The 56,055-nt window shown below is 64.9% G+C and carries 54 protein-coding genes (1 of these 54 only partly in view); 14 read left to right on the forward strand and 40 right to left on the reverse strand.

The window, feature by feature from the left end:
- Positions 1-110 precede the first annotated feature (110 nt).
- Positions 111-1,304: an IS91 family transposase gene (locus tag ODR01_RS16865; RefSeq protein WP_316978860.1), complete on the forward strand. Its 1,194-nt coding sequence runs from the start codon at positions 111-113 to the stop codon at positions 1,302-1,304.
- 494 nt (positions 1,305-1,798) lie between these two features.
- On the opposite strand, the gene ODR01_RS16870 is transcribed toward ODR01_RS16865, so the two are convergent.
- Entirely contained in the window at positions 1,799-2,257 is a 459-nt protein-coding gene (locus tag ODR01_RS16870) for a MarR family winged helix-turn-helix transcriptional regulator (RefSeq protein ID WP_316978861.1), read from the reverse strand.
- A 150-nt stretch (positions 2,258-2,407) separates the two neighbouring features.
- Here ODR01_RS16870 and ODR01_RS16875 point away from each other — a divergent pair, with 150 nt between their 5' ends.
- Complete coding sequence (locus ODR01_RS16875) at positions 2,408-3,367, forward strand: alpha/beta hydrolase (RefSeq protein WP_316978862.1); 960 nt, start codon at positions 2,408-2,410, stop codon at positions 3,365-3,367.
- 731 nt (positions 3,368-4,098) lie between these two features.
- Here ODR01_RS16875 and pdxY read toward each other — a convergent pair.
- Positions 4,099-4,959: a pyridoxal kinase PdxY gene (gene pdxY, locus ODR01_RS16880; protein WP_316978863.1), complete on the reverse strand. Its 861-nt coding sequence runs from the start codon at positions 4,957-4,959 to the stop codon at positions 4,099-4,101.
- 99 nt (positions 4,960-5,058) lie between these two features.
- On the reverse strand, positions 5,059-5,694 hold the full coding sequence (locus ODR01_RS16885; protein ID WP_316978864.1) for a TetR/AcrR family transcriptional regulator: 636 nt from the start codon (positions 5,692-5,694) through the stop codon (positions 5,059-5,061).
- A gap of 287 nt (positions 5,695-5,981) precedes the next feature.
- Here ODR01_RS16885 and ODR01_RS16890 point away from each other — a divergent pair, with 287 nt between their 5' ends.
- Complete coding sequence (locus tag ODR01_RS16890; protein WP_316978865.1) at positions 5,982-6,995, forward strand: C-terminal binding protein; 1,014 nt, start codon at positions 5,982-5,984, stop codon at positions 6,993-6,995.
- Positions 6,996-7,142: 147 nt separating this feature from the next.
- Here ODR01_RS16890 and ODR01_RS16895 read toward each other — a convergent pair whose 3' ends face one another.
- The 7 genes from ODR01_RS16895 to ODR01_RS16925 all read right to left on the reverse strand — a co-directional run bounded on the left by ODR01_RS16895 (position 7,143) and on the right by ODR01_RS16925 (position 11,652).
- On the reverse strand, positions 7,143-7,655 hold the full coding sequence (locus tag ODR01_RS16895) for a gluconokinase (protein WP_316978866.1): 513 nt from the start codon (positions 7,653-7,655) through the stop codon (positions 7,143-7,145).
- 29 nt (positions 7,656-7,684) lie between these two features.
- Positions 7,685-9,103, reverse strand: coding sequence for an NADP-dependent phosphogluconate dehydrogenase (gndA, locus tag ODR01_RS16900; protein ID WP_316978867.1), 1,419 nt, complete (start codon positions 9,101-9,103; stop codon positions 7,685-7,687).
- 132 nt (positions 9,104-9,235) lie between these two features.
- Positions 9,236-9,646: a type II toxin-antitoxin system VapC family toxin gene (locus ODR01_RS16905; protein ID WP_316978868.1), complete on the reverse strand. Its 411-nt coding sequence runs from the start codon at positions 9,644-9,646 to the stop codon at positions 9,236-9,238.
- Positions 9,643-9,885 (reverse strand): type II toxin-antitoxin system Phd/YefM family antitoxin, encoded by a 243-nt coding sequence (locus tag ODR01_RS16910; protein WP_316978869.1) that lies wholly within the window; start codon positions 9,883-9,885, stop codon positions 9,643-9,645. The genes ODR01_RS16905 and ODR01_RS16910 overlap by 4 nt, the downstream gene beginning before the upstream one ends.
- Positions 9,886-10,382: 497 nt before the next feature.
- On the reverse strand, positions 10,383-10,835 hold the full coding sequence (locus tag ODR01_RS16915; protein ID WP_316978870.1) for a hypothetical protein: 453 nt from the start codon (positions 10,833-10,835) through the stop codon (positions 10,383-10,385).
- Between the two features lie 179 nt (positions 10,836-11,014).
- Complete coding sequence (locus ODR01_RS16920) at positions 11,015-11,419, reverse strand: type II toxin-antitoxin system VapC family toxin (protein ID WP_316978871.1); 405 nt, start codon at positions 11,417-11,419, stop codon at positions 11,015-11,017.
- Positions 11,419-11,652 (reverse strand): antitoxin, encoded by a 234-nt coding sequence (locus ODR01_RS16925; RefSeq protein ID WP_316978872.1) that lies wholly within the window; start codon positions 11,650-11,652, stop codon positions 11,419-11,421. Before ODR01_RS16925 ends, ODR01_RS16920 begins: the two co-directional genes overlap by 1 nt.
- Positions 11,653-11,837: 185 nt before the next feature.
- Here ODR01_RS16925 and ODR01_RS16930 point away from each other — a divergent pair, with 185 nt between their 5' ends.
- The gene (locus ODR01_RS16930) at positions 11,838-13,703 is read left to right on the forward strand and encodes an aldehyde ferredoxin oxidoreductase family protein (RefSeq protein ID WP_316978873.1); all 1,866 of its coding nucleotides are present in this window, start codon (positions 11,838-11,840) and stop codon (positions 13,701-13,703) included.
- Between the two features lie 91 nt (positions 13,704-13,794).
- On the opposite strand, the gene ODR01_RS16935 is transcribed toward ODR01_RS16930, so the two are convergent.
- The 3 genes from ODR01_RS16935 to ODR01_RS16945 all read right to left on the reverse strand — a co-directional run bounded on the left by ODR01_RS16935 (position 13,795) and on the right by ODR01_RS16945 (position 15,281).
- The gene (locus ODR01_RS16935; RefSeq protein ID WP_316978874.1) at positions 13,795-14,217 is read right to left on the reverse strand and encodes a type II toxin-antitoxin system VapC family toxin; all 423 of its coding nucleotides are present in this window, start codon (positions 14,215-14,217) and stop codon (positions 13,795-13,797) included.
- Entirely contained in the window at positions 14,217-14,471 is a 255-nt protein-coding gene (locus tag ODR01_RS16940; RefSeq protein WP_316978875.1) for a type II toxin-antitoxin system Phd/YefM family antitoxin, read from the reverse strand. The genes ODR01_RS16935 and ODR01_RS16940 overlap by 1 nt, the downstream gene beginning before the upstream one ends.
- Positions 14,472-14,633: 162 nt before the next feature.
- Positions 14,634-15,281, reverse strand: a complete 648-nt coding sequence (locus ODR01_RS16945) for a TetR/AcrR family transcriptional regulator (RefSeq protein ID WP_316978876.1) — start codon at positions 15,279-15,281, stop codon at positions 14,634-14,636.
- 74 nt (positions 15,282-15,355) lie between these two features.
- Between ODR01_RS16945 and ODR01_RS16950 the strand changes: the two genes are divergently transcribed.
- Positions 15,356-15,991 carry a glutathione S-transferase N-terminal domain-containing protein gene (locus ODR01_RS16950; RefSeq protein ID WP_316978877.1) on the forward strand — a complete coding sequence of 212 codons (636 nt, stop codon included), beginning with the start codon at positions 15,356-15,358 and terminating at the stop codon, positions 15,989-15,991.
- Positions 15,992-16,048: 57 nt separating this feature from the next.
- On the opposite strand, the gene ODR01_RS16955 is transcribed toward ODR01_RS16950, so the two are convergent.
- The 3 genes from ODR01_RS16955 to ODR01_RS16965 form a co-directional block, all read right to left on the reverse strand.
- On the reverse strand, positions 16,049-16,810 hold the full coding sequence (locus tag ODR01_RS16955) for an SDR family NAD(P)-dependent oxidoreductase (RefSeq protein ID WP_316978878.1): 762 nt from the start codon (positions 16,808-16,810) through the stop codon (positions 16,049-16,051).
- Positions 16,811-16,830: 20 nt separating this feature from the next.
- Positions 16,831-17,613, reverse strand: coding sequence for an enoyl-CoA hydratase/isomerase family protein (locus ODR01_RS16960; protein WP_316978879.1), 783 nt, complete (start codon positions 17,611-17,613; stop codon positions 16,831-16,833).
- Between the two features lie 177 nt (positions 17,614-17,790).
- Positions 17,791-19,404, reverse strand: a complete 1,614-nt coding sequence (locus ODR01_RS16965) for an acyl CoA:acetate/3-ketoacid CoA transferase (RefSeq protein ID WP_316978880.1) — start codon at positions 19,402-19,404, stop codon at positions 17,791-17,793.
- A 400-nt stretch (positions 19,405-19,804) separates the two neighbouring features.
- On the opposite strand from ODR01_RS16965, the gene ODR01_RS16970 reads away from it, so the two are divergent.
- From ODR01_RS16970 to ODR01_RS16980, 3 genes are all read left to right on the forward strand, one after another.
- A complete protein-coding gene (locus tag ODR01_RS16970; RefSeq protein WP_316978881.1) occupies positions 19,805-20,842 on the forward strand; it encodes a Gfo/Idh/MocA family protein in 1,038 nt (345 codons plus the stop codon).
- 16 nt (positions 20,843-20,858) lie between these two features.
- Positions 20,859-21,815, forward strand: coding sequence for an aldo/keto reductase (locus tag ODR01_RS16975; RefSeq protein WP_316978882.1), 957 nt, complete (start codon positions 20,859-20,861; stop codon positions 21,813-21,815).
- A 71-nt stretch (positions 21,816-21,886) separates the two neighbouring features.
- A complete protein-coding gene (locus ODR01_RS16980; RefSeq protein WP_316978883.1) occupies positions 21,887-22,834 on the forward strand; it encodes a 2-hydroxyacid dehydrogenase in 948 nt (315 codons plus the stop codon).
- An 82-nt stretch (positions 22,835-22,916) separates the two neighbouring features.
- Here the strand turns inward: ODR01_RS16980 and ODR01_RS16985 are convergent, their stop codons facing one another.
- The 6 genes from ODR01_RS16985 to ODR01_RS17010 form a co-directional block, all read right to left on the reverse strand.
- A complete protein-coding gene (locus tag ODR01_RS16985; RefSeq protein ID WP_316978884.1) occupies positions 22,917-23,252 on the reverse strand; it encodes a HepT-like ribonuclease domain-containing protein in 336 nt (111 codons plus the stop codon).
- A gap of 25 nt (positions 23,253-23,277) precedes the next feature.
- Entirely contained in the window at positions 23,278-23,739 is a 462-nt protein-coding gene (locus ODR01_RS16990) for a nucleotidyltransferase family protein (protein ID WP_316978885.1), read from the reverse strand.
- A gap of 353 nt (positions 23,740-24,092) precedes the next feature.
- Positions 24,093-25,370 carry a TRAP transporter large permease gene (locus ODR01_RS16995; RefSeq protein ID WP_316978886.1) on the reverse strand — a complete coding sequence of 426 codons (1,278 nt, stop codon included), beginning with the start codon at positions 25,368-25,370 and terminating at the stop codon, positions 24,093-24,095.
- 10 nt (positions 25,371-25,380) lie between these two features.
- Positions 25,381-25,878: a TRAP transporter small permease gene (locus ODR01_RS17000; protein ID WP_316978887.1), complete on the reverse strand. Its 498-nt coding sequence runs from the start codon at positions 25,876-25,878 to the stop codon at positions 25,381-25,383.
- 76 nt (positions 25,879-25,954) lie between these two features.
- Positions 25,955-26,935, reverse strand: a complete 981-nt coding sequence (locus tag ODR01_RS17005; protein ID WP_316978888.1) for a TRAP transporter substrate-binding protein — start codon at positions 26,933-26,935, stop codon at positions 25,955-25,957.
- 35 nt (positions 26,936-26,970) lie between these two features.
- Positions 26,971-27,837, reverse strand: coding sequence for an isocitrate lyase/PEP mutase family protein (locus ODR01_RS17010; RefSeq protein WP_316978889.1), 867 nt, complete (start codon positions 27,835-27,837; stop codon positions 26,971-26,973).
- Between the two features lie 317 nt (positions 27,838-28,154).
- Here ODR01_RS17010 and ODR01_RS17015 point away from each other — a divergent pair, with 317 nt between their 5' ends.
- The gene (locus ODR01_RS17015) at positions 28,155-30,092 is read left to right on the forward strand and encodes a sigma 54-interacting transcriptional regulator (RefSeq protein ID WP_316978890.1); all 1,938 of its coding nucleotides are present in this window, start codon (positions 28,155-28,157) and stop codon (positions 30,090-30,092) included.
- A gap of 48 nt (positions 30,093-30,140) precedes the next feature.
- On the opposite strand, the gene ODR01_RS17020 is transcribed toward ODR01_RS17015, so the two are convergent.
- The 15 genes from ODR01_RS17020 to ODR01_RS17090 all read right to left on the reverse strand — a co-directional run bounded on the left by ODR01_RS17020 (position 30,141) and on the right by ODR01_RS17090 (position 45,607).
- Positions 30,141-30,884, reverse strand: coding sequence for an SDR family oxidoreductase (locus ODR01_RS17020; protein WP_316978891.1), 744 nt, complete (start codon positions 30,882-30,884; stop codon positions 30,141-30,143).
- A gap of 46 nt (positions 30,885-30,930) precedes the next feature.
- Positions 30,931-31,866 carry an AEC family transporter gene (locus tag ODR01_RS17025; RefSeq protein WP_316978892.1) on the reverse strand — a complete coding sequence of 312 codons (936 nt, stop codon included), beginning with the start codon at positions 31,864-31,866 and terminating at the stop codon, positions 30,931-30,933.
- Positions 31,867-31,933: 67 nt separating this feature from the next.
- Positions 31,934-32,704, reverse strand: coding sequence for an SDR family NAD(P)-dependent oxidoreductase (locus tag ODR01_RS17030; RefSeq protein WP_316978893.1), 771 nt, complete (start codon positions 32,702-32,704; stop codon positions 31,934-31,936).
- Positions 32,705-32,856: 152 nt separating this feature from the next.
- On the reverse strand, positions 32,857-33,246 hold the full coding sequence (locus ODR01_RS17035) for an AraC family ligand binding domain-containing protein (RefSeq protein WP_316978894.1): 390 nt from the start codon (positions 33,244-33,246) through the stop codon (positions 32,857-32,859).
- Between the two features lie 48 nt (positions 33,247-33,294).
- On the reverse strand, positions 33,295-34,065 hold the full coding sequence (locus ODR01_RS17040; RefSeq protein ID WP_316978895.1) for a glucose 1-dehydrogenase: 771 nt from the start codon (positions 34,063-34,065) through the stop codon (positions 33,295-33,297).
- Positions 34,062-34,829: an IclR family transcriptional regulator gene (locus ODR01_RS17045; RefSeq protein WP_316978896.1), complete on the reverse strand. Its 768-nt coding sequence runs from the start codon at positions 34,827-34,829 to the stop codon at positions 34,062-34,064. Before ODR01_RS17045 ends, ODR01_RS17040 begins: the two co-directional genes overlap by 4 nt.
- Before the next feature lie 26 nt (positions 34,830-34,855).
- On the reverse strand, positions 34,856-35,377 hold the full coding sequence (locus ODR01_RS17050; RefSeq protein ID WP_316978897.1) for a TRAP transporter small permease: 522 nt from the start codon (positions 35,375-35,377) through the stop codon (positions 34,856-34,858).
- Positions 35,378-35,382: 5 nt separating this feature from the next.
- Complete coding sequence (locus tag ODR01_RS17055; protein ID WP_316978898.1) at positions 35,383-36,669, reverse strand: TRAP transporter large permease; 1,287 nt, start codon at positions 36,667-36,669, stop codon at positions 35,383-35,385.
- Positions 36,670-36,715: 46 nt separating this feature from the next.
- Positions 36,716-37,711: a TRAP transporter substrate-binding protein gene (locus ODR01_RS17060; protein ID WP_316978899.1), complete on the reverse strand. Its 996-nt coding sequence runs from the start codon at positions 37,709-37,711 to the stop codon at positions 36,716-36,718.
- Between the two features lie 339 nt (positions 37,712-38,050).
- Positions 38,051-39,724 carry an ABC transporter permease gene (locus tag ODR01_RS17065; protein ID WP_316978900.1) on the reverse strand — a complete coding sequence of 558 codons (1,674 nt, stop codon included), beginning with the start codon at positions 39,722-39,724 and terminating at the stop codon, positions 38,051-38,053.
- Positions 39,721-40,800, reverse strand: coding sequence for an ABC transporter ATP-binding protein (locus ODR01_RS17070; RefSeq protein ID WP_316978901.1), 1,080 nt, complete (start codon positions 40,798-40,800; stop codon positions 39,721-39,723). Before ODR01_RS17070 ends, ODR01_RS17065 begins: the two co-directional genes overlap by 4 nt.
- A gap of 28 nt (positions 40,801-40,828) precedes the next feature.
- On the reverse strand, positions 40,829-41,950 hold the full coding sequence (locus tag ODR01_RS17075; RefSeq protein ID WP_316978902.1) for an extracellular solute-binding protein: 1,122 nt from the start codon (positions 41,948-41,950) through the stop codon (positions 40,829-40,831).
- Positions 41,951-42,336: 386 nt separating this feature from the next.
- A complete protein-coding gene (locus ODR01_RS17080; protein WP_316978903.1) occupies positions 42,337-42,855 on the reverse strand; it encodes a hypothetical protein in 519 nt (172 codons plus the stop codon).
- A gap of 89 nt (positions 42,856-42,944) precedes the next feature.
- A complete protein-coding gene (locus tag ODR01_RS17085) occupies positions 42,945-45,401 on the reverse strand; it encodes an ATP-binding protein (RefSeq protein WP_316978904.1) in 2,457 nt (818 codons plus the stop codon).
- Complete coding sequence (locus tag ODR01_RS17090; RefSeq protein ID WP_316978905.1) at positions 45,398-45,607, reverse strand: hypothetical protein; 210 nt, start codon at positions 45,605-45,607, stop codon at positions 45,398-45,400. Before ODR01_RS17090 ends, ODR01_RS17085 begins: the two co-directional genes overlap by 4 nt.
- A gap of 656 nt (positions 45,608-46,263) precedes the next feature.
- Between ODR01_RS17090 and araD the strand changes: the two genes are divergently transcribed.
- Positions 46,264-48,027: an L-arabinonate dehydratase gene (gene araD / locus ODR01_RS17095; protein WP_316978906.1), complete on the forward strand. Its 1,764-nt coding sequence runs from the start codon at positions 46,264-46,266 to the stop codon at positions 48,025-48,027.
- 219 nt (positions 48,028-48,246) lie between these two features.
- Here the strand turns inward: araD and ODR01_RS17100 are convergent, their stop codons facing one another.
- From ODR01_RS17100 to ODR01_RS17110, 3 genes are all read right to left on the reverse strand, one after another.
- Positions 48,247-49,551, reverse strand: coding sequence for a TRAP transporter large permease (locus ODR01_RS17100; RefSeq protein WP_316978907.1), 1,305 nt, complete (start codon positions 49,549-49,551; stop codon positions 48,247-48,249).
- Positions 49,551-50,030: a TRAP transporter small permease gene (locus ODR01_RS17105; RefSeq protein WP_316978908.1), complete on the reverse strand. Its 480-nt coding sequence runs from the start codon at positions 50,028-50,030 to the stop codon at positions 49,551-49,553. The genes ODR01_RS17100 and ODR01_RS17105 overlap by 1 nt, the downstream gene beginning before the upstream one ends.
- 119 nt (positions 50,031-50,149) lie before the next feature.
- The gene (locus tag ODR01_RS17110) at positions 50,150-51,097 is read right to left on the reverse strand and encodes a TRAP transporter substrate-binding protein (RefSeq protein ID WP_316978909.1); all 948 of its coding nucleotides are present in this window, start codon (positions 51,095-51,097) and stop codon (positions 50,150-50,152) included.
- 412 nt (positions 51,098-51,509) lie between these two features.
- On the opposite strand from ODR01_RS17110, the gene ODR01_RS17115 reads away from it, so the two are divergent.
- The 4 genes from ODR01_RS17115 to ODR01_RS17130 form a co-directional block, all read left to right on the forward strand.
- Entirely contained in the window at positions 51,510-52,274 is a 765-nt protein-coding gene (locus tag ODR01_RS17115; protein ID WP_316978910.1) for an SDR family NAD(P)-dependent oxidoreductase, read from the forward strand.
- Between the two features lie 29 nt (positions 52,275-52,303).
- The gene (locus ODR01_RS17120) at positions 52,304-53,290 is read left to right on the forward strand and encodes a Gfo/Idh/MocA family protein (RefSeq protein WP_316978911.1); all 987 of its coding nucleotides are present in this window, start codon (positions 52,304-52,306) and stop codon (positions 53,288-53,290) included.
- 104 nt (positions 53,291-53,394) lie between these two features.
- Complete coding sequence (locus tag ODR01_RS17125) at positions 53,395-54,657, forward strand: MFS transporter (RefSeq protein ID WP_316978912.1); 1,263 nt, start codon at positions 53,395-53,397, stop codon at positions 54,655-54,657.
- Positions 54,658-54,910: 253 nt separating this feature from the next.
- On the forward strand, positions 54,911-56,055 hold the 5' end (the start) of the coding sequence (locus tag ODR01_RS17130) for a UPF0182 family membrane protein (RefSeq protein ID WP_316978913.1). It continues 1,576 nt past the right edge of the window; 1,145 of the gene's 2,721 nt are visible here — the first part of the coding sequence; its start codon is at positions 54,911-54,913; the stop codon falls past the right edge of the window.

A 56,055-nucleotide genomic window follows, 5' to 3' on the forward strand; every position in this document is an offset into this window, starting at 1 on the left:
ACACCGCCCTTTACACCAAGGTCGCGACACGAACGGCGCGCGCCGTGACCAGCCCGCTCGACAAGCTCGGCCTCTTCACGCCTGAGGAGGTCACGCCCGATGGCTGAGGCGTGCCCGCCTCGCTCGAAGTCGCCGATATCTTCCGCGCCGCCGGACCGGCCTATCGGTCCGCCCATGCCGGGCATCTGAGCCTGCATCAGCTCAAGGTGATGTCGGCGATCGAACATTGCCGCACCGCCGCGCTGGGCGGCCATGTCGAGGCCTGCGAGGACTGCGGGCACTGGCGCATCGCCTACAACAGCTGCCGCAACCGGCACTGCCCCAAGTGTCAGGGCGCCGCCGCGCGCACTTGGCTGGCCGAGCGCCAGGCCGATCTCCTGCCGGTCGGCTACTTCCACGTCGTCTTCACGCTGCCCGCCGAGGTCGCCGACATCGCCTTCCACAACAAGGCGCTGGTCTATGACCTGCTGTTCCGGGCAGCGTCGGAGACGGTGCTGACGATCGCCGCCGACCCCAAGCACCTCGGCGCCCGCATCGGCATCACCGCCGTGCTCCACACCTGGGGCTCGGCGCTCGCCCACCATCCCCATGTGCACATGATCGTGCCGGGTGGCGGCATTGCCCTCGACGGCAGCCGGTGGGTACCGTCGCGCCCGGCGTTCCTCCTGCCGGTGCGCATGCTGGGCAAGCTGTTCCGCCGCCTCTTCCTTACCCGCCTGATCGCACTGCACGATGCAGGACGGCTCGCCTTCTTCGGCACCCTGGCGCCCCTCGCCGGGCGGCGGGCCTTCCTGCACCACCTGTCCCCGGTCCGCAAGAAGCGCTGGGTCGTCTATGCCAAGGCGCCCTTCGCCGGCCCCGAGGCGGTGCTCGCCTATCTGTCCCGCTACACCCACCGGGTCGCCATCTCGAACCGGCGGCTCATCGGCTTCGACGAGACCGGCGTCACCTTCCGCTACAAGGATTACCGCCGCGACGGCGCCGACCGCCAGCAGGTCATGACGCTCGCCGCCGACGAGTTCATCCGCCGCTTCCTGCTTCATGTCCTGCCGCGCGGCTTCCATCGCATCCGCCACTATGGCCTGCTCGCCGGCGCTTCCCGCCAGGCCGGTCTGGATCGCGCTCGTGAGCTGCTGGCGGTTGCGCCACCGGCCGATGACGACGGACCGGAGGAACCGCTCGACACGCGACCGCCATGCCCTTGCTGCGGGGGGCGCATGGTCATCATCGAGACCTTCGCCCGATGGCACCAACCGCGCGCGCCGCCGTCGAACACTACACCAGCCGGGAGAAAGGCGCCGTGACCCGGCACGGCCTGGCCTCGCAAGACCTCGCGGCTCCTCTGCCTCGGGCAACGGGCCGGTTTGCGCCGGCCATCACCACTCCCGCCGCAACAGGCTCCAGCGCCAGCCGTTCACGGCGAAGGCGCGGCCCGATCCGCCCCCATGACAGCCCGTCGACGCCAACCGCGATGGGCCCCAACCCCTGTCGAGTCAGTCTCAAGACCGACCCAAAACCGAAATCCCCATAGACCACAGCCCGCGGCCCGCGGGTTCGTTCCTCGGGGACTTTCGTACGCCTCACGGCGCCCGAAACTCTTCACGTGTGCTTGCTGGCAGCTTCTAGCGTCCAAATAGCGATAGCAGATCTTCAACCGAGCGGGACCGAAGCCACTGATGACCCAATGCTGACCTTTCTGGGCCGATTTTCTGTCCTGAAACAGGACATTGGGCGCAATCGGCGCCCTGACCCAAGGTGGACGTCCCCCGGTTGGCCATCGAAGCGGCGCTCACTGCGACTATGTGCCGGGACTCCATCTCTTGTCGGCGCTGCGCTGGAGCCGTTGTTGAACGAGCAGCATCTTGTCGTGCAGCTCTTTCAACTCGTCAGCGGGCAAGCCTAACGCATCGGCGATACAAACGGGAATGCGCTCCGCCTGCCGCTTTAGCGACTTTCCCTGCTGGGTCAGGCGAATCCGCACCTGCCGCTCGTCCTTCGGGTCGCGCGTCCGCGAGATCAGTTGCAATGCCTCGAGCCGCTTTAGGAGCGGTGTCAGCGTGTTGGATTCAAGCGACAGCGCCTGGCCGATTTTCTTTACGGTCTGGTCGTCACGGGACCAGAGACTCACCATCACCAGATACTGCGGATAGGTAAGGCCGATCTCGTCGAGCAACGGCCGATAGAACTGATTGAAGGCGTGCCCGGCCGAGTAGATCGAGAAGCATAGGAAATTTTCCAGCTTCAGGGGGTCCGACATCGGGTTGGTCCTTTCATTGGGCGTTCGTCTCATCGCTCTAAAACTAAATCGTGCACGCTTTAATCGCAAGCGCTTGACAGCGGGTTCGGCCTCACCTAAATAGATCGTACACGATTTAATCGCTAACGATTTAAAAAGGAAGTGAAGCCCATGGGCCAGGACACCTTTGAAATCACCCGCCGGGACACACTCGTTCTCGGCGCTGGCCTCGCGGCCTTCATGGCCGCTCCAACTCAGCTTTTCGCTGCGACCGCAACGCTCAACTCAAAAGGAGATTTGATCATGAACACCATCACCACCAGGGACGGAACGAAGATCTTCTACAAGGACTGGGGGCCGCGCGACGGTCGGCCCATTGTGTTCGCGCATGGCTGGCCGCTGTCTTCGGACGCCTGGGACGCCCAGATGCTTTACTTCGGCGGCAAGGGCTTTCGTGTCGTCGCCCATGACCGGCGCGGCCACGGCCGTTCGGATCAGCCCTGGGACGGCAACAACATGGACCAGTATGCCGACGACCTGGCCGAGCTCATCGAAGCGCTCGATCTGAGGAACGCCGTATTGATCGGCCACTCCACTGGCGGCGGTGAAGTCGCACATTATATCGGCCGCCACGGAACCGGCCGCGTCGCCAAGGTCGTGCTCGTCGGCGCCGTTCCCCCGCTGATGCTGAAGACCCGGGAAAACCCCGAGGGCACCCCGATCGAGGTGTTCGATTCCATCCGGGCCGGCGTCGCGACCAACCGGTCGCAGTTCTACTACGACCTGACGCTGCCCTTTTATGGCTTCAATCGTGAAGGTGCCAAGGTGAACGAGGGCTTCCGCGAGAGTTTCCGCCTGCAGGGCCTCGCCGGCGGCATCAAGGGCCAGTACGATTGCATTCATGAATTCTCGGAAGTCGACTACACCGAAGATCTGAAGAAGATCGACAGGCCGACGCTGATCATCCACGGCGGTGACGACCAAATCGTCCCGATCGCGGCTTCGGCCGATAAGGCGGCGAAGCTCGTCGAGGGCTCCGTCTACAAGATCTATCAGGGCAGCTCGCACGGGCTCGCTCAACTCGAGGCGGAGCGCTTCAACGCCGACGTGCTCGAATTCATCAAGGCCTGATCCCCACCACCCCTGAAAACAGGCCCCCCAGCCGCTTGCCTTCTGGCGGCTGGGGGAGGCCACCATCATTCAGACGGGAGAGAGGGCCGGCGTGCCCAAGAGCATCGTCCGCGAAGCCATCGATGAAACGGCGGGAGCCGCCGCCCAGGCCGTCGACCGGATCGAAGCCGTCCTTCCTGCTGATTTCCCGGAACGGATTCACTGTTCGGTCGGCGCCGGGTTGCAAAGCCGGCTCCGCAGACTGGCTCTTCCCCAGTCCGCATCGCAGAGGGCAAGGGTGTGTCCCGGAGCCCGGCCGGCTATCCCTCCCGGTCCGGATTGGCGGCGGTGTAGCGGGCGACGTCAAGCACGCGGCTGTCGTCGAACAGCGAGGTGTAGAAGCGCGGCCTCCTCGGCCTCCAGATACGTCGCCACAAACCGAACCGTCTCGTCCAATACACAAGTCTCCCTGAATGGCATCTCTGTCAACGATGTAGCCGGTTCAGACCAAGCCTTACCCTCTCCGCCGGCGGGGCGGAGAGGGTGGCGCGGCGAAGCCGGGCCCGGCGAGGTGGGGTCATGCCGTCGCGCGGAGGTCCCCCACCTCACCTCGATCCTCTCCGCCCCCCGGGGCGGAGAGGAGGGTTTGATGCGATCCCCCTACGGTCTCCACACCGAGCGAGCCCCATGGAAAGGCCGTCGCGTGGAAACGGACCCTCGCCGCGGCCCTCACGAGGCCGGTCGTTGCCTGTCTATCGCACCTTTTCGGCGGCAAACACCTGGCTTGGCGCCACCAGTTCGTCCTGGGCGGCGATCAACTGCAACTCGCGCGTTCCCAGGCGATGGGTCGCCTCGAAGACGGCATAGATGGCGGCGGCGGCCTGTTCGAGGGCGGCGCGGGCATCCCGCTCCTTCAGGTAATGGGCCAGGAACAACGCCGCCACCGCGTCGCCCGCTCCGTTGGGCGCGGGTTCGATCGGCAGCCGGGGCGTCGACACCAGCCACGATCCGTCCTCGGCGTCGGCCAGCATCTCGATGCGGCCGGCCGGCGCGTCGTCGCGCGTCAGGCTGGTCACCAGGACAACGCGGGGCCCCATCGCGCGCAGGGCCGCCGTAGCCTGAAGCGCATCGGCCAGGGTGCGCACGGAACGGCCCGTCAGATACTCCAGCTCGAACTGGTTGGGCGTGATGACGTCGGCCGCCGGCACGGCGTGCGCCTGCATGAATTCGGGGATCCCCGGGCGCACGAAAATCCCGCGGCCGACGTCGCCCATGACCGGATCGCAGCAATAAAGCGCGCCGGGGTTGGCCGCCCGCACCCGCGCCGCCGCCTCGACGACGATGTGCCCGACCCCGGCATCGCCCATGTAGCCCGACAGCACGGCGGCGCAGCCCGCGAGGGCGCCACGGGCGTCGACGCCGTTCAGCACGTCGGCGACGTGCTCGGCGGCATAGACCTGGCCGGTCCACGCGCCATAGCCCGTGTGGTTGGAGAACTGCACCGTGTTGACGACGATGACGTCGTAACCCAGCCGCTGCAGCGGGAACGCCGCCGCCCGGTTGCCGACATAGCCGAAGGCGACGTGGGACTGGATGGAAAGGACCGTTTTCATGGGCGGCGAACCTCAGGCATCAACCGCCGCACGTATAGGCAAAGCGCTGGGGATAGGCGAGCGGTTTCTGCATGGAGAACCCGCCGGTGGCGCGTTCCCCTACGGCCTGACCGAGGCCATCATCATCTCGATGATGTGGGCGCGCCGCGTCGAGAGCGCGGCCGGGGTGGAAAGGTCGCGGTCGAACACCACCGAAAGCGTGTGCATGTTGGTGAAGGTGAAATAGCACATGCCGGAAAGCGTGATGTAGAACTGCACGGTGTCGATGCCGGGCCGCAGCGAGCCGTCCTTCTCGCCCCGGCGCATCACCGCGTCGATCATGGCGATGAGGCGCTTGTGCATCGGCGACACGCGTTGGGACTGGCGCAGGTGGCGGGCCTTGTGCACGTTCTCGTCGTTGAGCAGGGCGACGAATTCCGGGTGTTCCGCCATGTAGTCGAAGGTGAAGCCGACCAGGCGCTCGATGGCCGCCGGCGGCGCCAGGGTATCGAGGGCGAGCGAGGACTTGGCCTCGATCATCGCCTCGTAGGTCTTTTCCAGGATGTCGAGGTAGAGCGCCTCCTTGCTGCCGAAGTAGTGATAGACCAGCTGCTTGTTGACGCCGGCCTGCTTGGCGATCTCGTCGACCCGGGCGCCCTCCAGGCCCTTGGCCATGAATTCGCGGCGGGCGGCGTCGGCAAGCCAGCGCCGCCGGGTTTCCGGATCGCGCTTGCCGGCGGTGGGCGCGTCGCTCACGGATTTCTCCATGCAGGGGACCCTTTTCTCAACCGTTCCGTTGATGCATACCATCGCGGCGGCGATGGGCGGAAACGGAATCTTCGGGGACGCCCGCGCATTGCGGTTATTGAATTCCGCCCGAAAAGAATTTAGGCTTTCGGATGCAAAGTACATTATAAAGGGGGCGGGGAGCCCGACGTCATTTTCCGTGAAGTCCGTGCAGGGACGCCGGCGGCCTTTCGCCCGTTTTGCCGGCGCCGACAAACAAGCGCCTCAATAGGCACACAGGAACGATGAGAGGAAGCATGCGCATTCTCATTCCCGACCTGGGATACGACGACGCCGACCTCGAACGCGAGGTGGCGGGTCCCGATTTCACCATCGACTTCTATCGCTGGCAGCCCGGCATCGAGGCCAAGATCACCGACGAGTCGTGGCGGTCCTGCCATGCCCTGGCGCTCTACGAGAAGATTCCGGTGACGCCCGCCATCATGGCCAAGCTCGACAACATCAAGCTGGTGGTGCGGGCCGGCGTCGGCTTCGACAACGTCGACCTCAAGGGTTTCGGCGCCATGGGCATTCCGGTGTGCAACGTGCCCGACTACGGCACCATGGACGTCGCCGAGCACGCCATCGGCCTGCTGCTGGGCCTGACGCGGGGCATCGTCGAGCACAACGAGCGCCTGCGCGGCGATCCCATCGGCGAATGGATGTTCCACACGCCGCCCATCAAGCGCCGCCTGCTGGGCCGCAGGATCGGCATCGTCGGGCTGGGCCGCATCGGCACGGCGACGGCCATGCGGGCCAAGGCCTTCGGCCTCGACGTGTGGTTCTACGATCCCTACCTGCGTCCCGGCATCGAGCTGGGCCTGGGCTTCGGGCGCGCCTTCTCGCTCGAGGAGCTGCTGGCCGGCTCCGACGTCGTCAGCATCCATACCCCGCTGACGGCCGAGACCCGCAACATGATCGACGCCAAGGCCCTGTCGCACGTCAAGAAGGGGGCCATCCTGATCAACACCGGGCGCGGCGAAACCGTGGTGCTGGAGGCCGTCTACGAGGCGCTGAAAAGCCGCCAGTTGGACGGCGCCGGCCTCGACGTGCTGGAAATCGAGCCGCCGCAACTGAACCATCCGCTGATCAAGGCGTGGCGGACCAAGGAGCCGTGGCTGCACGGCCGCGTCGTGCTGACCCCGCACTCGGCCTTCCACAGCCCCGAGAGCATCGTGACGCTGCGCAAGAAATCGGTGAAGACCGCCGTCGACTTCCTGCGCGACGGCAACCTCTACAACTGCGTCAACGCCGAGTTTTTGAAGAAGTAGCGGCGGGGACGGCGCCCCCCCCTCCCTGTCCCTCCCCCGCGAAGGGGGGAGGGGACGCAACGGCGCCGTTTCTCCCTCTTTCTCCCTCCCCTTCTCTTCCCCCTCCCCCTTGACGGGGGAGGGTTGGGGAGGGGGTGCCGCTGGACTCTACGCGATCGTTCCCTTCTCCCGCAGGTGGTCGAGGACGGTTTCGACGATCGCCTCGGGCGGCGGCGCGATGTCCACCGTGACCGAGTTTTCCGTCCTGTCGTCGGGCGGCTCCAGGGTGTCGAACTGGCTTTGCAGCAGGGACGAGGGCATGTACTCGTGCTGGCGCTTGGCCATCCTTCCGGCAATCAGGTCCATCGAGCCCTTGAGGTGGACGAAGACGACGTCGTCGTGGCCGTCCCTCAGGATCTCGCGATAGACCTTCTTCAGCGCCGAGCAGGCGACGACGGCGTCGCGTCCGTGGGTCCGCCAGTCATCGATCGCCTCGGCGATGGCGTTGAGCCACGGCCAGCGGTCGTCGTCGTTGAGCGGGATGCCGTTGCGCATCTTCTCGATGTTGGCCTTGGAGTGGAACTCGTCGCCCTCGGCGTAATGGGCGTCGAGCTTTTCGGCCAGGCGGCTGCCGACGGCCGACTTGCCGCATCCCGACACCCCCATGACGATGATGAACATGCTTGACCCCCCTTGTGTTGTTTTGTCGGTCAGCCCCGCGCCCACTCGCGGTGGAACCAGCCCTCGCGGTCCGTCCGCTCGAAGGTGTGGGCGCCGAAATAGTCGCGCTGGGCCTGGATGAGGTCGGCCCACAGCCGGCCGGACCGGTAGGCGTCATAGTAGGAGAGCGCGGAAACCAGCGCCGGCACCGGCAATCCGTTGGCCACCGCCGCCCCCACCACGCGTCGCCACGCCCCCTGGCCCTTTTCGACGAAGGCCCGGAAATAGGGGTCGAGCAGCAGATTCTTAAGCGCGGGGTCGCGGTCGTAGGCCTCCTTGATGCGATTGAGGAAGCGGGCGCGGATGATGCAGCCGCCGCGCCAGATCATGCTGACGCGGCCCAGGTCGGTGTCCCAGCCGAATTCGTCCTTGGCCGCCTGGATCAGCGCGAAGCCCTGGGCGTAGGCGCAGATCTTCGACGCCAGCAGGGCGTCCTTGAGGTCGTCGACGAAGGCCGCCTTGTCGCCCGTGAATTTCGGCGTCGCGGCGCCGAGGATCTTTTCGGCCGCCACCCGTTCGGGCTTGAGGGCCGACAGCGCGCGCGCGAACACCGCTTCGGCGATGGTCGGGGCCGGCACGCCCAGCTCCAGGGCCGAGGCGCTGGTCCACTGCCCGGTGCCCTTCTGGCCGGCCCGATCGACGATGACCTCGACCATCGGCTTGCCGGTTTCCTCGTCGACCTGGCCCAGGATGTCGGCGGTGATCTCGATGAGATAGGAATCGAGGTCGCCCTGGTTCCACGCCGCGAAGGTCCCGGCCATCTCCTTGGCCGAAAGCCCCAGCAGGTTGCGCATCAGCGAGTAGACCTCGGCGATCAACTGCATGTCGGCGTATTCGATGCCGTTGTGGGTGGTCTTGACGAAGTGGCCGGCGCCGTCGGTGCCGATGTGGATGCAGCAGGGCTCGCCGTCGACCTTGGCCGAAATGGCCTGGAAGATGGGGCCGACCTTGGCGTAGGCCGCCGCCGTGCCGCCGGGCATGATCGAGGGGCCGTTGCGCGCCCCTTCCTCGCCGCCGGAAATGCCGGTGCCCATGAAGTGCAGGCCGGCTGCGGTCAGTTCGCGGTCGCGCCGCTGGGTGTCGCGGAAATGGGAATTGCCGCCGTCGACGATGATGTCGCCTTCCTCCAGCAGCGGCCGCAGCAGGGCGATCTGCTCGTCGACCGGGGCGCCGGCCTTGACCATCAGGATGATGGCGCGCGGCCTTTTGATCGCCGCCACCAGGTCGGCCATGGTGTCGCAGCCGACGACCGGCTTGCCGTTGGCCTCCTTCGAGTCGACGAACGTGCGCATGGTCGCCGTGGTCCGGTTGAAGACGGCGATCCTGTATCCGTGATCGGCGATATTGAGGGCCAGGTTCTGGCCCATGACGGCAAGGCCGACGAGGCCGATGTCCGCTTGTGCAGTCATTGCGCTTCCTTCTTCCCGATGTGTGACAAGGCAGTCAGCCGATAACGGTCGCCGGGACTCAGGCCGCGGCGGGCGACGGAATTGGTAGAGCCAATAAAAGGCAACCCGCACCGCCCCGTCAAGGGCCGGACGTCAGCGGAATTCGCAGCCGAGCCGTTTCGCGGCACGCCGCAGCGCCCCGTCGCCGGTGGCCAGCGGCAATTTGGCGCGCAAGGCCAGTTCGAGATAAGAGGCGTCGTAGCTGGACAGCGCGTGGTCGCGCGCCAGCGCGATCGTTTCGTGAAAGGCGCGGGCCGCCGTGCTCCCGTCGACGGCGATCGGCAGTTCTTCGAGCATGGCGATGAAGGCGAGGCTGTCGTCGCGGCCGATGCGGTTCCTTCGTTCCGCGACCACCAACGCGTTGGCGACCTCGAGCGGCCACAGGGCCGGCACCAGCGCGCCGACCGCCGCCACCCGGTCGATCAGCGCGTCGGCATCCGGGCCGCCCTCCTCCTCGAAGCACCAGGAGAGCGCGCAGGACGCGTCGAGAACGAGGCCGCTCATCGCCGGCCTTCCTCGATGATCTCCTTGATGGTGGCGCCGCCCAGGTGGCGGCCGCGCCGGAAGCGCTTCAGGCTCTCGACCGTCTCTTTCAGGCGGCGCTCGTCGACGCGCTCGGCGACCGGGACCAACCGGGCGACGGCCTTGCCGTGGCGCGTGATGGTGATCTCGGCGCCGCGCTCGACCTCTTCGAGCAGGCGGGGAAGATGAGTCTTGGCTTCATAGGACCCGACGGTCTTCATGGCAGGTCTCCGGACTGGTCTAGTCAGACTAGTCTAATATCGGGACCGCCGCTCCGTCAATCCGCGATGGGCGTTGACGAGCTATTTGCAGAAAATGAACGCGGCTCCGTTGTCGCCCCGCGAGAGCGCGTCTATACACGGCAGGGAAAGGCCCTGCTGACCATTTCCGGCGTCATTCCCAGCCGCTCGGGGTTTGCCGCCTCCAGAGCTTCCGGCGCGTATTTCTTCGAGCTTGAGGCGACAATAGCCGTAGGATTCGGTCCCACGCTCGAAGCCCATGTCGCGGCATCTCGCGTCGTGCGCGGCGTCGATCTCTTCTTGGGACCAGAACATGGATTCGAATGTTCCCGGCCTTGGCGGCGGCCCTCTGCCTGTGCTGCAACCGAGGAGCGCAACAGCGACCGATAACAGCGCAATGGTCCTCATTGCCAGTTTCCGTCCGGCTGGTGCCTTCCGATCCATTTCCATGCCAAACGCTACACCTCGGCTCGATGCGTTCAGTCAAAAGGGCTTCGGGCACAGGTTCCCCAATGGGTGTTGCCGAACGCGACCCAATTCCCATCCTTGGCGGGAATCGGCGTCACAAATGCATGGACAAATCGGCCGTCATGTTTTGTTATAACGAAAGCTCCTGATGAATTGTTTGCCAGCATAAACTTGCTGTCGTTTATAGATATCTTCATGGATAAATCTATAAATGTATCTTTATTTATTTCTCTATTGTAGTTATCACCTACCAGTTGGTAATTGTAGATTACAATACCAATATTTTCATCAATCATGATTTGGATTGATCGGTATGCTTGTGGTGCGCCTTCCTCAATTGTGCAGTTCAGCACAATTCGCTTGGCGTCCGCATAAGCCGTCGACGCGACAACGCCCAGCACCGCGAGCCAAGCGGACACGATCAACGTAAAGGTGCATGTGATAAGGGAAATCCGGCGGCCCATGGTCCCCCGCTCCCTGCATCTGCAACTATGAATTTAGCACAGGCCAATTGGGGGAACCATCCCGGACCCGAGCCTGGAGTGGCAAGGGTGGGGTCCTTAAAGGGGGGCTCCCGACTTTGTTATTCGGCGCCCACCGCGAAAGACCGGGGCCGTATAAAAGTCCTCTCTCAAGTCACCCTTCAGTCCTCACGCAGCCAGTTCTCGCAGGCGAGGCCGTCGATCCGGGCGAACTCTCGTTCGTTGTCGGTGACGACGGTGTGGCCGAGCGCAAGGGCGTGGGCGGCGATCAGCAGGTCGTTGGCGCCGATCGGTCGCCCGGCCGCTTCCAGACGGGCCCGAACCCGGCCATAGGCGGCGTCGGCGGGAAGGTCGAGGGGCAGAACCTCAAGAGCCCCCAGCACCGCTTCAAGCTGGGCGGAAAGCCGTGGCGACGCCTTTTTCGCGGCCCCATAGCGAAGCTCCGCCGCGACGACGATGCTGGTGCAGACCTTGGCCTCGCCGACCTCGCGAATGCGCCGCATCGCGCGCCCCCGCGGATTGCGGACGAGGTCGGAGACGATGTTGGTGTCGAGCAGGTAGCGCATCACAGATCGACGGCATCGGGCGCCGGATCGGGGATCGGCGGAAACTCCTCGTCGAGCGGCGCCAGCGTCGCCAGCACCGCCAGCAGGGAGGCCGGCTGAGTGGGCTCGATGATCAGCCGGTCGCCGTCCTTGCGCATGATGGCGTCCTCGCCAGGCAGTTCGAACTCGCGGGGAATCCGCACCGCCTGGTTGCGGCCGTTCTTGAACAGCTTGACGTGTCGTTCTGCGGCCATGGCAACCTCTCCAGCCTATGCCTTAGCATATGCCAAATGAGATCGGCCGTCCATGGCGTCAAGGTTGCCGGAAAGGAAGACAGGGCGACCGTCCTTGTTTATAGTCTCCCTAAAGAACGAACGGGTAATCGGACGCCCGCCCCATCGACCGTTGGGCGCCGAACCGCAAGAAGAGGACGACGAGAATGTACGGCTATCACGATCGCCTGGCCTGGATCGATCTCACCCGCGGCAAGGTCGAGTTCCGCGAAATCGGCACCCGGGACCTCGCCGACTTCATCGGCGGCGCCAACCTGGGCGCTGCGCTGCTGGCCCGCATGGTCGGCGCCGACACCGACCCGCTGGGGCCCGACAATCCGCTGATCATGCTGAGCGGCCCGTTCACCGCCGCCGGCGTGCCCGGCGGCAACCGCCACGAGGTGATCGCGCTGTCGCCCCTGACCGGCATCTATTGCGAATCCAACGCCGGCGGCGCCTTCGGCCGCCAGCTGAAGCTCACCGGCGTCGACGGCCTGGTGTTCACCGGCGCCTCGAAAAAGCCGGTCATGCTGGTCATCGACGACGGCCGGTTCGAGCTTAAGGACGCCGGCCATCTGTGGGGCAAGGATGTTTTCGAGACCGACGATCTCTTGACCGAAGCCTTCGGCAAGTCCCAGGCCTCGGCCGTCATCGGCCCGGCCGGGGAATTGCTGGTCCCCATGGCCTGCATCGCCCACGACGGCCGCCACACCCGGGTGGCCGGGCGCGGCGGCATGGGCGCGGTGATGGGATCGAAGAAGCTCAAGGCCATCGTCATCCCCAAGGTGGGCGACGCCCTTCCCGCCTTCGCCGACCCCAAGGGGCTGGAGGAGACGCTGAAGCTCGACGTCGCGCGGATGAGGAAGGCGCTCGAGATGTTCGCCAAGTACGGCACGCCGGGCAGCTTCTCCAACAACGAGCGCTTGGGCAATCTTCCCATCAACAACTGGCGCGACGCCCGGGCCATCGAGCTGGCCGGCAAGATCAACGGCGTCGTCATGGCCGAGACCATCCAGGTCAAAAGGGCCGGCTGCAAACGCTGCCCGATCATCTGCTCGCGCGTAGTCCGGGTGAACGACGGTCCCTACGCCACCGACGGCATCGTCGAGGGCCCGGAGTACGAGAACCTGGGCGCGTTGGGCAGCGTGCAGATGGTCGACAACCTGGCGGCCGTGACCAAGGCCAACGAGTCCTGCAACCGCTATGGGCTGGATACCATCTCGACCGGCGGCACCATCGGCTTCGCCAACGAATGCTTCGAGAAGGGCCTGCTGACCAAGGCCGACACCGGCGGCCTCGAACTCGGCATGAACCACCCCGATTCCAACATCGAGCTGATCCGCCGCATCGCCTTTCGCGAGAAGGGGCTGGGCGAGATCCTGTGCCACGGGTCGCACAAGGCCGCCCGGGAAATCGGCCACGGGGCCGAGGAATACGCCGTCGAGGTCAAGGGCCTGGAACTGCCCATGCACGACCCGCGCTTCTCGTGGGGGCACGGCCTTTCCTATGCCACCGGCAACCGCGGCGGCTGCCACCTGACCTCGCTGTCGCACGCCTACGAGCTGGTCGTCACCTTCCCCGAGGTCGGCCAGATGGAACCGGCCAAGGGCCGCGAGCGCGAGGGCAAGGCCCAGTTCGTGGTCAACCTCCAGAACTACATGAACCTGCGCGACAGCCTGGTCTTCTGCAACTTCGACCAGCTCAACAACGCCGCCAAGGGCACCCACGTGTTGGGCTGGTACAACCTGATCACCGGCCGGAACCTTGCCTTCGAGGACTTCATGACGCTGGGCGAGCGCGGCTTCCAGTTGAAGCGCATGATTTCCAACCGGCGCGGCGTGACCCGCAAGGACGACAACCTGCCGCCCCGCCTGCGTACCCTGAAAAAGGTCGGCCAGGACCTCAACTTCGAGGTGCCGCCCCTCTACCCGATGCTCAGCGAATACTACGACCTGCGCGGCTGGACCGAGGAAGGCCGCCCGAGCCCGGAGACGGTGGGAAGGCTGGGGCTGAAGGAATTCGCGGCGGCGTAGGGCACGAAATAATTTCGGTGACAGTGCACTAAATTCGACGGCATTTCCCGTTCCAGGTGGGCACCGTTGTTGCCGCGAATTTAGTGCACTGTCACCGAAATTGCCACGGATCGAGAACGGGCACGCCGGTCGCGGCGAAGTCGGCGACGTTGCGCGTGACGACCGTCATGCCGTGCACCTGGGCGGTGGCGGCGATCAGCGCGTCCCGCTCGGCCCGCGGGTCCGGCACGTACAGCCTTGCGCAGTGCAGGGCGACCGTCGTGTCGACGGGTAGCACCCGGCCGGCGAAGGCCGGCAGGACGTGGCTCTCCAGCCAGGCGCGCATGACGGCGCCCTGGGCCGGATCGCGGCGCTCCAGCAGGAGCACGCCCAGTTCCAGTTCGAGGACCGTGATGGCTGACAGGTAGAGGACTCCGGGCGTTACGCTGCCGGCCCAGGCCGCGACGTGGGCATCGGCCTTGCCGGCCTTCGCCTTGCGCAGTTCGGACACCACGTTGGTGTCGAGCACGAACATCAGGAAAAGTCCGCCGGCTTATAGAGGCCGCGCGCCGGCGGTGCCTCGAACTCGATGTCCTCGACGCCCGGCATCCCCAGCAGGTCGACGATGCTGGCCTGCGGGCCGGCCAGTTGCTGGTATTCCCCGAAAGTCAGCAGGACGTGGGCCGGCCGGCCGCGGTCGGTGATGATCACCGGCCCGTTTCGCGCCGCCTTCTTGGCCTTGCCGGTATCCTGGTTGAACTCCCGGCTGGAAAAGGTGGTGACGGCCATGGAAAACCCTCCCGCATCCGTAATGTAGCAACGTTACTACATTTATCCTAAGCGCGCAAGGGCGAGTGCGAAAACAGGCCGGGCGCCGGCGGTGAGGCCGGTGCCCGATACGTTGGCAGCCGTCGCGGCGTTACGTGAAGTCCCGCCCGCCGTCGATTTCGATCACCGGGCCGTGGATGTCGTCGGCCGGCCTCGATCGGCCGGTCCGCAAATGAGGTCGATCGCCGACGTCGCCACGGCTTCGAGCGTTTCGCGCGTCTCGCCGGTGCGCGCGCGGATGGCCAGGAAATAGAGGGTCGCCGAGGCAAGCTTGGCCAGGGCGGCCGGATCGTCCGTCTTTTTTACTTCGCCGGTCCGTTGGGCCAACCGGATGCGGTCTTCGAAGGCCCGGTCGAGGGCGCGGAAGCCGTCGGCAAGCGCGGTCCTGACGTGCGGGTCGGCTGCCGCTTCGGTGACTGCCGTGCCGATCAGAAAGCAGCCCCGGGCGGCCTGGCCGGCGGGAAAATAAAGGGCCAGCGAATGGTCGTAGACGAGGCGAAGCCCCTCGCGGACCGGCTGTTCCGGGGCGAGGGCCGCTCTCAGGTCGCGGCCCGCCATGGCCTGGTAATGCTGGAGGGCGGCGAGATAGAGGGCCCGCTTGTCGCCGAAGGCGCCGTACAGGCTCGGCCGGCCCATGCCGGTCGCCGCGCTGATGTCGTCGAGCGAGGTCGCGGCGTAGCCGACCTGCCAGAACACGTCGCGGGCCCGCGCCAGGGCGTCGTCGGCGTCGTAGGCGCAGGGCCGTCCCCGTTTGGTTGATTTTTGTACCATTTCGCAAAAAAATCCTTGATCGGTTCTATTTTCATGCGATACGGTACAAAAATCAATAGACGGGAGACTTCGCCATGGACCTTTATTTCTCGCCCCTCGCCTGTTCGATGGCCACCCGCATCGCGCTCTACGAGGCGGGGCTCGACTGCAATTACGTCCGGGTGGACACCAAGACCAAGCGCGTCGCCGACGGCTCCGATTTTCTGGCCGTCAACCCCATGGGTCAGGTGCCGGTGGTGCGCACCGACGACGGCGAGCGGCTGACCGAGAACACGGCCATCCTGCAGTACGTGGCCGGCCTCAAGCCCGAGGCGGGCCTGGCGCCGCAGGAAGGCTTTCAGCGCCATCGGCTGCAGCAGTGGCTCGCCTTCATCACCTCGGAGTTGCACAAGGCGGTGTTTTCGCCGCTGTTCTCGCCGAACAGTCCCGAGGGGGCCAAGGCCTTCGCCCGGCAGTGCGCGGAACAGCGTTTCGCCTATCTGAACGACGCGCTCGACGGCCGCGAGTTCCTGCTCGACCGCTTCACGGTGGCCGACGCCTATCTGACGACGGTGCTCAACTGGGCCAATTCCACCGGCATCGATCTTGGGAAATGGCCGGCCGTCCAGGCCTATTTCGACCGCCTGCGAAAATGGCCGAGTGTCGCCAGGGCGATGGCCGAGGAGTTCGCGCTTTACCGGAACGGAAAGGCGCCGCAAACCGCCGCCTGACGCCGGCCGCGAGGACGTTGCGGGGACAGCGCGCCACCATGCGCTGTCCCCGAACGGCTATTTGAAGTACTGGCCGCCGTTGATTTCGATCACCTGGCCGTGGATGTAGCCGGCCATCTTTTCCGAGGCGAGGAAGAGATAGATCCCCACGCAGTCCTCGGCGACGCCGAGGCGGCGCAGCGGGATGGTGGCGCGAACGCCTTCCAGCTTCTCGGGGTTGCTGAAGCGTTCGTGGAAGGGGGTGAGGATGACGCCCGGCGACACGCAGTTGACGCGAATGCCGTCCGGACCCAGCTCGATGGCCATGGTGCGCGTCCACGAATGGACGAAGGCCTTGGCCCCGGCGTAGAGCCCGGCGCCGACGGCGCCGCCGTTGTGGCCGGCGATGGAGCCGGTGTTGATGATGCAGCCCTTGCTCTTCTTCAGGTGCGGCACGGCGATGCGGCAGGCCGACACCACCGAGCGGATGTTGAGGTCGGTCACGTTGTCGTAGAGCTCGTCGTCCTGCTGCTCGAGGGCGGCGCGGTGATAGAGGCTGCCGGCGTTGTTGACCAGCACGTCGAGGCCGCCGAAGGCGGCGACCGTTTCCTTGACGATGCGCTCGATGACGACCGTCTTCATGACGTCGCCCATGGTGAGGATGGCCTCGCCCCCCGCCGCCTTGATGTCGGCCACCACCTTCTCGGCTTCCTTCTTGCTGGAATTGCCGTGCACGGCGACACGGGCGCCGGCGGCGGCGAAGCCCTTGGCGACGGCGGCGCCGATGCCGGTCGAGGAGCCGGTGACGAGAACGGATTTGCCTTTGAGATCTTCGAACATTGTTCCTCCGTGCAAAGGGGTCATTTTCCGGTGAATTTCGGCGGCCGGCGCTCGGCCCAGGCGGCGCGGCCCTCGATCGCGTCTTCGGTGAAGCCGGTCATGCTGCCGGCCAGCGCCTCCAGCGTCGCCGCGGCGTCGCGGCCGAGGGCGGCGTTCATCAACTGCTTGGCGGTCTGCACCGAGACCGGCGCGTTGGCGGCGATCTGGCGGGCCAGTTCGTTGGCCCGCTTATCGAGATCGGCCATCGGCACCGCCTCGTTGATCAGCCCCCAGGCGGCGGCGGTCGGCGCGTCGATGCGTTGGCCCGTCAGCACCATCTGCTTGGCCCGGGCTTCGCCGATGAGAAGGGGCAGCCGCTGGGTGCCGGTCCAGCCCGGCACGGTGGCGATGGTGACTTCCGGCAGCGCGAATTTGGCGGTCTCGGCGGCGACGCGCAGGTCGCAGGACAGCGCCAGTTCGAGGCCGCCGCCGAAGGCGATGCCGGCGATGGCGGCGATCGAGGGCTGGCGCAGGCCGGCCAGGCGGCCGAAGATCTGATGGCCGCGGCGGATCCAGGTGTGCCACATGCCGAGCGGCTTCAATTCCGCCCAGGCGTTGATGTCGGCCCCGGCGCAGAAGGCGCGCTCGCCGGCGGCCTTCAGGATCACCGCGCGGATGTCGCGGTCGGCGTCGATCTTGGCGATCAGCGCCTCCAGGCCGTCCAGCATGTCGGTGTCCAGCGCGTTGAGCTTGTCGGGGCGGTTGAGCGTGATCGTCGCCACACCGGCCTCGACGGCAAACAGGATCTTCTCGGGTTCGGCCATGTCTCTAGTGCCTTCTGCGATTGGGCTGACGCGGGCGTGCCCCCCACCCTGTCCCTCCCCCGCAAAGGGGGGAGGGAACGCGTCTCGCGTCACCCTTTCTTCCCCTCCCCCCTCGATGGGGGGAGGTCGGGAGGGGGGTGAGACGGCGGGGATGATTCGACCGCATCGCGAAATACTTCAGCTCCTTGCCGAGCGGAAGCGCGGCGTTGTGCGTTCGGGCAGCACCAGGCCCATCGGCTCGGGCTTGAACAGCCGCGCGTCCATCGTCTTGAGGTGGGGACTGACGGTCATTCTGGCACGGGCCTGGCCCAGGACGTCGCGCGCAACGTCGATGCCGGGCGCGACCTCGGTGACGACCAGCCCTTCGGGCATCAGCTTCACCACGCAACGCTCGGTGACATAGGTGATGTCCTGGCCGAGCTTGCGGCTGCGCCGGCCGCTGAAGGTGACGTGCTCGACTTCCTCGACGAACTTGGGGAACCTGCCTTCCTGAAGGATGGTCACCTTGCCCCCCGTCAGGTCGAGCTTCAGCCCCCCTGCCGTGAAGAAACCGCTGAACACCAGCTTTTTGCCGTGCGACGTGATATCGATGAAGCCGCCGACACCGGCGGTGACGTGCGGCTTCGACGCCAGGCGCGAGACGTTGACGTCGCCCTCGGAACTCACCTCCATGAACGAAAGCAGCCCGCAGTCCTCGCCGCCGCTCTGGAAATAGGTGAACTGGGTGGGGGACGGAATGATCGCTTGGGCGTTGGCCGAGCAGCCGAAGGCGAAACCGTCGAGTGGCACGCCGCCGACGGCGCCCTGCTCGATGACCCAGGTGACGGCCTCGGCCTGGCCTTCCTCGATCAGGATGCGCGGGATGATGGGGGAAATGCCGAAGCCGAGGTTGACGGCGTCGCCGGCGCAAAGCTCCAGCGTGGCCCGCCTGGCAATCGCCTTCTCGGCGTCGAAGGCCACCGGCGGGAACGAACTGAAGGGCCGGCGCACCTCGCCCGAGATGGCCGGATCGTAGGGCGTCTCGGTGGTCTGCCACTGGTCGGGGTCGATCACCACGAAGTCGACCATGGTCGAGGGCACGAAGACCCGCTGCGGCGGGATCGAGCCGGCGGTGGTGACGCGCTTGACCTGGGCGATGACGAAGCCGCCGTTGGTGCGGGCAGCCAGCGCGACGTCGAGCGCGCCCAGATAGCCGCCCTCGTGCTCCATCGAGATGTTGCCCTTCTCGTCGGCGGTGGTGCCGCGGATGATGGCGACGTCGGGCGGGATGTTGGGGAAGTGCAGCCACTCCTCGCCCCCCATCTCGACCAGTTTGACGATGTCGCCCTTGGCCGCCTTGTTCATCTTGGCGCCCTGGCGGCGGGGATCGATGAAGGTGTCCAGCCCGACCTGGGTGAAGACGCCGGCTCGCTTGCCGGCGGCGTTGCGGATCATGTCGAACAGGATGCCGCTCGGCACGTTGTAGGCCGGCACCTGGTCGGCGCCGATCATCTGCCAGATCTTGGGCGATTCGCGGTTCGACGGGCCGCTGGGGTAGGACCCGGCGATGACGCGGGCCAGCAGGCCCGGCTTGGCCACATGGTCGATGCCGTCGACGCCGTACATGTCGCCCGCCGCGATGGGCAGGAAGAAATGCAGGTCGCGCGGCCGGCCCCGGCTTTCGAAGGCCTCGCCGATGGCCTTGAGCACGAAGTTGGGGGTGTTGAGACCGCTCGACGAATTGACGGCGACGACGGCGCCGTCGGGAATGAGGGCGACCGCCTCGGCGGCGCTGACGACTTTGCTGGACATCCTGCGATGGCTTCCTTCTCAGGGGAGATTGTCGGTATGACGGGGCTTCGGGTTGCCGGCGTCGACGCCGCCGGTTCCCGCGCCCGAATTGGCAGGGCCACTTTTAGCACGCGCCCGGTGCCGATTCCAAAGGATTAGGCGCTTGCGTCCATGCCGATGTCGGAAAGGAGTTCACCACAGAGAACGCTGAGAACACGGAGAAAGGCACTGAGAAGAGGGGATTGCGCGGGCGTCGCCCGCGCTTTCAGGATTCTCTGTGACCCTCGGTGTTCTCCGTGTTCTCTGTGGTGAACCTTTTTGTCGCCGCTGCATTCCCCGTGCGGGACGGGCGGCATTGACGCTCGGCGCCATCCACCCTACGTTCCGGGGGCTTCATCGATGACGGGGGGAAAGAGCAATTGTGACGAAGAAGCATCGCATCGCCATCATCGGGCTCGGCATGGCGGTCACGCCGCACGCCAAGAGCCTGCTCGACCTATCGGAGCGCGTCGAGGTCGCCTACGCCTGCAACCGCTCGGAAGGGCGGCGCAAGGCGTTCGGCGAGAAGTTCCCGTTTCCGCTGAGCGGCGATCCCGAGGAGGCGCTGAAGGACCCCACCGTCGACTGCGCGCTGATCCTGACCACGCCGGACAGCCACCTCGACCTGGTGTCCCGCTTCGCCGCGGCCGGCAAGCACGTCCTGCTGGAAAAGCCCCTGGAAATCACCTCCGAGCGGGCCGCCGAGATGATCGGCGTCTGCCGTAAGGCCGGCGTGCGCCTAGGCATCGTGCTCCAGCACCGCCACCGGCGGCCGGGGATCAGGCTGCGCGAGATCCTGGCCTCGGGCCAACTCGGCAAAATCGTCGGCGCCTCGGTGTTCATCCCCGTCTGGCGGCCGCAGAAGGGCTATTACGACCAGCCCGGGCGCGGCGACAAATTGCGCGATGGCGGCGGCGTGCTGCTGACCCAGGGCATCCACCCGCTCGACGTCTTCCTGTCCCTGACCGCCAGGCCCATCGAGGTCACCGGCTACGCCAGGACCAGTCCGGTCCATCGGATGGAGACCGAGGACATCGTCGCCGCCGCGGTGCGCTTCGAGGATGGCGCCATCGGCGTGGTGGACGCCACCACCACCGCCTATCCCGGCTTCCCCGAGCGCATGCAGTTCTTCTGCGAGAAGGGCTCGGCGCTGATCACCGGCACCGAGCTCACGGTTTCCTACCACGACGGCAGCCATGAAACCGTCGAGGCCGATACCGCCGTGGGCGGCACCGGGGCCGACCCCATGGCCTTTCCGCACGACCACCACCGGGAGGTGCTGAGGGATTTCCTCGACGCGCTCGACGAAGGCCGCGATCCGCTGGTCTCCGGCGAGGTGGCGCTGCGCACGCACCGCTTCATCGACGCCATCCTGCAAGCGTCGGCCGAGGGGCGGCCGGTCACGGTCGTTCACGACTGAGGGGAAGGGGATTGTCATGAAATACCGTCGCCTGGCCGGCACCGACCTCGACGTTTCCGTGATCTGCCTGGGGCCCATGCGGGCCGCCGCCAAGACGCCGGGGGGCGACGCCCGGTCGAAGGCCGGCGAGGCCGCGCTGCGCGCCGCGCTCGATGCCGGCATCAACTTCCTGCATTCCAGCTATGAATACGAAACCCGCTGGATGATGGAACGGGTGCTCAGGGACCATCCCAAGCGCCACGACGTCCATCACGTCATCAAGGTGCCGGTCCCCGATTTCAAGGACGGCGGCCGCTTCGACGCGGCCAAGTTCCGCCTGCGCGTCGAGGAGGCGCTGACCGACCTGCACGCCGAGCGCATCGCGGTGCTGCAATGGATGTGGCGCTCCGAGCCCAACGAGGATGCGCTGCGCCTGCCCATGCTGCCGGCGGTTATGGACGACGTCTGGGCCACATTTGAAAAAATGAAAGCCGAGGGCAAGGTCGGCCACCTGATGACCTTCCCCTACACGGTGCCGTGCGCCAGGGCGGCCATCGAAACGGGGCGCTTCGCCGGCCTCATCGCCTATTACAATCCCATCGAGATGGAGATGGCCGAGTTGTTCCCCGAGATGGAGCGCCGCGGCATGGGGTTCCTGTGCATCCGGCCGCTCTACGAGGGCATCCTGACGGACGCCCGCGATCCCGCCCGCCTGAAGGCGGATGACCGTTTCCGCGAGCCCAGGTACGCCAAGGACCTGGCCCGGCGGGCCCGCATCGCCGAGAGCTTCGCCGCCGAGATCGGCGCCTCGATGACGGGTTTCGCGGTGCGCTTCGCGCTGGCCTCGCCGCTGGTGGGCAGCGTCATCGTCGGGCTCAACTCGCCGGCCCAGGTCGAGGGCATCGCCGCCGCGGTGGCGGGCGACCTGCCCGACCCCTCGCTGGTGGGGCGGGCCTACGACCTTTGGAAATCGGGGTTCGGCCTTGACGGCTGAGGGTCCTTTCCCTTCCTGTCGACCGGCGCCGATGGCGGACCGGTCCAACCGACAACTGCGGAGGTAACGTCATGCACAGGCTTCTTCTCGCCCCCGGCATCCAGCCCGAAATGCGGGCCGTCCTCGACGGCCGCTTCGAGATGTTCGACATGACCGGTTTCGACAGCCCGGCCGACGTGCCCGGCCTCGATCCGGCGACCATCACGGCGGTCGTCACCAAGGGCGAAAGCGTATTTCGCGAGCGTCACATCGCGGCGCTGCCGAACTTGAAGATCATCGCCAACTTCGGCGTCGGCTACGACGGCATCGAGGTGCAGGCCGCCAAGGCGCGCGGCGTCATGGTCACCCACACCCCCAACGTGCTGACCGACGAGACCGCCACCACCGCGCTGCTGCTGGCGCTCGCCGTGACGCGCAAGCTGGTCGTGCTCGACCGCCTGGTGCGCACCGGCGGCTGGCCGACCGAACCGCGCGAGTTGCTGGCCAACAGCATCATCGGCAAGACGGCCGGCATCATCGGCCTCGGGCGCATCGGCAAGGCCATCGCCCGGCGGCTGGAAGCCTGCGGCGCCGTCGTCGCCTATACCGACACCAAGCAGCAGGACGTGCCCTATCCCTTCCATCCCGACCCGGTGGCGCTGGCCAAGGCCAGCGATCTTCTGGTGGTGGCCTGCCAGGGCGGCGCCTCCACCCGCCATCTGGTCGACGCCACGGTGCTCGACGCCCTGGGGCCGGAAGGCTTCCTGGTCAACGCGGCGCGCGGCACCATCGTCGACGAGAAGGCGCTGGTCGCGGCGCTCAAGGAAGGCCGCATCGCAGGCGCCGGGCTCGACGTCTTCGAGAACGAGCCGCACGTGCCGGCCGATCTGTGGACCATGGACAACGTGGTGCTGATGCCGCACCGCGGCAGCGGCACCCACGAGACGCGCCGGCGCATGGCCGAACTCTGCCGCTCCAACCTCGACGCCTTCTTCGCCGGCCAGCCGCTGCCGACCCCGGTGCCGGAGATGCGGGGGTAGGGGGCAATTTCGGGGTAATTTCGGGGACACCATATTTAATTCACAAGAGGTTTCGTTCGCTGCCGAGGGCGAAGAAGGTGAATTAAATATGGTGTCCCCGAAATTTCGGGAGCGGGAGCCGCGCGAGAAGCGTCTTCGCCATGGTTTCGAGCGGCCCCAGGCGGCGCTCGACAAAGCCCCAGATCAGTCCCGGATGAATGGCGTCATAGTCGTGGCGCAAGACGCTCCCGAACCCGCGCAACTCGCGCAGGCCGACGTCGGGAAACTCGGCATCGTAAGCGTCGCCCAGTTTGCGCGCCGCTTCGGCGATCCTTTCAAGACAACGTTCCGCGGCGTCCTGCATCAGGGGGCTGGCGAGGAAGGCGTCGACGTCGGCGCCGCCGACATGGGCGCGGATGCGCGCGATGTTCTCCAGCATGTCCTCGAGGCGGCGGCGGGCCCGCTCAGAAGGCATGGATCATATCCCGTTCGGCCCGTTCGCGGATGCCCGGCCTGAGGGTCCGGCGATCCGCGACCTCGACCCGCAGGGCGTCGGACAGGGCCGCGCGCACCGCTTCGACGGCGCCGATCATGTCGATCACGTCGCGCACCACCGCCGGATCGGTGTCGATGGCGATATCCACGTCGCTGTCGGGCCGATCCTCACCGCGCGCGGTGCTGCCGAAGACGGCCGCATGGACGATGCCACGGCGTTCGAGCTCTGCGCGGGCGGCGCGCAAGGAGCGGATGATGGCCGGCAGGCGGGTTCCGGAAAAGAAGGCCGGGGCCTGCCCCTCGTTGAGCGTGTGGGCGAAATGGCGCAAACGGGCCTTGTCGCCCTGGCGCACCGTTACCGTAACGTCGGCAAAGCCGTTTTCGCGCAGCCGTCGCCGCCGTTTCCGCTGCCGTTCCGCCGTACTTGCCATGGCTTGGACCCTTAAAGAAGACGTTACGCATAACATTTAGGATGTTACGTGTAACGAGTCAAGATGATCCGCCTCGGACCTTGGATCATTTCGGGGACACCATATTTAATTCGCAAGAGGTCCGTTCGCCGCCGAGGGCGAAGAAGGTGAATTAAATATGGTGTCCCCGAAATTACGACGCGCAGGCCGTCGAGCCGCTCGAACTCGCGGGTGTTGCCGGCCGGGATATGTCAATGGAATATCCCGGCAGCGAAAAGCCCGCGGCGGTCGCGGGCTTTTCCAGGGCTCAAGGGGATGCCGTGAAGGTCGGCGACAGGGTCCGGCCGTCGAGCCCCCCCTTGTGCGTGCCGTCCTCAGAAATCCATGCTGCTCGGGATGAGCAGGATGATGTCGGGAACGATGATCAGGACGATGACCACCGCCATCAGCGCGAAGAGGTAGGGAACGCTTTTCCAGGACAGGTTTTCGATTCCCACCTTGGCGATGTTGCAGGCGACGAACAGGCACAAACCCACCGGCGGCGTGACCTGCCCGATGGCCAGCACCAGGATCATGAGGACGCCGAAATAGAGGGGATCGATGCCCGCCTGCATGATGACGGGATAAAAGATCGGCGTCATCAGCACCACGGCCACCGCATTGTCGAGAAATGTGCCGACCACCAGCAGCGACAGCACAATCATCAGCAGCAGGACGTGGGGGTCCCTGGACACCTCCAGCATCGCCACCGTCAGCTTGGCCGGGATCTGTTCGCTGGCGAGCAGGTAGCTGAAGATGTGCGCGGTGGCGATCAGGAACATGATGACCGCCGTGCTCTTGCCGGTCTCCAGCAGGATGGACGGCAGGTCGCCGATTTTCAGTTCGCGGTGGATCGAAAAGCCGACGAACAGGCCGTAGAACACCGCCACCACCGCCGCCTCGGTCGGTGTGAAAACGCCGCCGTAAATGCCGCCGAGAATGATCACCGGCATGAGCAGGGCGAAGATGCTGCGGCGCCCGGCATGAACGATCCTTTTGACCGACGAGGGCTCGCCGCCTCGATACCCTTTGCGCGTCGAGATCACGTGGTTCACGGTCATGAGCGCCAGGCTCATCAGCAGCCCGGGCAGGATGCCGCCCATGAACAGTTTGCCGATCGACACGCCGGTGATCACCCCATAGATCACCAGGGTGATGCTGGGGGGAATCAGCAGGCCGATGGTTCCCGATGCCGCGGCCACCGCACCCGCGAACGCCCTGTCGTAGCCGTTGTCGACCATCGGCTTGACCATCACCGAACCGATGGCCGCCGTCGTCGCCGGGGCCGATCCGGAAATCGCCCCGAAGAACGTGCAGGCCGCGGTCGTCACCTGCGCCAACCCGCCGGGCAATCGGCCGAGGATGGAACCGGCCAGGTCGACGAGGCGCTGCGAGACGCCCCCCGAACTCATGACGTTGCCGGCAAGGATGAAGAAGGGAATGGCCATCAAGGTGAAGGAATCGACGCCGCCGTAGACTTTTTGAACGATGACCATGAGGGGAACCTGGCTGTGCAATGCCAGGGCTACGACCCCCGAGAGGCCCAGTGCGATCGCGATCGGCACGCCCAGGACGACGAACGCGAAGAACGCTGCAAACAAGGTGATACCCATCGTCGCTCCCCTAGCGTCCGCTGACCAGATCCGTGCATTGACGGTATGACTGTTCCAGAAGGTTCAGGATCATGAAGAAGCAGCCGATCGGGATCGCCAGATAGATCACCCCGATCGGCAGGAATTCCATGGTCGGCGAGATCTGCTCGAGTGCCAGCACCCGCATCGCCACGGTTACGCCCTTCGTCATGAGGATATAGAGGAACGCGATGCCAAGAAGATTGGCGGTCAGGCTCAGGGAAAGGTTGGTCGCCCTGTGTTTGATGGCGTCGACCGCCAGCGTGACGCGGATGTGCGTTCCTTCGCGGATGGCCACGCTCGCGCCCAGGAACGTCAACCAGATGAACAGATAGCGGGCCAGTTCCTCGGACCACGAGAGCGACTGCTCCAGGGCGTAGCGGAAGATGACCTGAAGAAAGATGACCGTCGTCATGACCCCGAAAATGCCGATGACGCCATATTCCAGAAGCCGGTTCATCCGCGCGTTGAAGCCTGCAAGAAGCCTCATGATGTTTCCTCCCTTAAGGCCCCCGCGGGAGCAGACATCTCTGCCCCCGCGGGGTCTCCAGCATGGCCGGGCTGCGTTACCGCACGGCTTTGATGCGCTGGATGAGATCGCCGAACTTCGGCCCGTACTTGTCGTAGACGGGCTTCGATGCCGCCTCGAATGCCGCGGCGTCGGCCTTGTTGACGGCGATCTTCCCTTCCAGGAACTTCAGTTGCTCGGCCTCGATTCGTGCCACTTCGGCGCGGATCCAGGGGGCCACCTCCTTGCCCGCCTGTTGCAGGACCTTCTGCTCGTCCGCCGGCAGTCCCTTGAAGATCATGGTGCTGATGAGCAGGGGCTCGACCGAATGAATGTGCGAACTGAGCGAGAGGAAGCTTTGAACCTCGTAGAACTTCTGGGTCAGGACATGGGCGACGGGGTTTTCCTGGCCGTCGACCACCTTAAGCTGAAGCGACGAGTACAGCTCGCCGAACGACATGGGGGTCGCGCTCGCCCCATAGGCATTGAACGTGTCGACGAACACCGCGCCCTCGGGAGTCCGGATCTTCAGACCTTTCAGGTCGTCCGGCTTGACGATCGGACGCTTGGAGTTGGTGATGTGGCGGAAGCCGTTTTCCCAATAGCCGAGAACCTTCAGGCCTTTCTTCTCCAGGTTCTTGGACAACTCGTCGCCGATGGGGCCGTCCATCACCTTGCCCAGGTGGTCAAGGTCGCGGAAAAGGAACGGGAGTCCGAGCGCCCCCATCGTCGGCTCGAAACTGGACAGGAGAACGTCGGAGGTGAGCACCATGTCCACCGTGCCGAGTTGCGCTCCCTCGACGAGTTCGCGTTGCTTGCCGAGCTGGTCGGAGGGGAAGATGACGATTTGGATCTTGCCCTTCGACAGTTCCTCGACCCGCTTCTTGAACATGTCGGAGCCCTTCTGGTAGTGGTGATCCAGAGACCCCGTGTGTCCAAGCTTTAACTTTGTGGCATGAGCCTGTTCAGAGGCAAAAAAAAGTGCCAGAAAAGAGGCGCATACGGCAGACAGAATACGGAATACGTTTCCCTTATTCATAGAATCCTCCTGCAATAATATTTTATATTTTCGTTTTAGGAACTGTAGTGTTTTTCGGTCGAGTTATATTCCGGAAGCCCAATCAGCGCGTTGAAATCCTCGAACGCGATCAGTTCCGGAAGCAGCTTCTGGGTAGTCTTCTGGGTCTTCAGTTCGACCATGTAGTCGGAAACCGCCTTCGCGGCCGCATACAGCGGTCCGGTGCAGAAGATGGCGATCCCGAATCCCATGGCTTCGAGTTCGTCGGTGGTCAGGTTGGGCGTGCGGCCCCCTTCCAGCATGTTGGCCAGCGTGGGGGTATCGGGGAACGTTGCCGTGATCCTGCGCATCTCCTCGACCCCTTCGGGGGATTCGATGAAGATCACGTCGGCGCCGGCTTCCTCGTACGCCTTGCCGCGCCGCAGGGCCTCGTCGAGGCCAAGGCTGGTGCGCGCGTCGGTCCGGGCGATGATGACGAAATCGCTGTCCAGCCGGGTATCCGCCGCCGCCTTGATCTTCTGCACCATCTCTTCCATCGGAATGACCCGACGGCCCTGCATATGCCCGCATCTCTTGGGGAATAGCTGGTCTTCGAGCTGGATCGCGCAGACGCCCGCCTTTTCGTATTCGCGCACCGTGCGCATCACGTTCAACGGATTGCCGTAGCCGGTGTCGCCGTCGGCCAGGACCGGCACGTCGACCGCGTCGGCGATCGCCGCGGCCCGGGCGACCATCTCGGTCATGGTGAGCAGGCCGACGTCGGGCTTGCCCAGAACGCTGGCCGAGGTGCCGTAGCCGGTCATGTAGACCGCCCCGAATCCGGACTGGGCGATGATCTTCGCACTGAGAACGTCATAGGCTCCCGGAGCCACCAGCAGCTTGCGGTCACGGAGGAGTGCTTTCAGTTGAGTCGTTTTCTTCATGGACATCTCCCTTGGTCAGTTTTCCTGATCAACGCAAATGCCATGCCATTATGTAACGTATTGATTTATAACGTTTCCTCGTCGCCCTTCATGTTTCATTCTACGAGCTTCCCCGATTTTTGAAACATTATATCGATACCGGCGCCGTCCCCCCTCCGGCGCACCGCGGAGGGGGGGCGGCGCCGCACCGTGGGCCGACCTTGCGTTCCCATGTATGGTTGTGAAACTATTGCCGGTGGGTTTCCGGACCTGCCGCCAGTTCACGTTTCTCTCCGGCTGTGGCGCGCCCCGCAATGGGGCCGGAACGGAGCGACCAAATGACGGTGAGAATCGGCCTTCTGACTTATGACCATCTGCACGCCCTCGCGTTCCAGGCGCTCGACTATGTCGACGATCCGGATATCGAGCTGTGTTTCATCGAAGGGCTGATGGGCGAGATCGTCGATACCGTGAAGCGCTACTATCGGGAGAACAAGGTCGAAATGTTCCTGGGCGGGGGTGCCAATGGCACCTTCATCAAGGAACATGCCGACGTTCCGGTAAAGATCATCGACATCGGTCTGTTCGAAATTCTCACGGCCGTTGCCAAGGCAAGGCGGCTGGGCGAGCGGATCGGCATCGCGACCTACAAGGATGCCCGCTGCTACGCGGATGTCCTGCGCGAAAGCCTGAACATGGACATCGTCAAGATCTCGTTTGCCGACGAGGAGGAACTGAGCCGCGGTCTCCAGACTGCGGGCGTCGACGTGGTGGTCGGGGCGAGCCTCGCCAACCGGCTGGCCGAGAAGGCCGGTTTGCCGTCGGTGCTGATCTACCCCGGGCCGGAGAGCATTGCCGCCGCCATCAAGGATGCCAAGGTCATGGCCTTGGAAATCCGAAGCGAAAAGGAGCGCCGCATGATCTTCCAGGCGGTTCTCGATTACAGCTGGGGCGGCATCGTTGCCACGGACAGCGATGGCCGGGTGATCGCCTATAATCCGGTGGCCGAAAAACTGTTGGCCAAGCCCCGCTCGAATGTCATCGGCAAGTCGATGTCCGGGGCGCTTCCCGATATCGGGGACACCGAGCTGACATCGAGCCTGAAGCCGCAGATCGGACATCTGCGGGAACTCAACGGGATCAAGGTGGTGGTCAACCGGATTCCGATCGCGGTCAGCGACGACGCGGTGGGATCGGTGACGACATTCCAGAAGGTGTCCGAACTGCAGAAGGCCGAGGGCCGGATACGCACGAAACTCGCGGACAAGGGATTGTCCGCCAGAATTCGGTTCGACGACATCGTGGCGGTCGACGAGAACATGCGCGTTGCCGTCGCGCGCGCACGCCTGTTCGCCGACAGCCGGCTCAGCGTCTACATCTTCGGCGAAACCGGGGTCGGCAAGGAGATGTTCGCCCAGGGAATCCACAACGAAAGCAGCTATCGCGACGGCCCCTTCGTCGCCGTCAATTGTGCCGCGCTGCCGGAATCCCTGTTGGAGAGCGAGTTGTTCGGATACGAGGAGGGGGCGTTCACCGGATCGCGCAAGGGCGGCAAGATGGGCCTTTTCGAACTGGCGCACAGGGGCACGATCTTCCTCGACGAGGTGGCGGAAATCCCTCTGCACATTCAGGCGCGCCTGCTGCGTGTCCTTCAGGAAAAGGAAGTCATGCGACTGGGCGGCGACCGCGTGATCCCGATCGATGTGCGGGTCGTTTCCGCCTCCAACCGCCACCTGCGCGACGGCGTTGCGGCGGGCATTTTCCGCGAGGACCTGTTCTACCGGCTGAACGTCCTCCATGTGGAAATTCCCCCCCTCCGGGAAAGGTGCGACGACATCGCCGAACTGTTCTTCCACTTTCTGTCCGACCGCCACCCGGACCTGGCCGAATGCCTTCTTCCCCTTCGCGCCACGATCGTCGAGATCATCTGCCGCTATTCCTGGCCGGGCAACGCGCGCGAACTCCAGAATGTAATCGAACGGATTTCGGTTCTGCTGCGCACCGGCGCCGACTGCACGGAACACGAGTGCCGGATGGCGGTGCTGGAGGCCATCGGCAAGGATGTCTTCATCCGCGACTTCGCCGCGCAAACCACGGCCGACGGCGAACGCGCCGACAAGAACGGCGCCGTCGTACAGGAGTTGTGCAAGATATTCCGGGGCGATACCGAGCGGGTCGCGCGGCAGCTTGGGGTCAGCCGCACGACGCTTTGGCGGCGCACCGCCGACCTCGCCGATTCCGGACGCTCCTTCGGGAAACGGGGCCGGCGCCATTGATCCCGTAACGGCGGGCCGTCGCCCCGGGCGTTTCGGATGCGCCGGCCGTCACATGGTCCAGCCGCCGTCGAGCGTCCAGGTCTGCCCGGTGGCGAACGCGGCCTCGTCGGAGGCCAGGTAGACGGCGAGCATGGCCACCTCCTCGGGCGTGCCCAGGCGCTTCATCGGCTGGCGTTCCATGAAGCTGGCGCGCACCGCCTCGTAGTTGCCTCCCGCCGCCATGCGCTCGTTGAGCGAGGGCGAATCGATGGTGCCGGGGCACACCGCGTTGCAGCGGATGCCGTTGCCGACGAAATCCCGCGCGATCATCTTGGTCAGGCCGGTGACGGCGGCCTTGGTGGTGCCGTAGACGAAGCGGTTGGGCACGCCGGTGATGGCGCTGGCCACCGAGGAAATGTTGACGATGGCGCCGCCGCCGGCCGCGATCATCGCCGGCAGGAAGGCCCGGATCACGCGGTACATCGACTTGACGTTGAGGTCGAAGGAAAGGTCCCAGTCCTTCTCGTCGCACTCCAGGATGGTGCCGTTGGCGACATAGCCGGCGGCGTTGAAGACGACGTCGACGGCGCCCAGCTCGGCGGCGATGGCCGCGATGGCGGCGGGGTCGGTGACGTCGAGGCGCCGGGTCTTGATGGCGGGGTTTTCGGCGGCCAGCGTGGCCAGCGATTTCTCGTTGATGTCGGTGGCCCACACGTGGGCCCCCTCGCGGGCGAAGGCCAGCGCGGTGGCCCGCCCGATGCCCTGTCCCGAGGCCGTCGCGAAGATGGTCTTTCCTGCCAGTCTGCCGCTCATGCTTGCTTCCTCCTCATGGATTTGCCCCTTGCCGGCCGCGCCGTCTTCATGGCGCCAGCAGGCCGGCCAACACCGAAAACGTCACCACGGCGACGGCCGTCGACACCAGGATGGCGGTGGACGACCGCGCCGCGTAGATACCGAAACTCTGGGCGACGACAAAGACATTTCCGCCGATCGGCAGCGCCGCCGCCAGCACGGCGATGGTGGTGCGCTCGGCCTCGAGGCCGAAGGTCAATGCCATCGTCGCCAGGATCGCCAGCGGGTGCAGGACCAGCTTGCCGGCCGCCATCAGGGCCACCTCGCCGAAGCGGTGGGCTATCGGCTGCCCGGCCAGCTTGGCGCCGATGGCGAACAGCGCGCAGGGGCCGGCGGCGCGCCCCAGAAGCTCGGTAAAGGCGTTGACGGGCGCCGGCAGTTCGATGCGAAAGGCCGCCACCGCGCCGCCCGCCACCACCGCCAGGACCAGCGGATTGGTGGCGAAACCCTTGATCACCTTCCAGGCGGTCGACAGGGGATGGCCGTCGCGGCTGCGCGCCACTTCGAGCAGCGCCATGGTCGGCGTCTGCACCAGCACCATGTCGGTCAGCATGGCCAGCACGGCCGGCACCGTCGCCTGTTCGCCGAACAGCGCGATCAGCATCGGCAGGCCCATGTAGCCGATGTTGGAAAGCTCCGCCCCCTGTCCCTGCAGCAGGGCGGCGCCGAGCGGCAGTTTGAACAGCAGGCGGGCCAGCGTCGCGGTCACGATATAGACGGCCCAGCCGCCGATGGCCCACGCCGCGATGTAGGGCATGTCGAGGATCTCGGCCAGCGGGCGCAGGGCGAGCGCGCGGAACACCAGGGCGGGCAGCGCGAAATACCAGACGAACACGTTGAGCCCCGGGATGCCGGCTTCGGGAAAGGCGCGCAGGCGCGCCGCCGCGTAGCCGCAGCCGATGAGGGCGAAGAAGGGCAGGGTGACGGTGAAGACGGTGTCCAACGGATGCTTCCGGCTGGCGGTGGGGCGGGCGGGCCATCGTCAAAGGCGGACGGCCCGCCACCGCCTCCTACGGCATGACCATGCCGCCGTTGACGTCGATGATCTGGCCGGTGATGTAGCCGCTCATCGAATCGGAAGCCAGGAAAAGATAGGCCCCGACCAGGTCCTCGGGCGTGCCCAGCCGGCCCATGGGGATCATCTTCTTCCACTGCTCGACGGCGGATTCCGGGGTCTCCTTGTGGAACGGCGTCCAGATGGCGCCGGGCGATACCGTGTTGACCCGGATCTTGCTGCCGACCAGTTCCTTGGCCAGGCTTTTGGTCACCGTGTGGACGAAGCCCTTGGTGGCGGCGTAGACCGAGGCGCCGGGGCCGCCGCCGTGGCGGGCCGCGACCGAGCCGGTGTTGATGATGACGCCGCCGCCCTGCTTCTCGAAGTGCGGGATGGCGGCCCGCGTCGCCGCCACCACCGAGCGGATGTTGAGGTCGATGATGGCGTCGACCACGTCGTCCTCGTTGTCGACCGCCATGGTGCGCTGCACCAGGCCGCCGACGTTGTTGACCAGCACGTCGATGCGCCCGAAGGCGGCCACCGTTTCCTCGACCACGCGGCGGGCCTCGGCCGACTTGCTGAGGTCTCCCCGAAGCAGGATGGCCTCGCCACCCTCCTTCTTGATCGCGGCCACCACCTTTTCGCCCTCGGCGCGGCTGCGGTTGCAGTGAACGGCGACGCGGGCGCCGCTGGCGGCGAAGCCCTGGGCGACGGCGGCGCCGATGCCGGTGGACGAGCCGGTGACCAGGACGGCCTTGCCGGCCAGATCTCCAAGGTAATTCTTCATGGTGTTGCTCCTCGACAAAAGCCGACGCCCCGGGCGCCGCCAATGGCGGCACGCCCGGGGGTCGGGAACGGAACGCAAGACTAAGACATAAAATGGGAGGACGGAAACCGGAAGTGGCCGGCTGCCGTCCCCCTTTTCAGGTCGAGCGGAGGTTACTTCGCGTGCTTGACGGGCAGGCCGTGCTTGGCCATCAGTTGCAGATAGTCATCGCGCGGCGGGACGAAGACGTCGATGCCCTTGAAGCCGGTGGTCGTCTTGCCGCCGTGGATGGTGTTCGACGGATGGATGCAGACGTCGCCGGCTTCCATCAGGAAGGTCTCGTCGCCGCAGGTGTGCATCTCGCTGCCTTCGAGAATGATCAGGATCTGCACGGCCTCGTGCTTGTGCAGCGGAAACTCGGTGCCCGGCGGGTTTTCGATGAAGCTGAGCAGGGCGCCATCGCTGGCCAGGAAGCGGGTGCTCGACGCCGCAGTCAGCGGCACCAGCGGAATGTCCTTGATGGTATGGCAGTACTTGGATTTCTTGTTGGCGGTGTAGGTCACGGCTTGTTCTCCTTTCGAAAAGTCGGTGCCGATGGCGCGATGGGCGGCCTAGAAGGCCAGCCAGCCGCCGTCGACGAAGATGATCTGGCCGGTGATGTAGTCCGACGCGTCGGAGGCCAGGAAGACGGCCACGCCCATCAGGTCGGCGGGTTTCGCCCAGCGGCCCAGCGGAATGCGCCCGGTGATGTGGTCGCGCCGGCCGCTGTCGGCGCGCAGCGGCGCCGTATTCTCGGTCTCGACCCAGCCGGGGCCGATGGCGTTGACCAGGATGTTGTACTGTGCCCAGTCGTTGCACATGGTCTTGGTGACCTGCACCAGGCCGCCCTTCGAGGCGGCATAGGCCGGCACCGTGCGGCCGCCCTGCACGGCCAGCAGCGAGCCGGTGTTGACGATCTTGCCCTTGTGCTTGTGGGCGATCATCACCCGCGCGCAGGCCTGCGACAACAGGAACGGCCCGGTCAGGTTGACCTTGATCTCCTCTTCGAAGACGTCGGCGTCGAAGTCCTCGCAGGGCGTGCGGTGGATGGTGCCGGCGTTGTTGAACAGGATGTCGACGGTGCCGAATTCCTTGACCGTGGTGTCGACCAGGGCCTGGATGCTTTGGCGGGAGCGCATGTCGACGACGGTGCCGATGGCCCGCCCGCCGCCCAGTTTGCTCAGTGCCGCGGCGGTTTCCTTGGCCTTGTCCTCCAGGATGTCGGCGATCACCACATTGGCGCCGGCCTCGCAGATGGCCTGGGCCAGGGCGGCGCCGATTCCGCGGCTGGCCCCGGTGACGATGCCGGTCCGACCGGCCAAACTGAAGGTATCGAGAATCATGCTGCCTTATCCCCTTGTCCTCTGACCAGCGCACCGGAAATGGCCGCGGCTTGGCGGCGCACCGCCTCGATCTCGGTCTCGATGCTGCGGTCGCTGCAGATATAACTTGGAAACGCGATGCTGACGGCGCCGACCACGTCGTCCGGGGAGCCGAAGATCGGCGCCGCCACACATATCACGCCACGCGTGATCTCTTCCCGGTCAAGTGCGAAACCCTCCTTGCGTACGGTGGCGAGTTCCTCCCGGAGCTTGACCGGGTCTACGATTGTCTTCGAGGTGATGGCCTCCAAGGGCAGGGTCAGGAAACGCTCCCGATCCTCCTTGCGGGCGAAGGCGAGCAGCGACTTGCCCATGGCCGTGCAGTGAAGCGGGAAACGCTTGCCCACTTCGGAAAACAGTTTGATGCCGTAATCCTGCGTCTCGATCTTGTCGACATAGACCCCGGCATCGCCGTCGCGGATGCCCAGCGTGGCGGTGTGATGGGTGGCTTCGTGCAGGGCCTCCAGGTGCGGATGGCCGAGGATGCGGAGATCGAGATTGGCGGTGACCTGGCAGCCCAGCCCGGCCAGCTTGAGGCTGCCGCGATAGCGCGCCGTGTTGGGCGAGAAGGTCAGCACGCCCATCGCCACCAGTTCCTTGAGGATGCGATGCGCGCTGGCCTTGGGCGTTTTGGTGGCCGCCACGACCTCGGCGAAGGTCATGCCGGTCGGCTGGCGGGCGACCACGGTTTCGACGATGGTGAAGGCCTTTTGCAGCGTGCTCATGAAATTTTCCTCTCGCCGTCCGGCGCCTACGCGGCACCGGGCCGGTCGGCGGCCCCCTGTTTAAAACGATCGACGGTGGCGCGAAAGCCCTGGACGATGTTGCGGATGGAATAAGCCAGCATGATGAAGCCGGCCGTCGGCATGGGGGCGTACCACCAGGCCATCGGCCAGGACAGGATGGGCGAGGTGCGTCCCATCGACAGCGTCAGGTCGAGGCTGTAGCGGGCGAACATCAGGATGAAGATGGCGGTCAGGACTTCGAGGCCGAGCGCGAACAGGCGGCCGGACCGGGTGCCGGCCAGCATCTGGGCCAGGGCATCGATCTTGAAGTGGTCCTTCTCGCGCCACAGTTCCGCCGCCGCCATGAAGATGAGCGAGGCCATCAGCCATTCGATGACCTCGTCCGACCAGCTCAGCTTGGCGATGGGGACGAAGCGGATGAACACGACGGCGCCGCAGATGGCGGTCAAGGTCAGCAGGTTGGCGATGCAGAAGACGCGCAACACCCAACCCAGGGCGCGGTCGATGGTTTTGAGGGCGTTCATCATGCTCCTCACTTCGGCATCAGCAGGTTGGGCAGCCACAGGGACAGCTCGGGGATGAAGCTGATCATCAGCGTGACGATGAAGATGCCCAGCAGATAGGGCCACACCTCGGTGCTGAGGCGGCCGATCGAAACGCCGCTGATGGTCGCCACCGCATAGAGGCTCATGCCGACCGGCGGGGTCAGAAGGCCGATCATCGAGCACAGGATCATGACGACGCCGAACTGCACCGGGTCGATGCCGAAGCGCTCGATCAGCGGCATGAAGACCGGGATGGTGATGACCAGCACCGCGATCCCCTCCATGAAGCAGCCCAGCACCAGCAGGATGAAGATGATGATCAGAAGGATGATCCACGGTTCCGAGGTGATGGTGGTCAGCCCCAGGATCACCTTTTCGGGGATGCTCTGGTGGATCATCACCCAGCTGAAGAAGTCGGCCGTCGCGATGATGAACAGCACCCGCACGCTCTGCTTGACCGATTCCCAGATGATCTCGGGAATGTCCTTGATGCCGAATTCACGGTAGATGACGCCGCCCACCACGAAGGCATAGAGCGAGGCCACCACCGCCGCCTCGGTGGGGGTGAAAAGGCCGCCCAGGATGCCGCCGATGATGATGACCGGCATCAGCAGCGCCAGGGCCGAACCCATGAAGGTCTTCCACAGATGACGGAGCGACGGCCACGGGTCGACCGGATAGCCGCGCTTCTTGGCGATGAAATAGACGGCGATCATCAGGGCCAGGCCCATCAGGACCCCGGGCACGAAGCCGGCCATGAACAGCTTGACGATGGAAACGCCGGCCATGCTGCCGTAGACGACGAACGGGATGGAAGGCGGGATCACCGGCCCGATGGTCGAGGACGCCGCCGTGATGGCGGCGCTGAACTCGCGGTCGTAGCCGTTCTCGGTCATCGCCTTCATCTCGACGACGCCAAGACCGGCGGCATCGGCCACCGCGGCCCCCGACATGCCCGAAAAGATCATGCTGGCGACCACGTTGACGTGCCCCAGGCCGCCCCGGATATGGCCGACCAGGGCGCGGGCGAAATCGAACACCCGCTGGGTGATGCCGCCGTAGTTCATCAAATTCCCGGCCAGGATGAAGAACGGGATGGCGAGCAACGTAAAGCCCGTCGTCGCCACGTACATGCGCTGGGCCATCAGCGGCAGGATGGCGATCTCGCCCGCCAGGGCGAAAACGCCCACCGCCGTCAGCCCCATCGCTGCGAAGATCGGCACGCCCAGCAGGACGAGTCCCACCAGGACGCTGAAGATCGCAAGCGTCAACATAGTCCGTTCTCCATCCCGGTTCCGGGTTATTGGTGGGCTGCGGCGCCTACTTGGTTTCCGCAACCATCTTCAGGAACGCATCGACATTGGCCTTGCCCGAGTACGCGGCGATGGAGTCATAGGCCGGCTGCATCTTGGCCTTGAAGGCGGCGAGATCGGGCTCGGTGACCTTCATGCCCTTTTCCTTGAGCAGGGCGATCATGCCCTTCTCGGCCTTGAGGTTCTCGTCACGGAACCACTGGCCGGCCTTCTGGGCTTCTTCCTTGACGATCTTCTGCTGGTCGGCGGTCAGCTTGGCCATGGCCTGCTTGCTGGCGACGGCCACCATCGAATTGTAGGAATGGTAGGTCAGCGCCAGGTGGGCCTGCGTCTCCCACAGCTTGAGCGAGCTGATGACGGAAAGGGGGTTCTCCTGGCCGTCGACCACGCCCTGCTTGAGGGCCATCGGCAGTTCGGGGAAGGCGATCTTCGTCACGATGCCACCGGCCGCTTCCATGGCCGCCTGCAGCTGGATTTCGCCGGGGGTGCGGATCTTCAGGCCCTTGACGTCGTCGGGCTTCATGATCGGGCGCTTGCTGTTGGTGAGGTTGCGGAAACCCCATTCCCAGTTGGCCAGATGCACCAGGCCGATCTGGTCGAAGCGGGGGGCCACCCATTTGGTGAAGGGGCCGTCCAGCACTTTCCAGGCGTGCTCATAGCCCTTGTAGACGAACGGCAGCATGACGACGCCGAACGGCTTGTCGCCGGCCGGACCGTACTTGTCGAGCATCGGCTGCGTGGGCAGCGTGATGTCGATGGCGCCCTTCATCTGCTGTTCGAGCACCTCGTTGCCGTCGCCCAGCTGGTTGGCCGGGAACAGCTTGATGGTGACCGCATTGTTGGTCCGCTTGGCCACCGCGGCGGCCATCATCTCGGCCGCCTTGCTGGCTGTATGGTCGATCGGGGCGTAGTGGGCGAGCTTGAGTTCGACCGCCGAAGCCGGGGTGGCCATCGCCGCCACCAGCGACGCGGTTCCCAGCAGGCCGAGCACTTTCTTCAACATGTCCTTGCCTCCTCGGTGTGGGCTTTTGGCGGAATGCCGCTCCGCTGGCCTGTCCGTTCATCCGGGAATGACCGGCCTTGCCAAGACCGCCGGCGGCATGGCCGGGAGATTCTTGGGGGTCGGTCTGTCGAACGTCGCGGATGGACGGACCTGGACGGGGCTCCTTCCCCGAAAGCCGCTTGTTTCATTATTGGAACTAAGTTCCGCAAAAAAGGATGCCCGAGACGAGGGGGCCTTGTCAAGGCGGCGATGATGGCAGTGTCGGCTCCACAAACGCCGAGGGCGGCTTTCGCCGCCCTCGGGTCGTATTCCGGCCTTGCCGGCCAACGGGCCGCCGGATCAGCCGAACAGGCCGCCGACCTGGCGGCCGGCGATGCGGTTCACCCCGTACAGGCTGAGCGCGCAGACGGCGATCAGCACCACGCCCAAGGCCGCCGCCTGGCTTTGCGAGCCGGCGATGTAGAAGGTGAAGATGCCGAACGGGATCATCTCCCAGCCGCCGAGGGTGAGGAAGATGATGGCCGAGGCCTCCTGGATCGACATCAGGAACGAGAACATGGCGCCGACCAGGATGCCCCTCCAGATCAGCGGCACGGTGATGTCCCAGAAGGTACGGACCTTGCCGGCGCCCACGTTCTGCGCCGCTTCCTCCATCGAGCGGTGGACCAGCAGCAGCGACGAATAGCTGCCGCGCACCGTGTAGGGGATGCGCCGCACCGCCAGCACGAGCGGCAGGATGATCCACATGCTGGTCAGCGGGATGCCGATAAACGGCAGCGGAAAGTTGAACGCCCGGATGTAGGCGATGCCGATGGCGGTGCCCGGAATGGCCAGGATCAGCGTCGTCAGCACGTCCATGGCGCCGCGGCCGGGTGCCGCCGTGCGACCCATGATCCACGCCATGGGCACGCCGACGAACACGCAGAACGCCACCGCGAGGCCGGAGTAGACGAAGGAGTTGATGATGAACTTGGGCGTCTCGATGGCCACCTGCTCGAAGTATTCGAGGGTGTATTCGACCGGCAGCGCCGTCAGCGCCCAGCCCCGGCCCACGGCGGCAAGCAGGACGCCGACCTGGGGGATGAAGGTGAGCAGGATGAGGACGACGAGGAAGGCCAGCACCACCCACTGCGTCACCGGCCGCAGGCGCTTGCGCTCGACCTGGGTGTAGGTAAGCGAACTGTAGTCCTTGATCGCCACGTACTGCCGGGCGACCAGCACGAAGATGATGGCCAGCAGGACCAGCAGCGCCGAGATGACGATCCCCATGCGGAAGATCCGGCGGTCGACGAACTGCATGATGTTGAGGTAGGCCTGGGGCGCCAGCAGGTCCTGCACGCCGACCACCAGCGGCGTCACGAAATCGGCGAACGTCCAGATGAAGACCAGCAGCGCGCCCGAGATGTAGCCGGGCGTGGTCAGCGGCAGGGTGATGTCGCGGAACCGGCGCCAGCCCTTGGCGCCCATGACCGAGGCCGCCTCCTCGAGCGACGGGTCGACCTTGGTCAGCGCGTCCAGTACGCTCAGCGTCACCAGCGGGAACAGGTGGATGGTCTGGACCAGCAGCACCCCGTGGATGCCGTACATGAAGTTGATGGGGTGGATGAGGCCGAACCAATCCATCAGCAGCACGTTCAGGGTTCCCGCGCGGCCGAGAATGAAGGTGAAGCCCAGCACGCCCACCAGCGGCGGCAGGATGAGCGGCAGCATGGTCAGGAACGAGAACAGGTTGCGCCCGGGGAAGTCGTAGCGCACCAGCAGGAAGGCGATGGCGATGCCGACGATGGAGGTCGTGATGACCGCCGCGACGCCCAGGATCATCGAGTTCACCAGCGAGCGCAGATAGAACCTGTCGGTGAAGAAATCGATGAAATTCTCGGCCGTGAGCTGGCCGGCCTCGTTGGTGAAGGCGTCGTAGAAGATGCGGCTCAGCGGATAGAGAACGAACAGGATGAGGAACGCCCAGATCAGCAGGAAGCCGAGCGTTCCGAGGTATGCGCCCCGCAGTTTCATCGTTCGGCTCCGATCACCACGGTGCTGGCGGCGGGGAAGCTGATCGTCACCGGGGCTCCCATCGGCAGCGGCTGGTGGTGCCACGGATCGCCGATGTCGACCTTGAAGAGGACGCCGGCGTCGAGCTGGACGTCGTAGCGCAGCGTGTTGCCGAGATAGGCGGCGAAGGTGATCTTGCCGTCGGCCATGTTGAGGTCCGGCGACGGCGCCGCGCTGATGCTGCCGTTCTCGGGCCGGATGCACACCACGCAGGAGGCGCCCGGCTGGAAACGCGCGTCGTAAAGCGCCTGCAGGGTGCCGAGCGCGGTCTTCACCAGGACCCGCTTGTTCGCCGGGTCGACCGTTTCGACGGTGCCGTCGATCAGGTTGTTGATGCCGATGAAATCGGCCACGAAATAGCTGGCCGGCCGCTCGTACAGCTCCTTGGGGTGGCCCACCTGGCAGACCTTGCCCTTGTTGAAGACGGCGATGTGGTCGGAAAGGGTCAGCGCCTCCTCCTGGTCGTGGGTCACGTAGATGGTCGTGATGCCGAGATCCTTTTGCAGCTTGCGGATCTCCTGGCGGACCTGCACCCGGATCTTGGCGTCGAGGTTGGACAGCGGCTCGTCCAGAAGCAGCATCTTCGGGTTGAGCACCAGCGCCCGGGCCAGCGCGACCCGTTGCTGCTGCCCGCCCGAAAGCTGGCCCGGATAGCGATCCCCCAGCCCGCCCAGCTCGACGTTGTCGAGCACGGTCGCGACCCGCTCGTTGATCTTCTCGCGGGGAATCTTCTGCAGCTTCAGCCCGTATCCGACGTTCTGGAACACGGTCATGTGCGGCCACAGCGCGTAGTTCTGGAACACCATGCCGATGCCGCGCTGGTCGGGCGGCAGGTGGTTGACGACCCGGTCGTCGAAGCGGATCTCGCCCTCGTCCGGCGTGTAGAAGCCGGCGATGAGACGCAGCGACGTCGTCTTGCCGCAGCCGGAAGGACCCAGGAGGGTGAACAGCTCACCCTCCTGGATGGTGAGGTTGACGTTGCTTACCGCCGCCATGTCGCCGAAGCGTTTGGTGACGTTCTTGATTTGTATTTGCACGGTGCCCGTCCGCTATCGAGAGTGAAGCTCAGTTTTTCTTCTTCAGGTCTTCCCACACGGACTCGATGTCCTGGCGGAACTGCGAGTTGACCTTCTCGTAGCGCGGCGTGGCGATGTTTTCGTCGTAGATGTTGGTGACGTCGACGTCGAAATACGACCGCAAGCCGCCGGTGAACGCGACCGCCTTCTCGGCGGTGGAGCCGGGCGCGCCCTCGACCTTGTACTTGGGCGTGATCGGGAACACGCCGCGCTCCATGGCGACGCGCTGTCCGGCCTCGCTCAGCAGCCATTCGACGAACGCCTTGGCCGCCTTGGGATGCGGGGCGCCGGCCAGGATCGCCATCGGCTCCGGCGTGATCCAGGCGGTCTTGGGGGCCACGAACTTGACGTCGAAGCCGGCCAGGACGTCCTCGAACGCCATATAGCTGGGCACCGCGAAACCGGCCGCGAACTCGCCCTTGGCCACCACCGACGGCACGTCGCGGCTGCGCGCCGTGAACATGCCGGTGTTGCCGGCCAGCTTCTTCAGGAACTCCCACCCCTTGGCGTCGCCGTCGCGCTGCAGGATGACTTCATAGGTGGCATGGCTGCTGGAAGAGCGGCTGGGCGCGCACTGCGCCACCTGGCCCTTCAGCTTGGGGTGCAGCAGGTCGTCCCAGTCCTTCGGCACCGGGGCGCCGATGCGGGCCAGGACCTTGGGATGATAGACCAGGCCATAGGGTTCCAGCACGGTGCCGGTCCAGAAGCCCTTGGGGTCCTTGAGCGGGATCGCCTTCGGCTTGCCGATGCTGGCCGGAATGGCGTCCATCACCTCTTTCGGCAGGTCGAGCTTGGCCAGCAGGTTCTGCTGGGACAGCTTGTCGAACAGCGCGCTTTCGCCGCCCCAGAAGATGTCGGCGGCGGGGCGGCCCTTCCATTCGACGATGCGCCCATAGGCGACCGGCGTGCCGGCGGCCAGCGCGCTGGCCTTGACCGTCACGTTCCACTTTTCCTTGGCGTATTTGGCGAAGGCCGCCAGCGCCGGATCGGTCAGCGTTTTGGCGACCGGCGTGATGAGGACAAGCTCGTCCTCGATTTGTTGGGCGGCCACGGGGCTGGCCGCCAGCAGGGCCGTCAGTGCGATCGGAAGAATCTTCGACGAACGGATCATCACTTCCTCCTTCGGAAAACGCCGATGCCTCACGCCACCGGCAGTCCCATTACGGGGGATTGGCGTCCCTCAACTCGACCACTCTCACGGATGCGGTGCGACCGCGCGTTCGGCCACCCGGTCGCCTGCCATCGTTGGGCCGGCGCGGGCGAACCATTCGATATTGATGGAAGCCGCCATTCTTGATTAGTCCCCCAGATGAAACCGATCTTATCGGCTTTTCGGAAACGAATCAACGCATGCGCGAAAACGAAAGCGCGTGTTGGGTTGCGAACGCGGGGGGGGATGGCGGTGGGTGTGGGGCGGGATAGGTAGCGGGATGGGTTATGGGCGGTAGCGGTTGGGCTTCGCTGGGTGGCGTGGGAGAGGGACTGCGCTTCGCGATGTCAGTCGCGCCATTCGAAGCAGCCAGCATCCTGGATGAATATGCGTAGGATGCGGTCAGAGTGTAAGATCAGTTCGCGGTCTCTCTGATTCTGCGGCGACTTCACTCCATGGAACATATTGCAGCGGACAAGGTAGATCGTCCAAAGCAGTTGTTCCCAAGACGGAGGATGATTGTTTTCCCAGTCCTGTGGCTGAAATTTGACACGATGGCGCACGCATTCAGCCAGAAGTTCGTCCATCGATAATTTCGAAAAGACATCATGGCCCAACTTTTTCCGCACGTCCCGGACATTCAATACGGGCCACATCGCCGCGAAAGAATGGACTCGATTCCTAAAGGACCCGGATTGGTACATCAACGCGTCGTAGGCTTTGATCAGACGTTCATTTGTTGCCAGGGCAGTGATCATCGCAGCGTCTGTGTTGGCTTGCGTTACTGACTCCATCCAACCGTTGAAAGCCATCCAGACGTTGACGAACGACATGAACGCAGATCGCTGACGATCAGCATTGCGCATGAGGTCTCGGACCAGATCGACTGTCTCTGGGTCTAGGGTCTGAAAATTACGGAAACTAATCAATTGTGCTCCTCGGGGTGCCGACGTCGTTATGGCCTTTTTTGCAGGAGATTGAGGTTCAACTCGCCGCATCCGCAACGAAGCGCCTCCTTCCTTCCACGATCGGGAGCGACGAAATACATTTCCTCGCAGGTCGCGCAGCCGAACGAGTCCGTGAGGGCTTTGAACGCCGTAACGACGGGCGCGAAATCCTCCTTCTTGAGGTCGGCCCAGGCGTTGAAATGAACGGCGGCATTGACCTGCCAGTTATCATAATTAGTTTGGATTTTAGCCTCGTCGAATGCCACTTCGAGCATCTCGATCTTTTCGATGACGTCCCTCTGATTCCACGAACTCGCGGCCACTTTGGCTTTCTTCAGAAGATCGCCGAGCGTACTGGTTGCATTCGGTAGGAGGTCGCTGAGCACAAATTGAGCATCGCCCCGGAACTCCACATTCGCCCGCAACCTATCGCATGCCTCCTTGGCAAAATGCTCCAGATAGTGGCGCAACAGGGCGGCAGCGGCTCGGACATCGCCCGCAGCAAGGTAAGCGTCGATTTCGCCCCAGACGTCTCGATCATCCCATTCCGTGGGGCCAAGATCGACGGTCCAAGTTCGGAAGTGAGCAAAGTTGCGACCCTTGATAAGTCCTTCGGACTTCATATGCCGCAGCCAAATCTCGTCATGCGTCGTGAAGACGAACTGGGTATCCGGGAAGTTCTCTTTTAGAAGGGTGCAGACTTGGCGCCGGTGGCCAGCGTCAACCGACATCAGTACATCGTCCAGCACCGCCAAGGTGAAGTTCTCCCCAAGCAGGTGGTTCATCAGGGCCAAGTAGAGGCAGAGGCCCATACCATCTTGGTGTCCCTCGCTGTGATAGGCCCCTGGTGGAAAGTGGCCACGACCGTAGAAATCGACGTCGAAACCGAGCTTGCCGATCGACGGCATTAGCTTTGCGGTGAAGCCGCTTTCGTCGTCCTCGTTGATCTTGCGGTAGTAGCTCGAAAAGGCCATTTCCACATCTTTGTAGATCTTCTCCAGGCTAGATGTCGTTACCTCGCCATAGGTGTTGAAGACTTTCGCGGCGCGCTCCGCCCGGACTTTACCGGCTGTCACCTTGAGCTTGGCCGTCCGATATTGTTCTAGCCGCTCCTGCGCTAGAATGAGGAACTCGCGTGCGGCGTCTTGCTTCGTCGGCTCTGGGATCGCGTCGATGGCGGCCGCCAGTGCATCACGGGCGGCGGCAAGATCAGGGACGCTGTTTGCCGTCGCCAGAACGGCACGCGTGTCATTGAGCGGGAGCAATTTCTGAAGCAGCTGATAACGTCCGAGCAGAACGGCTTTGAAGTCGCTAAGCGCTTTCGCATCAACGGGCGGTGAAAACTGAGGAGCGTAACCAATCATGGTGGCGAGTGCCGTCCCGGCCGCGTACAGCGTGTCGAGCAGCGGCTTGATCTCGGCTTCCAAAGCGGTTCGCTTTTTCGTGACAGCATCGAAATGGCCGAGCTTAGCGGCGAGATGGGCTTCGAACTCGCCTGGCTCGAATGGCGTATCGCAGACCGGACAATTGGTTCCATCATAGAGTTCGACAGCCGACTTGAGCAGGGTCTCCCTAGAAAGGCCATCTAGGCTGTCGGCGTCTTTTCCGAGCTCAGCAGCAGAGGCTTCCGCCGCTGCGCAGGCCTGCTTGAAGGATTCTGAACCAAGGATTTCCAGCGCCTCTTTCATCGTGGCAAGGTCGGCGACGGCCTGGACCTTGTGAACGCGGCCGGGTCTGGACGCAGTCGTCGTCGCCAGACCATCCTTGACCGAAGTGGTCGCGTCGAGGTCTGTCAGCGGCGGAAGGGCAAGGGTCTCTCGACGTGGGTTCACCGCAGCGAGAACAGCCTTCTTGCTCAATTGGGGTGCGTCGAGCGTCGTTAGTAGGTTCTTGATCGCGTCAGCTTCCGCGCGCTCAAAGACCGGCAGATCCCTGGCGCAGGCATTGGCGATCTTCTGTAGAACTGCGCGCAACCTCTCGATGTCGTCCAAGCGAAGCAGACTTTGCACCTCCTTTGCACGCTGCCCAGGTTCGGAGATGACGTAGCGGATCAGTTCGCGCCGAGAGAGGACGAACTCTGGGTGTAGTTTCACGTCATCGAAGACTGCGATGACGTCGGAATTGGCAGGCGTAATTTTCGGCGTTCCAGCTGCTTTCACGGTGCGATGAATCGTAGCCTTTCTGCCGCCGAGCGCCGGAATGATGACGTCGAGGGTGACGAAGGCCGCTTCTGGCTTGTTACGGCTGTCGACATGGGGACCATGAGCCTTCACCGAGAGCCCACCAGTGCCGGCACCCACGAGACGTGAGATATTACCCGTTAGCGCAAATTCGACTGCGTCTACGATGCCGCTCTTGCCAGTGCCGTTTGGCCCGCAGGCGGCGAAATTTTGGCCCTTAAGGTCGAGCTTAAGTTCGCGGATACCGCGAAATTCGTGGATGTGGATCTTTTCGATGCGGATCATGGAGCATCCGGGAACAAGGCTGTCCGGATAGCGGGTTCAGCGAATATACCGTCATCGAGAACCGTTTTACGAAGCTTCGGTGCAATATCAGTCAGCATCTCATCTTTGGCGAGCGTGTCGAAAAACTCACCAAGAATAGTTGCCGAAACTGACTTGACCTTGGGGTGCGGTAACTCCGAAGCCTCATGACCTGTCGATGTACTCATGGGCGCTTCCCTCATTCGTGATAGAATACCCCAAAATTTTATATTGCCATAGAGGGAGTGCAGTATCGAACCAATTAGGTATGTCCGGCGCTGCGGCCCTCGGGATGAAGGAGAAACACCGCTTGGAACTTAGAGGGTTCGCCTTCTAGTGGCGGACCGGGCACCTGGAGGTCCTTTCGGGTCATGAGCGGACAACCGCTCATTAGCCAGCTTGCTGCAACGCTCCATTGCCGCCCTTGACATTTTCCCTAAATAGGTATATATTCACTTACTGATTTTTCCCGCGCCGGCCCAGGTCGGGCGCGTCGGGCGGCGGCCCCTGGGGCCGCGCCGCCGGTTGAGCGCGCGCGGGCGGGCCCGGGGCGGGGGCCGTAAAAGCCCCATAAGTCCTTGGAAACAAAAAACAAAATGGCAAAATGACGAGAAATGACGAGGTTTTTTTCGGCGCTTCCCTGTTTTCCTTTGTCGGTTCAATGGGTTAGCCCCAATCCCCAAAACCGGAATCTCGTCATTTTTGGCCCCGCGCCGGGCGCCGGGGCCGGCCGGGGCGTCGCTCCTTCCCCCGGCTGCCCCGCCGCGCCCCGAAATGCTATAGTGGCGCCGGGAGACAATGGGGGGCGCCCGGCCGGGCCGCCTCCGCCGATGGGAGATCAGCGATGAGCGACGGCAAAGACGCCAAGCACGGCAAGAAGGGAAACGGCAACGGAAAGTTCCGCTCCGCCGCCTGGTACGGGCCGGCCGACATGGGCGGCTTCATCCACCGCAGCTGGATGCGCAACCAGGGCCTGCCCAGCCACGTCTTCGACGGGCGGCCGGTCATCGGCATCTGCAACACCAAATCCGAATTCAATCCCTGCAACGCCCACTTCGACCTCATCGCCGAGCACGTCAAGCGCGGCGTGTGGGAGGCCGGCGGCTTCCCGGTCGATTTCCCGGTGATGTCGCTGGGCGAAATCACCTTCCGCCCCACCGCCATGCTGTTTCGCAACCTGGCCGCCATGGAGGTCGAGGAGTCCATCCGCGGCCAGCCCATCGACGGGGTGATCCTGCTGGTCGGCTGCGACAAGACGACGCCGTCGCTGATGATGGGGGCGGCCAGCTGCGACCTGCCGGCGCTGGCCATCTCGGGCGGGCCGATGCTGAACGGCCGCTACAAAGGGGAACGCATCGGTTCCGGCACCCACGTCTGGAAGTTCAGCGAGGCGGTCAAGGCCGGCAAGATGACGGTCGAGGAGTTCATGAACGCCGAGGCGGCGATGAGCCGCTCTCCCGGCCACTGCATGACCATGGGCACCGCCTCCACCATGGCCAGCATGGTCGAGGCCTTAGGGATGGGTATGCCGGAAAACGCCGCCATCCCGGCCGCCGATTCGCGGCGCGGCACGCTGGCCCACATGGCCGGCCGGCGCATCGTCGAGATGGTCCACGAGGACCTTCGCATGTCGAAGATCCTGACGCGTGCGGCCTTCGAGAACGCGATCCGGCTGAACGGCGCCATCGGCGGCTCGACCAACGCGGTCATCCACCTGATCGCGCTGGCCGGGCGCGTCGGCGTGCCGCTTTCGCTCGACGACTGGGACCGGATCGGCGCCGAGGTGCCGACGCTGGTCAACCTGATGCCCTCGGGCGAATACCTGATGGAGGACTTCTATTACGCCGGCGGCCTGCCCGCCGTCATCCGGATCCTGGGCGAGAAGGGGATGCTGCACAAGGACGCGCTGACGGTGAACGGCAAGTCCATCTGGGAGAACAGCAAGGACGCCGCCGTCTACGACGATAAGGTGATCCGCCCGTGGGATCAGCCGCTGACGGCCAAGGGCGGCATCGCCGTGCTGCGCGGCAACCTGGCCCCCGACGGCGCCGTGCTCAAGCCCTCGGCCGCCTCGCCCGCCCTGATGACCCATCGCGGGCGGGCGGTGGTGTTCGAGACCATCGAGCACTATTACGAGCGCATCAACGACGCCTCGCTCGACATCGACGAGACCTGCGTCATGGTCTTGAAGAACTGCGGGCCCAAGGGCTATCCCGGCATGGCCGAGGTCGGCAACATGGGGCTGCCCGAGAAGCTTCTGAAGAAGGGCGTCACCGACATGGTGCGCATCTCCGACGCCCGCATGAGCGGCACCGCCTATGGCACCGTCGTGCTGCACGTCTCGCCCGAGGCGGCGGCCGGCGGGCCGCTGGCCCTGGTTCGCGACGGCGACATGATCGAACTCGACGTGCCCGCCCGGCGGCTGCATCTCGACGTCGCCGAGGCCGAGCTCGCCAGGCGGCGGGCGGCCTGGACGCCGCCGCCGCCGCCCATGGCCGGGGGCTACCAGAAGCTCTATTACGATCACGTGCTGCAGGCCGACCGTGGGGCCGACCTCGACTTCCTGGTCGGCGCCCGCGGCGCCGCCGTGCCCCGCGAGTCGCACTAGAGCATTTTGCATTCAGGCGGGATCATTCTTCATCGTCACCCCCGCGAATGCGGGGGTCCAGGGCGAGTGACGGAGCGGTTGCCCTGGATTCCCGCATTCGCGGGAATGACGACCAACAAAAGGGTGATTCCATGCGGCCGCAAAATGCTCTAGGGGCACATAAAAAAGCCCCGGGGCCTTGCGGTCCCGGGGCTTTCGATGGACGAACCGCCCGACAGGTCAGCCCACGTACTGGGGCATGATCAGGCGGGGCAGCCACAGGATGATCTGCGGGAAGAGGACGACCAGCAGCAGCACGCCCATCATGGGCGCCAGGATGATGCCGACGTCCTTCATCACCTTCAGCAGTTTTATCTCGCCGATGGCGCAGGATATAAGCAGGCACAAGCCGTAGGGCGGCGTCACCAGGCCGAAGGCCAGCGAAACGACGCCGATGATGGCGAAGTGGATGGGGTTCAAGCCGGCGAATTCGGCCAGCGGCCACAGCACGGTACCCAGGATGATGATGGCCGGGATGGCGTCGATGAACATGCCGATGATCAGGAACGCCGCCATGACGATCAGGCCGGTGCTCATGGGGCCGACCCCGAAGGGCTTGAGATACTCGACCAGCGCCACCGGGATCTTGTAGTAGGCCAGCAGCCAGCCGAAGGCCGAGGCGGTGCCGACGCAGAACAGCGAGATCGCCGCGAAGCGCGCCGAATCGTAGAATACCTGCGGGATGTCGGGGAGCTTGAGCGAACGGTAGCCGATGACCCCGAGCAGCAGGGAATAGATGACGGCGATGGCCGAGGCCTCGGTCGGGGTGAAGAAGCCGCCGACGATGCCCCCGACGATGATCAGGGGCGTCATCATCGGCGGGATGGCCCGGACGATGGCGATGGCCGCCTCGCGCAGCGTCGAGCGCCGATAGATCGGATAGTTGTAGATCTTGGCGTAGATGTAGACCGTGACCATCATCGACAGGCCGAGCAGGAAGCCCGGGATGACGCCGGCCAGGAACAGGCCGCCGATGGAGACCGTCATCAGGCCGCCCCACACCACCATCAGGATGCTGGGCGGGATGATGACGCCCATCACCGACGAGCACGCCGTGATGGCCACCGTGAACGAGGTCGAAAAGCCCTGCTTCTTCATCTGCGGGATGAGCAGCGAGCCGATGCCGGCGGCGTCCGCCGTGGAGGAGCCCGAGATGCCGGCGAACAGCATGCTGACCATTATGTTGATGTGGCCCAATCCGCCCGGCAGGTGGCCGACCAGGGCGCGCGACAGCTGGATCAGGCGGTCGGTGATGCCGGCGGCGTTCATCAGGTTGGCGGCCAACAGGAAGAAGGGCACGGCCAGCAGGACGAACGAGTTGTAGGATTTGTACATCTCGTTCATCAAAAGGAAGGGCGTCAGCCGGTCTTCCAGAAGGAACACCGGAATGCAGGCCAGGCCTAGAGAGAAAGCCACGGGTACCCGCAAGAACACCAGGCCGAGGAACACCGGGAAAAGGATCGAGGAAACTTCCCACGCCGACATCAGGCTGCACTCCGAAACAGTTTCACGTTGTCGACCGTCTTCTCGGCCAGGAACAGGATGTAGCTGGCACCAGCCAAGGGCCAGGCGATGTAGATATACACCATCGGCATGTCGGCCATTTCGGACGTCTGTTGCAGACTGGATGCGACGAAGTGCTCGCCCCACAAAACGAAGACGACCGCTGCGATGAAGATGCAGATATCGACGAACAGGTTACGCACCGCTTCTGTGCGCTTGCTGACGGTGGGCGGCAGCAGGTCCACCGTGAAGTGGCTGCCGTCGCGCACCGCGATCATCGATCCGACGAGGATGATCCAGATGAAGCAGAAACGCGCCATCTCCTCGGTCCAGATGTACCGCGGGATGAACCCGATGTAGCTCGAGAAGATTTGCAGCGTTACCGGCACCATGAGCAGGAACATCAGTATCGTCAGGGCGAGTTTCAGGAAGCGGTAGTAGTAGTCTATGGCGCGTCTCATTTGCGGATTCCCACGCGAACTACGGCAAGCGATGTCATGAGGTGAACCGGCGAAGGGGCCGACGGTGATCATGACCGCCGGCCCCTCCGTCGAAAGGATTGTTGATCCCGTCCGTCAGGTTACTTGACGGCCTGGATCGCCTTGAAGAGGTCGGCCGCCCCGACGTCGGCGAAGAACTTCTCGACCATCGGCGCGGTGGCCGCCACCAGCTTGTCACGCTCGGTGAAGGGAACCATCTTCAGCTTCCCTTCCTTCTGCGACTGGGCCATCAACTTCGAGTCCTCGCTGGACTCGAGGATGCGGCCGTAGGTGCCGGCGTCCTTGCCCGCCTGGATGATGGCGTCCTGGAGGGCCTTCGGCAGCTTCTTGAAGGTCTTGTTGGCGAACCCGAGGGGCCGGATGGTGATGGCGTGCTGGGTCATCGCGATGTGCGGCCCGACTTCGTAAAACTTCATCTGCAGCAGGCCGGCGGCCTCGTTCTCGGCAGCGGCGATGCGGCCCGTCTGGATCGCGTTGTAGACTTCGGCGTAGGCGATCACGGTCGGGGCCATGCCGGCGGCCGCAAACGTCGAGCTCCAGATCGGCGCGCCCTGGACACGAACCGGCAGATTCTTGATCTCGGCCATGTTGGTGACCGGCTTGTTGACGATCAGGTTGCGGATGCCGCCGCCGCCGTAGCCGAGGATGATGACGTCGGCCCGCTTCAGGATGTCGTCGTCGATCGGCTTCAGCACGTCGCTCGACAGCACCTTGGCCCAATGCCCCATGTCCCTGAACAGGAACGGCGGGTCCATCAGGGTCGCCCACTTCGAATAGGTCGACATGTGCGCCGGCGAGACGACGGCATAGTCGACCGAGACGCCCTGGCTCATGTAGTTGAAGAAGTCCTTCTCGAGGCCCAGTTCGCTGTTCAGGTGCATGACGAACTCGAGGGACTTGCCGCTCGTATTGTAAAGTGCGGTCAGTTCCTCGAACTTGCGCATCAGGCGCGTGAACGCATGGGTCTCGTCGAACTGGCTCGCCCCATGGAACGTGAAATCCGCGGCCTGAGTAGCCGGGACAGACATGAAACCCGCAATGACTCCAACGCAGGTCATCCGGCCAATTTTCTTTAGCATGAGTTCTCCCTCCACGCTTTTTGACGTTTGCAGTGAAAAACACTCCCTGTCCATCCATCCACGAAGGGGGGCGGGACAGTTTTGATCTTGTTCACCAAAGTACGATATCATCGTCTGACGGCTCCCGTAAACGGAGAAACCTCTGGTTTCCAGGGGCGGAACAAGACCCATGTTTCCGCACTAGCGGATTGAATTTCATTTATTTTTTCTCCCGTCAGGAGCGAGTTCCACCGAACTTCCACACTGGTGGGCAACAAAATTGTTGCCAATTTTGCCGTCATTCCCGAAAACAGCGCGTGGCGAGGGCACCGCAACGGATGCCCCGCAAGGAAATGCCGAAAAGGCGGAAGGAGAGAAGAGAATGGAGATGCCGTTCGGGCTGACGGGCAAGGTGGCCCTGGTGACCGGGGGATCGCGCGGGATCGGCTGGGCGATCAGCCACGCCTTGGCGGCGGCCGGCGCCCACGTCGTGATCAACGGTCGCGACCCCAAGGCGCTGGAGGCGCGTGTCGCCGAGTTGGCGGCCGAAGGCCTGGCGGGATCGGCGGCGGCCTTCGACGTCGGCGACGAGGCGGGCATCGTGCGCGCCGTCGAGCAAACCGTCGAGCGCCACGGCCACCTCGACATTGCCGTCGCCAACGCCGGCATCAACCATCGCGTCCCCCTGACCGAATTCGCGACCGCCGATTTCCAGCGCGTTCTCGATGTCAACCTCAATTCCTACTTCATCCTGGCGCGCGAAGCGGCGCGCCCGATGATCCGCCAACGCAGCGGCCGCATCATCGCCGTCGCCTCGATGATGGGACAAATCGCCCGGCCCGGCATCGCCGCCTATGTCGCCTCCAAGGGCGGCGCCGCCGCCCTCACCAAGGCGCTGGCCGTCGAACTGGGCGAGCACGGGATCACCTGCAACGCCATCTGCCCGGGGTTCACGCGCACCGACATGACCCAGATCATGCAGGACAATTCGGAAATCACCACCTGGGTGGAGTCGCGGACTCCGCTCCGGCGCTGGGCGGACCCCCGCGAGGTGGCATCGGTGGCCGTTTTCCTGGCCTCCGAGGGGGCTTCCTACATCACCGGCCATTCGCTCAATGTGGATGGCGGTTTCGCGATCAACGCCTAAGTCGGGAAGATGAGAGGCAGGCAAAGACCATGAAGAAGGTGCGGTGGGGGATCGTCGGCTGCGGCGACGTGACCGAGATCAAGAGCGGCCCCGGCTTCCAGAAGGCCAGGGATAGCGAGCTGACCATGGTCATGCGGCGCAACGGCGATCTGGCCCGCGACTACGCAAGGCGCCACGGCGTCGCCCGGTGGACCGACGACGCGGCCGAACTGATCGGCCATCCCGAGGTGGACGCCGTCTACATCGCGACACCGCCCAATGCCCATTCCGACTATGCATTGATGTGTGCGGCGGCCGGCAAGCCGGCCCTGGTCGAGAAGCCGATCGCTACGCACTACGAGGAAGGGGCGGTGATCGTCGAGGCTTTCCGGGCCGCCGGCGTTCCCCTTTTCGTCGCCTATTACCGGCGGGCCATGCCGCATTTCCTCAAAGTGAAGCAGGTGCTCGACGAGGGCACCATCGGCGCCCCCCGCACCGTGCACATCAGCCACTTCGAGCGTCCCGCCCAGCCCGGCCCCGGCGGCGCGCTCAACTGGCGGGTCGATCCGACGGTGGGCGGCGGCGGCATTTTCGTCGACATCGGCTGTCACGCCCTCGACTTCCTGGACTATCTGTTCGGGCCCGTCGCCGAGGTGGCCGGCTTCGCGGCCAACCGGGCCGGCCTCTACGCGGCCGAGGATCTGGTCAGCGCCGCCTTCACCTTCGAGAACGGCGTGCTGGGCAGCGGCGAATGGTGCTTCACGGCGCATCGCGCCTTCGAGCAGACCCGCATCGTCGGCACCGAGGGCGAGGTCGCGTTCTCGTTCTACGCGCCCCATCCGATCGTCGTCACCACCGCCGGCGGGGTCCAGGAGTTCGCCATCGGCTTTCCGCCGCACGTCCATCAGCCGCTCATCCAGACGGCGGTCGACCACCTGCTGGGGCGCGGCCAGTGCCCCAGCACCGGGGAAACCGGCATCCGCGCCACCCGCGTCATCGACATCGTGTTGCGGGCTTACGGCGAGAGGATTAAGTAAGGACCGACGCTCCTTCGCTCTGGCGCCGCCGGCAGCCGCCGCCTCTCCCATCTTCGGTGGAAGCGGAAGGCCGGGGTGGCGCGCAACCGGACTTAAACGTCGGTATGGGACATCTGCTTACCCGCTCGTCGATCATCCTCGGCGTGTTCTCGAACCGCGCCTTTGCCGTGTTCACGGCCGGCAACTCGGTTTCCCTGATCGGCCTGTGGGTGCAGCGGCTGGCGGTGGGCTGGCTGGCCTGGGACCTGACCCAGTCGGGGTTCTGGCTGGGCGCCGTGGCCTTCGCCGATCTGTTTCCGGTCGTCCTGGTCGGCCCCTTCGCCGGCGTTTTCGCCGACCGCCTCAACCAGCAACGCATCATCATCGTCTGCCGGGTACTGACCGCCATGCAGGCGGTGGCCCTGGCCGTCCTCGTGTTTGCCGGGGTGGCGACCATCGAGATGGTGTTCGCGCTCACGCTGTTCGGCGGCACCGTCACCGGCATCCAGCAGCCGGCCCGCCTGGCCATCGTGTCCAGCCTGGTCAGGCCCGAGCATCTGGGCTCGGCGGTCGCCATCAACTCCGTCGTCTTCAACCTCGCGCGCTTCGTCGGGCCGGCCATCGCCGGCGTGCTGATCACCTCGGCCGGCACCTTCGTCACCTTCGCGCTGGCCGCCGTCGGCCACGTCATCTCCGCCGCCACCTTCTGGCGGGTCCGCCTGGCGGCCCAGGAACCGGCGCCGCGGCACGGCATGATGGCCGACCTCGCCGAGGGCGCACGCTATGCCTTCAGCCACGCCGCCATCGGCCCGATGCTGATGCTGGCCGTCATCGGGGCGCTGTTTGCGAGGCCGGTCTTCGAACTGCTGCCGGGATTCGCCGACGCCGTTTTCGGGCGCGGGGCGGGCGGCCTGGCGATCCTGACCTCGGCGGTCGGCATCGGTGCCATCGTCGCCGGCCTGTGGCTGGCCCAGCGGGGCGGGGTCAAGGGACTGACCGCCATTACGCTCGGCAGTTTCGCCGTCACCGGGCTGTTCAGCGCCGCCTTCGCCCTGACCGGATGGTTCTGGCTCGGCGCCCTGCTGATGGCGGCCGCGGGCGGTGCCATGGTCGTCAACGGCACCGGCACCCAGACGCTCATCCAGACGGCGGTGGCCCGCCACATGCGCGGGCGCGTCCTCGGCATTTGGGGCATCACCTTCCGGGGCGGCCCGGCGATCGGCGCCTTCGTCATGGGGTGGCTGGCGGAATATTGGGGATTTGGACCGCCGGTGGCGCTGGGTGGCGTGCTCTGCCTGGTGGCGGCGGTGGTGATGTATCCTCGCCGGGCCCGCCTGGCCCAGGTGCTGGAGGGGGACTCCGCCGTCGCCCGCGGCGTCGCCGAATAAGCGCGCCACCCGCCGTCGGCGTCAGACGGCCGCCGTTGCCTCTGTCCTGACCGGCGGCAGCTTCAGCCGGAATTCGGTGCCGTCCCGGCTGCGGTTGCCCCCCGAAAGCCGTTCGCCGTGGCTCTCGGCCGGGCTGTCGGCGCCAGTCCGGCGTCGTGGCACGGGGGGCGCGGATATGCTAGGATTCCCGGGCGATCCGCACTGTCCACTGGTTCCGGCCGAGGGAGCGCCCGAGCGTTCCGGGAGGGTGACCATGCCGATATCCTTGCGACGCGGCCCCGGTGTCTGGCTTGTCGCTGCCGTCCTGCTCCTCTCCCTGCTTCTGGTCATCGGGCTGCTTGGCTGGACCGTCGAGTGGCTGTGGATGCGCGAGCGCGGCTATGTCGAGGTCTTCTGGCGCATCCGGCTGACCCAGGTCGGCCTGTTCCTCGCCGCCCTGCTGCCGGTGTTCCTGTATTTCTGGGCCAACGCCCGGGCGGTGCGCCGCGCCGTCGCTGGGGGCCAGGCCGCAGGGGGCGGGCCGTGGACGCCCAGGATGGCCGCCGGCCAGATGCCGGATTGGGTGGCGGGGACGGCCGCCGTCGTGGTCCCGTTTCTGGGCGCCGTGGTGGTGGCCATGATCGTCGCTGGAACGTGGGACGACTTCCTGCGCCTGCGCTTCGCCCAGCCCTTCGGCCGCAGCGAGCCGGTGCTGGGGCGCGAGGCCGGGTTCTATGTCTTCACCCTGCCGTTTCTCGAAGACTGTCAGAGCATCCTGGTCGGGGTGAGCGTCATCGGGCTTGGCGTCCATCTTCTCGCCTATCACCAATACGATTTTCTGCGGGCATGGAAGACGCTGGACGAAAGGGTGCGGCGGCGGCTCTTGCGCAACCTTGCCGCCAACGCGGCGCCGTTCTTCCTGGCCTGGGGCGGCGGCTACTATCTCGACCGCTTCCACCTGCTCCATGAATCCGGCGGCACCGTGTTCGGCCCCGGCTATACCGACGTCACCGTCGTGCTGCCGGTCCTGGCCGTCATGGCGGGGGCGTCGGTCGCCCTCGTCGCCGTCATCCTGGCGGGGGCGGCGAGGAACCGGATGCAATGGCCGCTGCTGGGCATCGGCAGCTACGCACTGATCGCCGCGGTCGTCCTTCTGGCGCTGCCGGCCCTGTTCCAGCAGTTCGTCGTCAAGCCCAACGAGCTGGAGATGGAGTCGCCCTACCTGCGCCACAACATCGCCTTCACCCGCCTGGGGTTCGGCCTGGAGAGGGTGGAGGAGCGATCCTATCCGGCGGTGACCGAGCTGACCTATGACGAAGCCCTGGCCAATACCGATACGCTCGACAACATCCGCCTGTGGGATTGGCGGCCCTTGCATCAGACCTACCGGCAGATGCAGGAGATCCGCCTCTACTACGA

This window comes from Shumkonia mesophila, from assembly GCF_026163695.1.
Taxonomy (GTDB): Bacteria; Pseudomonadota; Alphaproteobacteria; order Rhodospirillales; family Shumkoniaceae; genus Shumkonia; species Shumkonia mesophila.

Excerpts from the sequence above, each read along its gene's own strand:
- pdxY (WP_316978863.1), bottom strand. The coding sequence starts at position 4,959 with ATGAAAACGGTCCTTTCCATCCAGTCCCACGTCGCCTTCGGCTATGTC.
- ODR01_RS16890 (WP_316978865.1), top strand. The coding sequence starts at position 5,982 with ATGCGCATTCTCATTCCCGACCTGGGATACGACGACGCCGACCTCGAA.
- ODR01_RS16930 (WP_316978873.1), top strand. The coding sequence starts at position 11,838 with ATGTACGGCTATCACGATCGCCTGGCCTGGATCGATCTCACCCGCGGC.
- ODR01_RS17000 (WP_316978887.1), bottom strand. The coding sequence starts at position 25,878 with ATGAGGCTTCTTGCAGGCTTCAACGCGCGGATGAACCGGCTTCTGGAA.
- ODR01_RS17105 (WP_316978908.1), bottom strand. The coding sequence starts at position 50,030 with ATGAGACGCGCCATAGACTACTACTACCGCTTCCTGAAACTCGCCCTG.
- ODR01_RS17050 (WP_316978897.1), bottom strand. The coding sequence starts at position 35,377 with ATGATGAACGCCCTCAAAACCATCGACCGCGCCCTGGGTTGGGTGTTG.
- ODR01_RS17045 (WP_316978896.1), bottom strand. The coding sequence starts at position 34,829 with ATGAGCACGCTGCAAAAGGCCTTCACCATCGTCGAAACCGTGGTCGCC.
- ODR01_RS16905 (WP_316978868.1), bottom strand. The coding sequence starts at position 9,646 with ATGAGCGGCCTCGTTCTCGACGCGTCCTGCGCGCTCTCCTGGTGCTTC.
- ODR01_RS16955 (WP_316978878.1), bottom strand. The coding sequence starts at position 16,810 with ATGTTCGAAGATCTCAAAGGCAAATCCGTTCTCGTCACCGGCTCCTCG.
- ODR01_RS17115 (WP_316978910.1), top strand. The coding sequence starts at position 51,510 with ATGGAGATGCCGTTCGGGCTGACGGGCAAGGTGGCCCTGGTGACCGGG.
- ODR01_RS17090 (WP_316978905.1), bottom strand. The coding sequence starts at position 45,607 with ATGAGTACATCGACAGGTCATGAGGCTTCGGAGTTACCGCACCCCAAG.
- ODR01_RS16870 (WP_316978861.1), bottom strand. The coding sequence starts at position 2,257 with ATGTCGGACCCCCTGAAGCTGGAAAATTTCCTATGCTTCTCGATCTAC.
- ODR01_RS17040 (WP_316978895.1), bottom strand. The coding sequence starts at position 34,065 with ATGATTCTCGATACCTTCAGTTTGGCCGGTCGGACCGGCATCGTCACC.
- ODR01_RS17110 (WP_316978909.1), bottom strand. The coding sequence starts at position 51,097 with ATGTCTGTCCCGGCTACTCAGGCCGCGGATTTCACGTTCCATGGGGCG.
- ODR01_RS16940 (WP_316978875.1), bottom strand. The coding sequence starts at position 14,471 with ATGGCCGTCACCACCTTTTCCAGCCGGGAGTTCAACCAGGATACCGGC.
- ODR01_RS16875 (WP_316978862.1), top strand. The coding sequence starts at position 2,408 with ATGGGCCAGGACACCTTTGAAATCACCCGCCGGGACACACTCGTTCTC.
- ODR01_RS16960 (WP_316978879.1), bottom strand. The coding sequence starts at position 17,613 with ATGGCCGAACCCGAGAAGATCCTGTTTGCCGTCGAGGCCGGTGTGGCG.
- ODR01_RS17120 (WP_316978911.1), top strand. The coding sequence starts at position 52,304 with ATGAAGAAGGTGCGGTGGGGGATCGTCGGCTGCGGCGACGTGACCGAG.
- ODR01_RS16950 (WP_316978877.1), top strand. The coding sequence starts at position 15,356 with ATGGACCTTTATTTCTCGCCCCTCGCCTGTTCGATGGCCACCCGCATC.
- ODR01_RS16965 (WP_316978880.1), bottom strand. The coding sequence starts at position 19,404 with ATGTCCAGCAAAGTCGTCAGCGCCGCCGAGGCGGTCGCCCTCATTCCC.
- ODR01_RS17085 (WP_316978904.1), bottom strand. The coding sequence starts at position 45,401 with ATGATCCGCATCGAAAAGATCCACATCCACGAATTTCGCGGTATCCGC.
- ODR01_RS16945 (WP_316978876.1), bottom strand. The coding sequence starts at position 15,281 with ATGGTACAAAAATCAACCAAACGGGGACGGCCCTGCGCCTACGACGCC.
- ODR01_RS17005 (WP_316978888.1), bottom strand. The coding sequence starts at position 26,935 with ATGAATAAGGGAAACGTATTCCGTATTCTGTCTGCCGTATGCGCCTCT.
- ODR01_RS17080 (WP_316978903.1), bottom strand. The coding sequence starts at position 42,855 with ATGCGCAATGCTGATCGTCAGCGATCTGCGTTCATGTCGTTCGTCAAC.
- ODR01_RS16920 (WP_316978871.1), bottom strand. The coding sequence starts at position 11,419 with ATGCGCTACCTGCTCGACACCAACATCGTCTCCGACCTCGTCCGCAAT.
- ODR01_RS16985 (WP_316978884.1), bottom strand. The coding sequence starts at position 23,252 with ATGCTGGAGAACATCGCGCGCATCCGCGCCCATGTCGGCGGCGCCGAC.
- ODR01_RS17060 (WP_316978899.1), bottom strand. The coding sequence starts at position 37,711 with ATGTTGAAGAAAGTGCTCGGCCTGCTGGGAACCGCGTCGCTGGTGGCG.
- ODR01_RS16975 (WP_316978882.1), top strand. The coding sequence starts at position 20,859 with ATGAAATACCGTCGCCTGGCCGGCACCGACCTCGACGTTTCCGTGATC.
- ODR01_RS16895 (WP_316978866.1), bottom strand. The coding sequence starts at position 7,655 with ATGTTCATCATCGTCATGGGGGTGTCGGGATGCGGCAAGTCGGCCGTC.
- ODR01_RS16925 (WP_316978872.1), bottom strand. The coding sequence starts at position 11,652 with ATGGCCGCAGAACGACACGTCAAGCTGTTCAAGAACGGCCGCAACCAG.
- ODR01_RS17100 (WP_316978907.1), bottom strand. The coding sequence starts at position 49,551 with ATGTCGGCGTGGGAAGTTTCCTCGATCCTTTTCCCGGTGTTCCTCGGC.
- araD (WP_316978906.1), top strand. The coding sequence starts at position 46,264 with ATGAGCGACGGCAAAGACGCCAAGCACGGCAAGAAGGGAAACGGCAAC.
- ODR01_RS17055 (WP_316978898.1), bottom strand. The coding sequence starts at position 36,669 with ATGTTGACGCTTGCGATCTTCAGCGTCCTGGTGGGACTCGTCCTGCTG.
- ODR01_RS16995 (WP_316978886.1), bottom strand. The coding sequence starts at position 25,370 with ATGGGTATCACCTTGTTTGCAGCGTTCTTCGCGTTCGTCGTCCTGGGC.
- ODR01_RS16915 (WP_316978870.1), bottom strand. The coding sequence starts at position 10,835 with ATGGGCCGCCGGATTTCCCTTATCACATGCACCTTTACGTTGATCGTG.
- ODR01_RS17075 (WP_316978902.1), bottom strand. The coding sequence starts at position 41,950 with ATGATCCGTTCGTCGAAGATTCTTCCGATCGCACTGACGGCCCTGCTG.
- ODR01_RS17010 (WP_316978889.1), bottom strand. The coding sequence starts at position 27,837 with ATGAAGAAAACGACTCAACTGAAAGCACTCCTCCGTGACCGCAAGCTG.
- ODR01_RS16980 (WP_316978883.1), top strand. The coding sequence starts at position 21,887 with ATGCACAGGCTTCTTCTCGCCCCCGGCATCCAGCCCGAAATGCGGGCC.
- ODR01_RS16910 (WP_316978869.1), bottom strand. The coding sequence starts at position 9,885 with ATGAAGACCGTCGGGTCCTATGAAGCCAAGACTCATCTTCCCCGCCTG.
- ODR01_RS17020 (WP_316978891.1), bottom strand. The coding sequence starts at position 30,884 with ATGAGCGGCAGACTGGCAGGAAAGACCATCTTCGCGACGGCCTCGGGA.
- ODR01_RS17065 (WP_316978900.1), bottom strand. The coding sequence starts at position 39,724 with ATGAAACTGCGGGGCGCATACCTCGGAACGCTCGGCTTCCTGCTGATC.
- ODR01_RS17015 (WP_316978890.1), top strand. The coding sequence starts at position 28,155 with ATGACGGTGAGAATCGGCCTTCTGACTTATGACCATCTGCACGCCCTC.
- ODR01_RS16935 (WP_316978874.1), bottom strand. The coding sequence starts at position 14,217 with ATGTTCGTGCTCGACACCAACGTGGTGTCCGAACTGCGCAAGGCGAAG.
- ODR01_RS17030 (WP_316978893.1), bottom strand. The coding sequence starts at position 32,704 with ATGAAGAATTACCTTGGAGATCTGGCCGGCAAGGCCGTCCTGGTCACC.
- ODR01_RS16990 (WP_316978885.1), bottom strand. The coding sequence starts at position 23,739 with ATGGCAAGTACGGCGGAACGGCAGCGGAAACGGCGGCGACGGCTGCGC.
- gndA (WP_316978867.1), bottom strand. The coding sequence starts at position 9,103 with ATGACTGCACAAGCGGACATCGGCCTCGTCGGCCTTGCCGTCATGGGC.
- ODR01_RS17125 (WP_316978912.1), top strand. The coding sequence starts at position 53,395 with ATGGGACATCTGCTTACCCGCTCGTCGATCATCCTCGGCGTGTTCTCG.